The organism is Saccharothrix sp. NRRL B-16348 (assembly GCF_001280085.1).
GTDB lineage: Bacteria > Actinomycetota > Actinomycetes > Mycobacteriales > Pseudonocardiaceae > Actinosynnema.
Window position 1 is genome coordinate 57672 of sequence record NZ_LGED01000147.1, and the last position, 54424, is coordinate 112095.

Annotated in this window: 65 protein-coding genes and 1 tRNA gene (2 of these 66 only partly in view); 35 read left to right on the forward strand and 31 right to left on the reverse strand. The window is 71.4% G+C overall.

What is annotated here, in order from left to right:
* On the forward strand, positions 1-73 hold the 3' portion of the coding sequence (locus ADK67_RS15225; protein WP_082403499.1) for a phospholipase D-like domain-containing protein. The gene continues 1337 nt to the left of window position 1, outside the view; 73 of the gene's 1410 nt are visible here — the last part of the coding sequence; the start codon falls outside the window, past its left edge; it ends in the stop codon at positions 71-73.
* 136 nt (positions 74-209) lie between these two features.
* On the opposite strand, the gene ADK67_RS15230 is transcribed toward ADK67_RS15225, so the two are convergent.
* A complete protein-coding gene (locus ADK67_RS15230) occupies positions 210-2237 on the reverse strand; it encodes an ATP-dependent DNA helicase (protein ID WP_053717090.1) in 2028 nt (675 codons plus the stop codon).
* A gap of 52 nt (positions 2238-2289) precedes the next feature.
* Positions 2290-2865, reverse strand: coding sequence for a biotin transporter BioY (locus tag ADK67_RS15235; protein WP_053717091.1), 576 nt, complete (start codon positions 2863-2865; stop codon positions 2290-2292).
* A gap of 373 nt (positions 2866-3238) precedes the next feature.
* Between ADK67_RS15235 and ADK67_RS15240 the strand changes: the two genes are divergently transcribed.
* From ADK67_RS15240 to ADK67_RS15255, 4 genes are all read left to right on the forward strand, one after another.
* On the forward strand, positions 3239-4003 hold the full coding sequence (locus tag ADK67_RS15240) for a choice-of-anchor P family protein (protein ID WP_053717092.1): 765 nt from the start codon (positions 3239-3241) through the stop codon (positions 4001-4003).
* Positions 4004-4006: 3 nt separating this feature from the next.
* Positions 4007-4174, forward strand: a complete 168-nt coding sequence (locus tag ADK67_RS15245; RefSeq protein ID WP_053717093.1) for a hypothetical protein — start codon at positions 4007-4009, stop codon at positions 4172-4174.
* 207 nt (positions 4175-4381) lie between these two features.
* Complete coding sequence (gene wecB, locus ADK67_RS15250) at positions 4382-5545, forward strand: non-hydrolyzing UDP-N-acetylglucosamine 2-epimerase (protein WP_053717094.1); 1164 nt, start codon at positions 4382-4384, stop codon at positions 5543-5545.
* 134 nt (positions 5546-5679) lie between these two features.
* A complete protein-coding gene (locus ADK67_RS15255; protein ID WP_053717095.1) occupies positions 5680-6342 on the forward strand; it encodes a hypothetical protein in 663 nt (220 codons plus the stop codon).
* A gap of 218 nt (positions 6343-6560) precedes the next feature.
* Here the strand turns inward: ADK67_RS15255 and ADK67_RS15260 are convergent, their stop codons facing one another.
* Both ADK67_RS15260 and ADK67_RS15265 read right to left on the reverse strand, forming a co-directional pair.
* A complete protein-coding gene (locus ADK67_RS15260; RefSeq protein WP_053717096.1) occupies positions 6561-7130 on the reverse strand; it encodes an isochorismatase family protein in 570 nt (189 codons plus the stop codon).
* A 10-nt stretch (positions 7131-7140) separates the two neighbouring features.
* Positions 7141-8415, reverse strand: coding sequence for a nicotinate phosphoribosyltransferase (locus ADK67_RS15265; protein WP_053717097.1), 1275 nt, complete (start codon positions 8413-8415; stop codon positions 7141-7143).
* 76 nt (positions 8416-8491) lie between these two features.
* Between ADK67_RS15265 and clpS the strand changes: the two genes are divergently transcribed.
* The 7 genes from clpS (at position 8492) to ADK67_RS15300 (ending at position 12433) form a co-directional block, all read left to right on the forward strand.
* Positions 8492-8791 (forward strand): ATP-dependent Clp protease adapter ClpS, encoded by a 300-nt coding sequence (gene clpS / locus ADK67_RS15270; RefSeq protein WP_053717098.1) that lies wholly within the window; start codon positions 8492-8494, stop codon positions 8789-8791.
* Positions 8788-9345 carry a DUF2017 domain-containing protein gene (locus ADK67_RS15275; protein WP_053717099.1) on the forward strand — a complete coding sequence of 186 codons (558 nt, stop codon included), beginning with the start codon at positions 8788-8790 and terminating at the stop codon, positions 9343-9345. The genes clpS and ADK67_RS15275 overlap by 4 nt, the downstream gene beginning before the upstream one ends.
* Positions 9345-9935, forward strand: coding sequence for a P1 family peptidase (locus ADK67_RS15280; protein WP_053717100.1), 591 nt, complete (start codon positions 9345-9347; stop codon positions 9933-9935). The genes ADK67_RS15275 and ADK67_RS15280 overlap by 1 nt, the downstream gene beginning before the upstream one ends.
* A 133-nt stretch (positions 9936-10068) precedes the next feature.
* On the forward strand, positions 10069-10593 hold the full coding sequence (locus tag ADK67_RS15285) for a DUF2231 domain-containing protein (RefSeq protein ID WP_157620413.1): 525 nt from the start codon (positions 10069-10071) through the stop codon (positions 10591-10593).
* A 52-nt stretch (positions 10594-10645) separates the two neighbouring features.
* Positions 10646-11101 carry a Mov34/MPN/PAD-1 family protein gene (locus ADK67_RS15290; RefSeq protein WP_053717148.1) on the forward strand — a complete coding sequence of 152 codons (456 nt, stop codon included), beginning with the start codon at positions 10646-10648 and terminating at the stop codon, positions 11099-11101.
* Between the two features lie 73 nt (positions 11102-11174).
* Positions 11175-11447, forward strand: a complete 273-nt coding sequence (locus tag ADK67_RS15295; RefSeq protein ID WP_053717102.1) for a MoaD/ThiS family protein — start codon at positions 11175-11177, stop codon at positions 11445-11447.
* A gap of 35 nt (positions 11448-11482) precedes the next feature.
* On the forward strand, positions 11483-12433 hold the full coding sequence (locus tag ADK67_RS15300; protein WP_053717103.1) for a PLP-dependent cysteine synthase family protein: 951 nt from the start codon (positions 11483-11485) through the stop codon (positions 12431-12433).
* A gap of 54 nt (positions 12434-12487) precedes the next feature.
* Here the strand turns inward: ADK67_RS15300 and ADK67_RS15305 are convergent, their stop codons facing one another.
* On the reverse strand, positions 12488-13816 hold the full coding sequence (locus ADK67_RS15305; RefSeq protein ID WP_231648195.1) for an extracellular catalytic domain type 1 short-chain-length polyhydroxyalkanoate depolymerase: 1329 nt from the start codon (positions 13814-13816) through the stop codon (positions 12488-12490).
* The gene (locus ADK67_RS15310; protein WP_053717150.1) at positions 13813-14496 is read right to left on the reverse strand and encodes a polysaccharide deacetylase family protein; all 684 of its coding nucleotides are present in this window, start codon (positions 14494-14496) and stop codon (positions 13813-13815) included. The genes ADK67_RS15305 and ADK67_RS15310 overlap by 4 nt, the downstream gene beginning before the upstream one ends.
* 420 nt (positions 14497-14916) lie before the next feature.
* On the opposite strand from ADK67_RS15310, the gene ADK67_RS15315 reads away from it, so the two are divergent.
* Complete coding sequence (locus tag ADK67_RS15315; RefSeq protein ID WP_053717104.1) at positions 14917-15687, forward strand: MBL fold metallo-hydrolase; 771 nt, start codon at positions 14917-14919, stop codon at positions 15685-15687.
* Here ADK67_RS15315 and ADK67_RS15320 read toward each other — a convergent pair whose 3' ends face one another.
* Positions 15688-16533, reverse strand: a complete 846-nt coding sequence (locus ADK67_RS15320) for an SMP-30/gluconolactonase/LRE family protein (RefSeq protein ID WP_053717105.1) — start codon at positions 16531-16533, stop codon at positions 15688-15690. It abuts the gene before it with no gap.
* A 107-nt stretch (positions 16534-16640) separates the two neighbouring features.
* Between ADK67_RS15320 and ADK67_RS15325 the strand changes: the two genes are divergently transcribed.
* Genes ADK67_RS15325 through ADK67_RS15345 form a run of 5 tightly spaced genes read left to right on the forward strand, consistent with a single transcriptional unit; the run spans position 16641 to position 19832 of the window.
* A complete protein-coding gene (locus ADK67_RS15325) occupies positions 16641-17306 on the forward strand; it encodes a rhomboid family intramembrane serine protease (RefSeq protein WP_157620416.1) in 666 nt (221 codons plus the stop codon).
* The gene (gene murI, locus ADK67_RS15330) at positions 17303-18100 is read left to right on the forward strand and encodes a glutamate racemase (protein WP_053717106.1); all 798 of its coding nucleotides are present in this window, start codon (positions 17303-17305) and stop codon (positions 18098-18100) included. The genes ADK67_RS15325 and murI overlap by 4 nt, the downstream gene beginning before the upstream one ends.
* Before the next feature lie 17 nt (positions 18101-18117).
* Complete coding sequence (locus ADK67_RS15335; RefSeq protein ID WP_053717107.1) at positions 18118-18930, forward strand: MBL fold metallo-hydrolase; 813 nt, start codon at positions 18118-18120, stop codon at positions 18928-18930.
* Positions 18920-19423 (forward strand): hemerythrin domain-containing protein, encoded by a 504-nt coding sequence (locus ADK67_RS15340; protein WP_053717108.1) that lies wholly within the window; start codon positions 18920-18922, stop codon positions 19421-19423. The genes ADK67_RS15335 and ADK67_RS15340 overlap by 11 nt, the downstream gene beginning before the upstream one ends.
* A 10-nt stretch (positions 19424-19433) precedes the next feature.
* The gene (locus tag ADK67_RS15345) at positions 19434-19832 is read left to right on the forward strand and encodes an OsmC family protein (RefSeq protein WP_053717109.1); all 399 of its coding nucleotides are present in this window, start codon (positions 19434-19436) and stop codon (positions 19830-19832) included.
* A 190-nt stretch (positions 19833-20022) separates the two neighbouring features.
* Here the strand turns inward: ADK67_RS15345 and ADK67_RS15350 are convergent, their stop codons facing one another.
* Positions 20023-20541: a DUF2231 domain-containing protein gene (locus ADK67_RS15350; RefSeq protein WP_053717110.1), complete on the reverse strand. Its 519-nt coding sequence runs from the start codon at positions 20539-20541 to the stop codon at positions 20023-20025.
* A gap of 54 nt (positions 20542-20595) precedes the next feature.
* Between ADK67_RS15350 and rph the strand changes: the two genes are divergently transcribed.
* Both rph and rdgB read left to right on the forward strand, forming a co-directional pair.
* Complete coding sequence (rph, locus tag ADK67_RS15355) at positions 20596-21360, forward strand: ribonuclease PH (RefSeq protein ID WP_053717111.1); 765 nt, start codon at positions 20596-20598, stop codon at positions 21358-21360.
* Complete coding sequence (gene rdgB, locus ADK67_RS15360; RefSeq protein ID WP_053717112.1) at positions 21357-21962, forward strand: RdgB/HAM1 family non-canonical purine NTP pyrophosphatase; 606 nt, start codon at positions 21357-21359, stop codon at positions 21960-21962. Before rph ends, rdgB begins: the two co-directional genes overlap by 4 nt.
* A gap of 54 nt (positions 21963-22016) precedes the next feature.
* On the opposite strand, the gene bcp is transcribed toward rdgB, so the two are convergent.
* The 3 genes from bcp to ADK67_RS15375 form a co-directional block, all read right to left on the reverse strand.
* A complete protein-coding gene (gene bcp, locus ADK67_RS15365; RefSeq protein ID WP_053717113.1) occupies positions 22017-22490 on the reverse strand; it encodes a thioredoxin-dependent thiol peroxidase in 474 nt (157 codons plus the stop codon).
* A 19-nt stretch (positions 22491-22509) separates the two neighbouring features.
* Positions 22510-23040, reverse strand: coding sequence for a hypothetical protein (locus ADK67_RS15370; RefSeq protein ID WP_053717114.1), 531 nt, complete (start codon positions 23038-23040; stop codon positions 22510-22512).
* A gap of 294 nt (positions 23041-23334) precedes the next feature.
* On the reverse strand, positions 23335-24372 hold the full coding sequence (locus ADK67_RS15375) for an LLM class flavin-dependent oxidoreductase (RefSeq protein ID WP_053717115.1): 1038 nt from the start codon (positions 24370-24372) through the stop codon (positions 23335-23337).
* Between the two features lie 94 nt (positions 24373-24466).
* On the opposite strand from ADK67_RS15375, the gene ADK67_RS15380 reads away from it, so the two are divergent.
* The gene (locus ADK67_RS15380) at positions 24467-25507 is read left to right on the forward strand and encodes an FAD-dependent oxidoreductase (protein WP_053717116.1); all 1041 of its coding nucleotides are present in this window, start codon (positions 24467-24469) and stop codon (positions 25505-25507) included.
* On the opposite strand, the gene ADK67_RS15385 is transcribed toward ADK67_RS15380, so the two are convergent.
* A complete protein-coding gene (locus ADK67_RS15385) occupies positions 25473-26804 on the reverse strand; it encodes a styrene monooxygenase/indole monooxygenase family protein (protein WP_157620418.1) in 1332 nt (443 codons plus the stop codon). The genes ADK67_RS15380 and ADK67_RS15385 overlap by 35 nt on opposite strands.
* A gap of 68 nt (positions 26805-26872) precedes the next feature.
* On the opposite strand from ADK67_RS15385, the gene ADK67_RS15390 reads away from it, so the two are divergent.
* Together ADK67_RS15390 and ADK67_RS15395 are read left to right on the forward strand one after the other, a co-directional pair.
* Positions 26873-27946, forward strand: coding sequence for a sensor histidine kinase (locus ADK67_RS15390; RefSeq protein ID WP_053717118.1), 1074 nt, complete (start codon positions 26873-26875; stop codon positions 27944-27946).
* Complete coding sequence (locus tag ADK67_RS15395; RefSeq protein WP_053717119.1) at positions 27937-28575, forward strand: response regulator transcription factor; 639 nt, start codon at positions 27937-27939, stop codon at positions 28573-28575. Before ADK67_RS15390 ends, ADK67_RS15395 begins: the two co-directional genes overlap by 10 nt.
* Here ADK67_RS15395 and ADK67_RS15400 read toward each other — a convergent pair.
* The gene (locus tag ADK67_RS15400; protein WP_053717120.1) at positions 28560-29189 is read right to left on the reverse strand and encodes a DedA family protein; all 630 of its coding nucleotides are present in this window, start codon (positions 29187-29189) and stop codon (positions 28560-28562) included. The genes ADK67_RS15395 and ADK67_RS15400 overlap by 16 nt on opposite strands.
* Before the next feature lie 68 nt (positions 29190-29257).
* The gene (locus ADK67_RS15405) at positions 29258-29692 is read right to left on the reverse strand and encodes an SRPBCC family protein (RefSeq protein ID WP_053717152.1); all 435 of its coding nucleotides are present in this window, start codon (positions 29690-29692) and stop codon (positions 29258-29260) included.
* 23 nt (positions 29693-29715) lie between these two features.
* Between ADK67_RS15405 and ADK67_RS15410 the strand changes: the two genes are divergently transcribed.
* Positions 29716-30267: a TetR/AcrR family transcriptional regulator gene (locus ADK67_RS15410; RefSeq protein WP_053717121.1), complete on the forward strand. Its 552-nt coding sequence runs from the start codon at positions 29716-29718 to the stop codon at positions 30265-30267.
* A gap of 191 nt (positions 30268-30458) precedes the next feature.
* Positions 30459-31409 (forward strand): CobW family GTP-binding protein, encoded by a 951-nt coding sequence (locus ADK67_RS15415; protein ID WP_053717122.1) that lies wholly within the window; start codon positions 30459-30461, stop codon positions 31407-31409.
* A gap of 53 nt (positions 31410-31462) precedes the next feature.
* Here the strand turns inward: ADK67_RS15415 and ADK67_RS15420 are convergent.
* Both ADK67_RS15420 and ADK67_RS15425 read right to left on the reverse strand, forming a co-directional pair.
* Positions 31463-31536, reverse strand: a tRNA-Leu gene (locus tag ADK67_RS15420).
* Positions 31527-31970 carry a hypothetical protein gene (locus ADK67_RS15425; protein ID WP_053717153.1) on the reverse strand — a complete coding sequence of 148 codons (444 nt, stop codon included), beginning with the start codon at positions 31968-31970 and terminating at the stop codon, positions 31527-31529. Before ADK67_RS15425 ends, ADK67_RS15420 begins: the two co-directional genes overlap by 10 nt.
* A gap of 115 nt (positions 31971-32085) precedes the next feature.
* Here ADK67_RS15425 and ADK67_RS15430 point away from each other — a divergent pair, with 115 nt between their 5' ends.
* Positions 32086-32307 carry a DUF3618 domain-containing protein gene (locus ADK67_RS15430; RefSeq protein WP_053717123.1) on the forward strand — a complete coding sequence of 74 codons (222 nt, stop codon included), beginning with the start codon at positions 32086-32088 and terminating at the stop codon, positions 32305-32307.
* 7 nt (positions 32308-32314) lie between these two features.
* Here ADK67_RS15430 and ADK67_RS15435 read toward each other — a convergent pair whose 3' ends face one another.
* Together ADK67_RS15435 and ADK67_RS15440 are read right to left on the reverse strand one after the other, a co-directional pair.
* On the reverse strand, positions 32315-32929 hold the full coding sequence (locus ADK67_RS15435; RefSeq protein WP_053717124.1) for a TetR/AcrR family transcriptional regulator: 615 nt from the start codon (positions 32927-32929) through the stop codon (positions 32315-32317).
* Positions 32930-33023: 94 nt separating this feature from the next.
* Positions 33024-33284, reverse strand: coding sequence for a hypothetical protein (locus tag ADK67_RS15440; RefSeq protein WP_053717125.1), 261 nt, complete (start codon positions 33282-33284; stop codon positions 33024-33026).
* Positions 33285-33521: 237 nt separating this feature from the next.
* On the opposite strand from ADK67_RS15440, the gene ADK67_RS15445 reads away from it, so the two are divergent.
* Positions 33522-34049, forward strand: coding sequence for an LPXTG cell wall anchor domain-containing protein (locus ADK67_RS15445; RefSeq protein ID WP_053717126.1), 528 nt, complete (start codon positions 33522-33524; stop codon positions 34047-34049).
* Here ADK67_RS15445 and ADK67_RS15450 read toward each other — a convergent pair.
* On the reverse strand, positions 34027-34653 hold the full coding sequence (locus ADK67_RS15450; protein ID WP_231648196.1) for a TetR/AcrR family transcriptional regulator: 627 nt from the start codon (positions 34651-34653) through the stop codon (positions 34027-34029). The two genes, ADK67_RS15445 and ADK67_RS15450, sit on opposite strands and share 23 nt — an antisense overlap.
* Before the next feature lie 78 nt (positions 34654-34731).
* Here ADK67_RS15450 and ADK67_RS15455 point away from each other — a divergent pair, with 78 nt between their 5' ends.
* Positions 34732-36219, forward strand: coding sequence for a flavin-containing monooxygenase (locus ADK67_RS15455; protein ID WP_053717127.1), 1488 nt, complete (start codon positions 34732-34734; stop codon positions 36217-36219).
* A 165-nt stretch (positions 36220-36384) separates the two neighbouring features.
* Here ADK67_RS15455 and ADK67_RS15460 read toward each other — a convergent pair whose 3' ends face one another.
* The 5 genes from ADK67_RS15460 to ADK67_RS15480 form a co-directional block, all read right to left on the reverse strand.
* Positions 36385-37101, reverse strand: coding sequence for a type 1 glutamine amidotransferase (locus ADK67_RS15460; protein WP_053717128.1), 717 nt, complete (start codon positions 37099-37101; stop codon positions 36385-36387).
* Complete coding sequence (locus ADK67_RS15465) at positions 37098-38276, reverse strand: MurT ligase domain-containing protein (protein ID WP_053717129.1); 1179 nt, start codon at positions 38274-38276, stop codon at positions 37098-37100. Before ADK67_RS15465 ends, ADK67_RS15460 begins: the two co-directional genes overlap by 4 nt.
* A 114-nt stretch (positions 38277-38390) precedes the next feature.
* Positions 38391-38873 (reverse strand): helix-turn-helix domain-containing protein, encoded by a 483-nt coding sequence (locus tag ADK67_RS15470; protein ID WP_053717130.1) that lies wholly within the window; start codon positions 38871-38873, stop codon positions 38391-38393.
* Positions 38874-39004: 131 nt separating this feature from the next.
* The gene (locus ADK67_RS15475) at positions 39005-39670 is read right to left on the reverse strand and encodes a SanA/YdcF family protein (RefSeq protein WP_053717131.1); all 666 of its coding nucleotides are present in this window, start codon (positions 39668-39670) and stop codon (positions 39005-39007) included.
* A 21-nt stretch (positions 39671-39691) separates the two neighbouring features.
* Positions 39692-41554, reverse strand: a complete 1863-nt coding sequence (locus ADK67_RS15480) for an LCP family protein (RefSeq protein ID WP_231648197.1) — start codon at positions 41552-41554, stop codon at positions 39692-39694.
* A gap of 368 nt (positions 41555-41922) precedes the next feature.
* Between ADK67_RS15480 and ADK67_RS15485 the strand changes: the two genes are divergently transcribed.
* The gene (locus ADK67_RS15485; RefSeq protein WP_053717156.1) at positions 41923-44868 is read left to right on the forward strand and encodes a glycine--tRNA ligase; all 2946 of its coding nucleotides are present in this window, start codon (positions 41923-41925) and stop codon (positions 44866-44868) included.
* A gap of 68 nt (positions 44869-44936) precedes the next feature.
* Here the strand turns inward: ADK67_RS15485 and ADK67_RS50940 are convergent, their stop codons facing one another.
* On the reverse strand, positions 44937-45098 hold the full coding sequence (locus ADK67_RS50940; RefSeq protein WP_157620420.1) for a hypothetical protein: 162 nt from the start codon (positions 45096-45098) through the stop codon (positions 44937-44939).
* Positions 45099-45408: 310 nt separating this feature from the next.
* Between ADK67_RS50940 and ADK67_RS15490 the strand changes: the two genes are divergently transcribed.
* Positions 45409-46518: a sugar ABC transporter substrate-binding protein gene (locus ADK67_RS15490; protein ID WP_053717132.1), complete on the forward strand. Its 1110-nt coding sequence runs from the start codon at positions 45409-45411 to the stop codon at positions 46516-46518.
* Here ADK67_RS15490 and ADK67_RS15495 read toward each other — a convergent pair.
* A complete protein-coding gene (locus ADK67_RS15495; protein ID WP_053717133.1) occupies positions 46515-46970 on the reverse strand; it encodes a winged helix-turn-helix transcriptional regulator in 456 nt (151 codons plus the stop codon). The genes ADK67_RS15490 and ADK67_RS15495 overlap by 4 nt on opposite strands.
* 82 nt (positions 46971-47052) lie before the next feature.
* Between ADK67_RS15495 and ADK67_RS15500 the strand changes: the two genes are divergently transcribed.
* Together ADK67_RS15500 and ADK67_RS15505 are read left to right on the forward strand one after the other, a co-directional pair.
* On the forward strand, positions 47053-47709 hold the full coding sequence (locus tag ADK67_RS15500; RefSeq protein ID WP_053717134.1) for a DUF899 domain-containing protein: 657 nt from the start codon (positions 47053-47055) through the stop codon (positions 47707-47709).
* A gap of 5 nt (positions 47710-47714) precedes the next feature.
* Entirely contained in the window at positions 47715-48152 is a 438-nt protein-coding gene (locus tag ADK67_RS15505; RefSeq protein ID WP_053717135.1) for a pyridoxamine 5'-phosphate oxidase family protein, read from the forward strand.
* Here ADK67_RS15505 and ADK67_RS15510 read toward each other — a convergent pair.
* The gene (locus ADK67_RS15510; RefSeq protein WP_231648199.1) at positions 48149-48871 is read right to left on the reverse strand and encodes a hypothetical protein; all 723 of its coding nucleotides are present in this window, start codon (positions 48869-48871) and stop codon (positions 48149-48151) included. The genes ADK67_RS15505 and ADK67_RS15510 overlap by 4 nt on opposite strands.
* A gap of 23 nt (positions 48872-48894) precedes the next feature.
* Entirely contained in the window at positions 48895-49227 is a 333-nt protein-coding gene (locus tag ADK67_RS15515; protein ID WP_053717137.1) for a hypothetical protein, read from the reverse strand.
* A gap of 245 nt (positions 49228-49472) precedes the next feature.
* Between ADK67_RS15515 and cspE the strand changes: the two genes are divergently transcribed.
* On the forward strand, positions 49473-49679 hold the full coding sequence (cspE, locus tag ADK67_RS15520) for a transcription antiterminator/RNA stability regulator CspE (protein WP_053717138.1): 207 nt from the start codon (positions 49473-49475) through the stop codon (positions 49677-49679).
* An 84-nt stretch (positions 49680-49763) separates the two neighbouring features.
* Here cspE and ADK67_RS15525 read toward each other — a convergent pair whose 3' ends face one another.
* Entirely contained in the window at positions 49764-50183 is a 420-nt protein-coding gene (locus ADK67_RS15525; RefSeq protein ID WP_053717139.1) for an ester cyclase, read from the reverse strand.
* A 259-nt stretch (positions 50184-50442) separates the two neighbouring features.
* On the reverse strand, positions 50443-52149 hold the full coding sequence (locus ADK67_RS15530; protein ID WP_197289466.1) for an acyl-CoA dehydrogenase: 1707 nt from the start codon (positions 52147-52149) through the stop codon (positions 50443-50445).
* A gap of 129 nt (positions 52150-52278) precedes the next feature.
* On the opposite strand from ADK67_RS15530, the gene ADK67_RS15535 reads away from it, so the two are divergent.
* The gene (locus tag ADK67_RS15535) at positions 52279-53343 is read left to right on the forward strand and encodes a WD40/YVTN/BNR-like repeat-containing protein (RefSeq protein WP_053717141.1); all 1065 of its coding nucleotides are present in this window, start codon (positions 52279-52281) and stop codon (positions 53341-53343) included.
* A gap of 1 nt (position 53344) precedes the next feature.
* Positions 53345-53629: a MoaD/ThiS family protein gene (locus tag ADK67_RS15540; RefSeq protein WP_053717142.1), complete on the forward strand. Its 285-nt coding sequence runs from the start codon at positions 53345-53347 to the stop codon at positions 53627-53629.
* Here the strand turns inward: ADK67_RS15540 and ADK67_RS15545 are convergent.
* Positions 53626-54424, reverse strand: the 3' portion of a protein-coding gene (locus ADK67_RS15545; RefSeq protein WP_053717143.1) for an SWIM zinc finger family protein. The gene runs 14 nt beyond the window's last position; 799 of the gene's 813 nt are visible here — the last part of the coding sequence; its start codon lies beyond the right edge, outside the window; its stop codon occupies positions 53626-53628. The two genes, ADK67_RS15540 and ADK67_RS15545, sit on opposite strands and share 4 nt — an antisense overlap.

Consider the following 54424-nt stretch of genomic DNA (forward strand, 5'->3'; position numbering starts at 1 on the left):
CGCCCTCCCGGGCGTCTCCCGCCGCGCCGGCCGCCTCCAAGGCCCCCTCCGCGGCCTCCTCGTCGACGGCTGACCCCCGCGCGTGTCGTCCCTTCAGACCGCGCGTGTCCTACGTTCACGTCACGCGTGTCCTACGTTCAGAACGCGCGTGTCCTACGTTCAGAACGTGTGAATTCAACACTCAGAACACGCGACGTGCGGAAACGCGGTCAGTTGTTCGCCGCGTCGAGGCGCTTGAGCGCCGCACGCACGACCTCCGGGTCGTACGTCGTCCAGAACGGCGGCAGCGAGGCACGAAGGAACCCGCCGTAACGGGCCGTCGCCAACCGCGGGTCGAGCACGGCGACCACGCCCTTGTCGTTCATCGAACGCAGCAGCCGCCCCGCACCCTGCGCCAGCAACAGCGCCGCGTGCGTCGCCGCCACGGTGAGGAAACCGTTGCCGCCACGCGATTCCACCGCCTTCTGCCGCGCCGACGCCAACGGGTCGTCCGGCCGCGGGAACGGGATGCGGTCCATCACGACCAGCGACAGCGCCGGCCCCGGCACGTCCACGCCCTGCCACAACGACAAAGTGCCGAACAGGCACGTCTGCGCGTCCTCGGCGAACCGCTTCACCAACTGCCCCGTGGCGTCGTCGCCCTGGCACAGCACGGGGTAGTCCACCTTGCCCCGCAACGCCTCCGCCGCCGCCTTCGCCGCGCGCATCGACGAGAACAGCCCCAACGTGCGCCCGCCCGCCGCGTTCACGAGGCTCTCGATCTCGTCCACATAGGACGGTGGCAGCCCGTCGCGTCCCGGCGGCGGCAGGTGCCGCGCCACGTACAGGATGCCGGCGCTGCCGTGCGAGAACGGCGAGCCGACGTCCAGCCCGCTCCACCGCGGCCCGCTCGTGTCCGACGGCGGCTCCTTGTCCGTCGCCGTGCCCTCCGCCTTCTTCGCGCCGGACGCCGCAGGCAGCCCCCACTGCCGCGCCAACGTGTCGAACGTGCCGCCCAACGTCAACGTCGCCGACGTCAGCACCGTGGTCCGCTTCCCGAACAGCCGCTCCCGCAGCAACCCGCCGACACCCAACGGCGCGACCCGCAACGACGGCGCCTTGTTGCGGTCCGCGAAGTCACCGGACACCCAGACCACGTCGTGGTCCTCGTCGAACGCCTCCAGGATCCGCGTGGCGCAGTCGTGCACGTCGTCCAGCAGCGAGAGCGCCAGCTTGCGGGACGTCGCGCCGTCCACGTCCTCCTTGCGCTCGGGCCCCAACGACGTGATGCACGCGTGCGCCGCGTCCTTGGTCGCCCGCAACGCGCCGGCCAACGCCTGCGGCAGGCTGTCCAGCCGACCGACCGGCAGCTCCTCCAGGATCATCGCCAGCCCGTCGCTCGCCTCGGCCATCCGGTCGGCCACGTTCTGGTCGATCAGCCGCCCGCAGCGCCGCGCGGCCGTGGCGACCAGGGACGCGCTCAGCTCCTCCGTCGCCACCGACGTGACGCGGTCGACCAGGTCGTGCGCCTCGTCGATCACCACCACGTCGTGGTCCGGCAGGACCTGGTAGCCCTCCAGGGCGTCCACGGCGAGCATCGCGTGGTTGGTCACCACGACGTCCGCCTTGCCCGCCTCGGCCCGTGCCTTCTCGGCGAAGCAGTCGACGCCGATCGGGCACTTGTTCACGCCGAGGCACTCGCGCGCCGTCACGGAGACCTGGCGCCACGCCTGGTCCGTGACGCCGGGCACGAGCTCGTCCCGGTCACCGGTCTCGGTGTCGGACGACCACTCGTGCAGGCGTTTGATCTCGCGACCCATCTTGGACACCGCGAACGGGTCGAACAGGCCCGCGTCCTCCGGCTCGTCCGGCGCACCGGTGTGCAGCCGGTGCATGCACAGGTAGTTGCGCCGGCCCTTGAGGATCGCGAACCGCGGCTCGCGCCCCAGCTCCTTGCGCAACGCCTTGGCCAGCCGGGGCAGGTCGCGGTCGACGAGCTGGCGCTGCAGCGCGATGGTGGCGGTGGAGATGACGACCGTCGTCTCCTCGGCCACGGCGTGCCGCAGCGCGGGCACCAGGTAGGCCAGGGACTTGCCGGTGCCGGTGCCCGCCTGCACGGCCAGGTGCTCGCCGGTCCGGATCGACCGCTCGACGGCCTCGGCCATGTCGACCTGGCCCTGGCGTTCGGCTCCGCCCACCGCTTCCACGGCGACGGCGAGCAACGTCCTGGTGTCGGGGATCGCGGTGGTGGCGGGCACGGCGAAGACCGTACCCGCCCACCCCGTCAACGCGGGCCGGGACTCTCTCCGGTCACTTGCGGTCGACCAGGGCCCAGGCCGCGGGCAGGAGACCGGCGGCCAGGGCGATCTTCAGCGCGTCACCGAGCAGGAACGGCGTCACGCCCAGCTGCAGCGCCTTGCCGAACCCCACCCCCGCCGCGGCCATCAGCCACGGCACGCCGCACGCGTAGATCGCCAGGTTGCCGACCGCCATCGTGCCGACGGTCCGCAACGGCGTCCGGTCACCACCCCGGGCGGCCAGGTGGCCGACCAGCGCGCCGGCGAACACGAACCCGACCACGTAGCCGAGCGACGCGGGCGTGCCCGACGAGCCGCCCTGGAACCACGGCACACCGGCCACGCCGGCGATCAGGTAGAGCACCATCGACGCGCCACCGCGCTGCCACCCGAGGGCCGCGCCCACCAGCAGGGCGGCGAACGTCTGGCCGGTGAGCGGCACGGGGCTGCCCGGCACCGGCAACGCGACCTGGGCGGCCAGGCCGGTCAGCCCGGCGCCCGCGACGACCAGGGCGATGTCACGCGCGAGAGCGCCCGGGACCAGGTCGGCGAGCACCGCGCGACGGCCGGGAACGGCGAGGACGGACACGTGGGACCTCCCAGAGGATCGACTTCACCGCGAGGTTAACCGGCGATCACTCGTTCGGTCTTTGTCGAAGCTCTACAAAGTTGGCCATCTCACGCGCGACGCGTCACCGGTCCGACACCTCCGAACGAGCCGCTTCCTCGATCGGGGATCGCCCGATAGGGCTGCTTGGTGGACATCGGATCGGCGTACCGCGAACCACATCCCCGGATCGAGTGACAACGAGACGTGAATTCGGACGGTAGACCCACGGTCAGTGGGCGTGATTGGGCGGTTCGAGTGGCCGTCGTCCCTCTTTACGGTCAGTAACCCTTAATCCCACGGAGGGAACGCCGATAGGGGCAATCGACCGGACGTTTCGAGAGAAAGGAGCTTCATGCGTGTGCGAATGACGCGCCGCGCCGCGGTGGCCGCACTGGTCGCCGTCGCGGCGCTGGTCGTCGGTGCCGCACCGGCCTCGGCGGCGCCGGGCGACGCCTCGGCCGACGGCGCACGGCTCGACCTGTCGCTGCCGGGCCGTGCCGCGGTGTCGGCCGGCCCGTTCGCCGCCGCCGACGCGAACGGCGTCACGGCCGCCACGTTCGCGGGCGTGGACGTGCCGGACGTGCTGCGGACCGGCGTGCTCGACGCGTCCGCGTCGCGCGACGACAAGACCGGCGGCGTCGGCTCCCGGGCGAGCACCGCCGACGTCCGGCTCGACCTGCTCTCGACGGTGACCGGCGGCGTGTCCGCGGACCTGGTCGAAGCCCGGTGCGCCGCCACGCAGAAAGGCGTGACGGGCAAGGCCGAGCTCGTCGGGCTGGACCTCGGCAGGCTCGGCGACCTCGGTGCCGAACCCGCGCCCAACACCACGATCGAGGTCGACCGCCTCGGCGTGGACATCGCGGAGGTCGTGTTCAACGAGCAGCTCCGCAACGCCGACGGCAGCCTCACCGTGAACGCCGTCCACGTGACCCTGATCGGCGGCTCGGCCGGCGCCGGTGACCTGGTGCTGTCGTCCGCCACCTGCGGTCCGGCCGGGCTGCCCATCCCGACGGCGTCCGGCGAGGGGCTGTGGATCGGGCTCGGCCTGCTCACCCTGTTCGGCGTGCCCGTCGGCGCCTCGGCGCTGCGCCGCCGGCACGAACTCGCGGCGGTCTGAGCCGTGCACGACGTTCCCGGCAGCGGTGACGCGGTCGGCACGGGACTCGGCTCGTCGGCGGCGACCGGCGCCGGAGCCGCGTGGTGGGTGGTGGCCGGTGCGGTGCCCCTGGTGGCCGGCCTCGCCCTGACCCGCGCGGCTCGCAGGCGACGAGCGGCGGCCGACGAGTAGCGCGCGTGCGCCCCGGCCACGCGCTCACCCCCAGTCGCGCGGCCGGGGCGCCGCACCCACGCGGAGCCTCGCACCGACCCCAGCCCAACTCTCGGACCCCCAGCCGAACCTTCGGACCCCGGCCGAACCCGGGACCCGAACCCAGGACCCCGATCCCCGAACCCCGAACCCAGGACCTCCGACCGACATCGCAGTGAAGGGCGCAAGGTGAAGGAAGTCGTGCTGCTCGCGGGCACCAGACCCGAAGCGGTGAAGATCGCGCCGGTGGCGCTGGCGCTCGGCGACCACCCGGTGCTCCGGCCCGTGATCGTCCACAGTGGACAGCGCAACGGCATGGTCGAGCAGGCGTTGAGCGCGTTCGGCCTGCGCGTGGACGTCGAGCTGGACGTGCCGCGGGCCATCGGCGACCAGGCCGAGCTGCCGGCCCGCCTGGTCGCGGAGTTCGACCGGCTGCTGCGCCGGCGTGACCCGGCCGTCGTCCTCGTGCAGGGCGACACGACCACCGCGCTGGCCGGCGCGCTCGCCGCGTTCTGGCGCGGCATCCCGGTGGCGCACCTCGAAGCCGGCCTGCGCACCGGCGACCTCGCCGGGCCGTTCCCCCAGGCGGGCACTCGGCAGATGATCGCCCGGATCGCCACCCTGCACCTCGCGCCGACCGACGACGACGCCGCCGCGCTCGTCCGTGAGGGCATGGCCGACCGCCGGATCGTGGTCACCGGCAACACCGTGGTCGACGCCGTGCAGCGCGTCGCCGCCGCCGACCTGCCCGCGCGCGACCCCGACCTCGCGCTGCTGGAACGCGTGCTCGACGAGCGCTCACAACGACTGGTGCTGGTCACCGTGCACCGGCGCGAGTCGTGGGGCAGACCGCTGGCACGCGTGCTGCACGCCGTGCGGACCATCGCCGACCGGCACGCCGACGTGCGCGTGCTGCTGCCCGTGCACCCGAACCCGCGGGTGCGCGCGGCGGCACGTGCGCTGCTCGGCGGGCACGAGCGGATCGTGGTGACGGAGCCGTTGGACTACTCCGACCTCGTGCGCGCGCTGCGCCGGTCCGCGCTGGTGCTCACCGACTCCGGCGGCATCCAGGAGGAGGCGCCCACGTTCGGCGTGCCCGTGCTGGTGCTGCGCGACACGACCGAGCGGGTGTCGGCGGTGGAGGCGGGTGGCGCGTGGCTGGTCGGCACCGACCCGATCCGGATCGTCGCCGAGGCGGGCTGGGTGCTCGGCGCGCGGCTGCGGCTGCCGCTGGGGCGCAACCCGTTCGGCGACGGCCGTGCGGCGGCCCGGGTGCGTGCCGCGTTGGAGCGACTCGTCGGTCTGCCGAGTGATTTCTCCAGCGCGCCGCTGCCGGTGCGCATCCCGTGCTGACGAAACCCCCGGTTTTCATCACTCGACCAGGTACGGATTTTTCCTCTTGCGGGTGATGTGCGCGCGAGATCGTCGGGTCGCGTCCGCCGGAGTTCGATAGTCCTCTCGTCCGTGAACAGCAGAAGGGCGACACGATGAAGCAGATCGGAGCGCGCCGGGTCGGCGCCGTGACCGCGGCGCTCGTACTCGGCCTGGTCACCGCCGCGCCACCGGCCTCGGCGGCCAACCCGGCGGGGGTGGCGTCCGTCGGCTCCGCCGAGTTCACCAAGGCGGGCACGCGGGTCACCGTCGCGCCGCTGGCGCCGTGCGCGGTGGACGGCACGACGTCGAACTCGTCCGAGGCGGTGAGCCGCACGGGCGTCCGGTTCGGCGCGGGCACGTCGTCGTGCACCACCGCGGTGGTGGACCCGGACAACGGCACGACCACGTCCACGTCCGAGGCGGTCGGCACGGAGTTCGAGCTGTCGGCGCTGATGTCGGCGGGCGGGCCGCGGCTGCGGGTGGCGAGGTGGAAGGTCACCTGCGCGGGCACCGTGTCCGGCACCAACGCGGGCTGGGCGGCGGACGGCCTCCAGGGCTTCACGGGCCTGCCCGCGCAGATCCCGACGAACTACGTGCACGAGGTGAAGGCGAGCGACGGCACCGTGCTGGCGACCGCGACGTTCGGCGAGACGACCGTCCCGAACCCGAACGACGGCAGCATCGCGATGACCATGCTGCACCTGCGCTTCACCGAGGCGTCCACCCTGACCGGCGATGTCGTCCTCGGCGCGACCGCCTGCTCCCCAACCCCCTGACCCTCGCGCGTGTCGAACGCTCAGGCCCCGCGTGTCGAACGCTCAGGACCCCCGAGTTCAACGCTCAGGACCGCGACCGGCGGACGCGAACGCAGAACTCGCCCGACCCGAACGTTCGACACGCGCGCCTTGAGCGTTCGACACGCCCTACCTGAGGGTTCGACACGCCCTACCTGAGGGTTCGACACGCCCTGCTTGAGGGTTCGACACGCGGGGGGTCAGGCGACGCGAGCGGTGCCGGACAGCGTCACGCCCGCGTCGCCGAGCCGGGTCAACGCGCTGTCCACCGTCGCCTGCGACACGCCCGCCGTCAGGTCCAGCAGCACGGCGGTCGTGAACCCGGCGTTCGCCGCGTCCACCGCCGTCGCACGCACGCAGTGGTCGGTCGCGATCCCCACCACGTCCACCTGCTCGACGCCACGCGCCCGCAGCCAGTCCACCAGCTGCTCACCGGCCCGGGACGAGCCCTCGAAGCCCGAGTACGCCGCCGCGTACGCGCCCTTCGAGAACACCTCCTCCACCGCCGTCACGTCCAACTCCGGGTGGAACGCCGCACCGGCCGTCCCCGCCACGCAGTGCACCGGCCACGAGTCGACGAAGTCCGGCGTCTCGCTGAAGTGCGCCCCGGGATCGATGTGGTAGTCACGCGTCGCCACCACGTGGTCGTACGACGACGAAGCGACGTGCGCGGACACCGCCGCCGCCACGGCCGCCCCACCGGCCACCGCCAGGGAACCGCCCTCGCAGAAGTCGACCTGCACGTCCACCACGATCAGCGCCTTGCTCATCTTGCGCCCCCTACAGGAACGTCGTCGGGATCGCGGGCTCGCCGCGGGACAGCTTCAGACCTTCCCACGGCACGGTCACGAGGGCAGCACGCAGCCGTTCCCGGCTCTCCGCCAGCGTGTCCAGGCCGTCCACCCGTCGGCCGGCGCGGATCAGCGGCACGGCGAGCAGCCGGTCGTGCGCGCCCATCGGCGGCTCGGCGTCGTGCGGGAACACGACCTCCTCCAACGCCGTTCCCGTCTCCTTGTGCCGCCGCAGCGCGCTCTTGCGCCCACCGCGCGACTCCTTGTGCGAGCTGCGCTTGGCCACCGGCCGCCCGTCCACCTCGACGAGCTTGTAGACCATGCCCGCGGTCGGCGCGCCGGACCCCGTGACCAGGGACGTGCCCACGCCGTACGCGTCCACCGGCTCGGCGCGCAGCATCGCGATCGAGTACTCGTCCAGGTCGCCCGATACCACGATCCGGGTGTTCCGCGCGCCCAACGAGTCGAGCTGGTCCCGCGCCTGCCGCGCCAGCACGCCCAGGTCACCGGAGTCGATCCGCACCGCGCCCAACTCGGGCCCCGCGACCTCCACGGCGGTCTTGATGCCGTTGGTGATGTCGTAGGTGTCCACCAGGAGCGTCGTGTCCACGCCCAACGCCTCGATCTGGGACCGGAACGCCGACTCCTCGCTGTCGTGCAGCAGGGTGAACGCGTGCGCGCACGTGCCGGCGGTCGGGATGCCGTGCCGCCGTGCCGCCTCCAGGTTCGACGTCGCGGTGAACCCGGCCAGGTACGCGGCCCGGGCCGCCGCCACCGCCGCGTCCTCGTGCGTGCGGCGCGACCCCATCTCGATCATCCGCCGACCGTTGGCCGCGCCCACCATCCGGGCCGCGGCCGAGGCGATGGCGCTGTCGTGGTTGAGGATCGACAGGGCCAGCGTCTCCAGCACCACGCCCACGCCGAACGGTGCCCGCACGGACAGGATCGGCGAGCCCGGGAAGTACAGCTCGCCCTCCGGGTAGCCGTCCGCGTCACCGGTGAAGCGGTAGTCCGCCAGCCACGAGAGCGTGGCCTGGTCGACCACGTTCGTGCGTTCCAGCAGCTCAAGGTCACCCTCGGTGAACGTGAAGTCGGTGATCGCGTCCAGCAGCCTCCCGGTGCCCGCGACCACCCCGTACCGCCTGCCCTCCGGCAACCGCCGGGCGAAGACCTCGAAGACGCACGGCCGATCGGCGGTGCCGTCGCGCAGCGCCGCGGCGAGCATCGTCAACTCGTAGTGGTCGGTGAACAGCGACGTCGACATGCGGGGAAGCCTAAGCGGTCGGCCAGGGTGCCCCTGCGGGCTCCACCGCGGACGGGAACATGACACCATTGGCGGTATGACCACGCCCGTCGAGCATGAGCGGACGCAGGTTGACCCGGCCGGCGAGGAGGTCCGCACGGAGGACCGCCCGTGGCAGACCTTGGTCTGGAACGACCCGGTGAACCTGATGTCCTACGTGACGTACGTGTTCCAGAAGCTGTTCGGCTACAGCCGCGACCACGCGACGAAGTTGATGCTGGACGTGCACCACAAGGGCAGGGCGATCGTGTCGTCGGGGACCAAGGACAAGGTGGAGGCCGACGTGGCCAAGCTGCACGCGGCCGGGCTCTGGGCGACCATGCAGCGTTCGTCGTGAAGAAGTGGACACGCACCGGCGACCAGGTGCTCGGCCGGTTCGACCGGCAGGAAGCAGCCGTGGTGCGCGGCCTGGTGAGCCAGATCCAGGACATGCTGCTGGCACGCGCCGAGGAGGCGCCGCAGGACGAGCTGGCGGAGCTGACCGGCATCCGCACCGGCCCGTCCACGCCGCCGGACGACCCGATCCTGGGTCGGCTGCTGCCCGACTTCCACCGGCTCGACCCCGACGCGCCCGACCCGGCCGAGGTCGACTCGGCCAACGCGCTGCGGTCGCTGCACGAGCCGGAGCTGCTGGACCTGAAGACCGGGGTCGCGGCGGTGGTGCTGGACACGTGCCCGCCCGACGGCGGTGAGGTGCGGCTGGCGCTGGACCAGGCCGAGGCGTGGCTGTCGGCGTTGAACGACGTGCGGCTGGCGCTGGGGACGGCGCTGGACGTGCAGGAGGACATGCCGGACGAGCTGCCGCCGGACGACCCGCGGTCGCCGCACCTCGGTGTGTACCACTGGTTGACGTGGGTGCAGGAGACGCTGGTCGAAGCGGTCATGAGCTGATGCTGGTCGGGCGTGCGGCGGGGGTGGCGGTGCTGCTGGCGCCCGCCGGCGCGGTGGCCGGGGTGGACGTGCGGGGCGCGCCGGTCGGCACGCGCGAGCTGGACCTGCTCGACCCGTCGACGTTGGTGCGGCGGGTGCACGCCGTGGTGCTGGGCGGCCCTGCCACGGTGGACGGCGTCGTGCGCTGGCTGGCCGAACGCGGCCACGGCTTCCCCGTCGGCCCTCAGCCGCACGAAGTGGTCCCCATCGTGCCCGCCGCCGCACCTCTGGGCCTGCCTTCAGCCGATGGCTACGCCGCGTGCACGTCCGCCGTCCCGCTCGACACCTCTGCTTTCGCTCTCGTCGGCGAGACCGCGGTGGGCTTGGTCGTGGTGGACGCCGACCTGGACCCGGCGGAATGCCGACGGGTCGCGATGTCCGCCCACGACGCCTTCGCCCGCGCCGGCGTGACCGTGCCCGCGACCGTCTTCGCGGTGGCCACCGGCACCCCGACCGACACCCCGCTGAACGACCTCTGCACCACCGCCACCACCGCCCTGGAACAGGCCACCACCCGTTCCGAACGTTCAACTCACCCGTCCCGAACGTAGGACACGCGCGTTCCGAACGTAGGACACGCGCGAGAGTCCTACGTTCACGCCGCGCGAGTCCTACGTTCGGAACGACCGTGTCCTACGTTCAGAACACCCGAGTTCAACGCTCAGGATCGGGTACCCGAGGGACATGGCGGGTGTGCAGAGGGCGTTCAGGTGGGTGCGGACCAGTCCTGCGGTGGACAAGGCGGCCGGTGCGTTGGCCGAGGCGGTGCCGGCGGCGCTGCGCAGGCGTGAGGTGACCGGCCTGCTGCGGGCACGGGCGCTCGGCCGGCCCGTGCACCCGGCGGTCGTGGCGCTGCCCATCGGGCTGTACGCGGCGTCGGCGGCGCTGGACCTCATGCCGGGCAGCGGCAAGGCGGCGCGCACGATGATCGGCGCCGGGCTGGCGGTCGCGCCCGCCGCGCTGGCGACCGAACTGGCCGAGTACGGCACGTTGGACGAGAAGCAGCGGCGCACGGCGTTCGTGCAGCTGACGGCCAACGCGGCCGCGACCGTGTGCTACCTCACGTCCTTCCGGCTCCGCGGCCACGGCTTCGGCGTGGTGGCCAGGGTCGTCTCGGCACTGGGGCTCGCGGCGCTCGGCGCGGGCGGTCTGCTCGGCGTCCGCACGGCCGATCCCGAAGCCCCGGGGGACGTCCGCGAACCGGTGTAGTGCGAGTTCTCACACGGCGGGACACCTTCCCCCACCACGTAGGATGGTGGGCGTGCTGGTGATTCGCCGTGACCTCGTGGACGCGATGGTGGAGCATGCCCGTCGCGACCACCCGGACGAGGCGTGCGGCGTCATCGCGGGCCCGGAGGGGTCCGACCGCCCGGAGCGGTTCATCGCCATGGACAACGCCGAGCGCTCGCCGACGTTCTACCGCTTCGACTCGATGGAGCAGCTGCGCGTCCACCGCGAGATGACCGCGAACGACGAGGAAACGATCGTCGTCTACCACTCGCACACGGCGACGGAGGCGTACCCCTCCCGCACGGACGTCTCGTACGCGAGCGAGCCGCAGGCGCACTACGTGCTCATCTCCACCCGTGACCCGGAGCAGCACGAGCTGCGCTCCTACCGGATCGTGGACGGCGTGGTGACCGAAGAGCCGGTCGAGGTCGTGGAGTCGTACATGTTCGCCCACACCGGCGCCGACGACACGCCCGACTGTCCCTGAGCCCCTCCAGGTGCGCCCGCGCACCCGCTCGTGGCACCACCTTCACCAAACCCGGCTCCTCGGAGGTACCAGCATGGCCGTCATCGTCTCCATCCCCACGATCCTGCGCACCCACACCGGTGGGCAGAAGTCCGTCGAGGCCGCGGGCGCGACGCTCGCGGAGGTCATCGACGACCTGGAGACCAACCACGGTGGCCTGAAGCAGCGCCTGGTCAAGGAAGGCGCGCTCCACCGGTTCGTCAACGTCTACGTCAACGACGAGGACGTGCGGTTCGCGGGCGGCCTCGGCGCGGCCGTCAAGGACGGCGACACCGTGACGATCCTCCCGGCCGTCGCGGGCGGCTGACCCACTCCAGAAGGATCCACCCCGGAGGATTCATCGTGGCCCGGTACGAGTCACTGCTCGACGCGGTCGGCGGCACGCCCCTCGTGGGGCTGCCCCGGCTGTCGCCGTCGAAGGACGTGCGGCTGTGGGCGAAGCTGGAGGACCGCAACCCGACCGGCTCGATCAAGGACCGCCCGGTCCTGATGATGATCGAGGAGGCCGAGCGGTCCGGGGTGCTCACGCCGGGCTGCACGATCCTCGAGCCGACGTCGGGCAACACGGGCATCGCCCTCGCCATGGCCGCCAAGCTCAAGGGCTACGGCCTGGTGTGCGTGATGCCGGAGAACACGTCCACCGAACGCAGGCAGCTGCTCCAGGCCTACGGCGCGCGGATCGTGTTCTCGCCGGCGGCGGGCGGCTCGAACCAGGCCGTGGCGCTGGCGAAGGAGCTCTCCGCGCAGAACCCCGAGTGGGTGATGCTCTACCAGTACGGCAACCCGGCGAACGCCGGCGCGCACTACCACGGCACCGGGCCGGAGATCCTCAAGGACCTGCCGACGATCACGCACTTCGTCGCGGGCCTGGGCACCACCGGCACGCTGGTCGGCGTCGGCCGGTACCTGCGCGAGCAGAAGCCGGACGTGCAGATCATCGCGGCCGAGCCGCGGTACGGCGAGCTGGTGTACGGCCTGCGCAACCTGGACGAGGGCTTCGTGCCCGAGCTGTACGACGCCGAGGTGCTCACCGGTCGCTACTCGGTCGGCTCCTACGACGCGCTGCGGCGCACCCGGCAGCTGCTGGAGGTGGAGGGCATCTTCGCGGGCATCTCCACCGGCGCGATCCTGCACGCGGCGCTGGCCGCGGCGGAGAAGTCGGCGGCGCGCGGCGAGTCTGCGGACGTGGCGTTCGTGGTCGCGGACGCGGGGTGGAAGTATCTGTCCACCGGCGCGTACGCGGGCACGTTGGACGAGGCCGCGGAACGGCTGGACGGTCACCTCTGGGCCTGAGGCCAGAGAGCCGGAGGAGGGCCCCGCGTGATCACGCGGGGCCCTTCTCTCATGTCAGGCGATGGTGCAGGGCACTCCGTTGAGCCGGAACGAGGTGGGCTTCTCGGTGTTGCCGCCGTGCGTGGCCTGGAAGCCGAAGCCGACCGACGCGGACGGGCTGATCGTGCCGTTGTAGTTGACGTTGGTCGCGTTGACCATGCCGCTGGTCGGCGAGTAGGTCGCGCTCCAGCCGTTGGTGATGGTCTGCCCGTTGGGCAGGGTGAACGCGAAGGTCCACCCGCTCACGGCCGTCGTGCCGGTGTTGACGACCGTGATGCTCGCGGTCAGGCCGGTGTTCCAGGCGTTGACGGCGTAGGTCACGCGGCAGTTCGGCACCGGTGACGTGGTGATGCTGCTGGTCGTGGACGTCCCGGTCGTCGTCGTGGTGGTCGTGGTGGTCGTCGTCGTGCCCGTAGTGGTGGTCGTGGTGGTGTCCACGGGCCGGTCCAAGCCGAAGAACTGGATGGCGCGCAACGCCATCCCCGCGCCCATCAGGTTGTGGCCGGTGCCCTGCATGGAGATGGCCTCGACCTTGTCGCCGTAACGGGTGCGCGTCCACCCGGACTGCGGGCTGTCGCTGGACGTCGGCGTGGTGGACAGGCCGTGCACGTTGGTCCACTGGTCGATCGTCTCGCCGAAGTTCGGGTACCGCAGCGTGTCGTCCGCGGTGCCGTGCCAGATCTGCACGCGCGGCCGCGTGCCGCTGTAGCCGGGGTACATGCCGCGGGCGAGGTTGCCCCACTCCTGCGGCGTCCGGAGCACCTGGCCGTTGGCGCACGCGCTGTTCCAGCCCGAGCCGTCCGTGGTGGCGAAGCAGCTCGCGGGCACGCCGGCGAACGCGGCGCCCGCGGCGAACACGTCCGGGTAGTTGGCCAGCATGACGTTCGTGGTCATCGCACCGGACGAGACGCCGGTGACGAACACGCGGCCCGTGTCGCCGTTGTAGCGCTGGAGCACGTACCGGACCATCGACATCAGCCCGACCGGGTCGCTGCCGCCGTCACGGCGCAGCGCCTGCTGGCTCGACACGTCGAAGCACTGGCCGCTGCGGGTCGCCGACGGGTAGATCACGATGAAGCCGTACTGGTCGGCCAGCCGGGCGAAGTCCGTGCCCGAGTGGAACGCCGGGCCGGTGCCCGTGCAGTAGTGCACGGCCAGCAGCACGCCGGGCCTGGCCTGGACGCGGTCCGGCACGTACAGGTGCATGCGCAGGTTGCTGGGGTTGGTGCCGAAGCCGGTGACCTCGGTCAGCGTGGCGGCCGACGCCTGCGGTGCGGCGACGAAGGCCAGCACGAAGGCCGCCGCGGCGACCAGGGAGGTCAGGATCGCGCCGAGGACCTTCACGGAGCCACCACCCGTCCGGTGTTGTCGATGCGGCCGGGGCAGAGGTTCTTGGCCGCCAGGCCTTGGACGATGCGCGACACGGCGTTGACCGTGTTCTGGTAGCTCGCGTGCATGAGCACGATGCCCCCGGCGTTCGCGCTGGTCGCCGAGCGCACGATGGCGTCGGTCGACGCGCCGTTCCAGTCCTGCGTGTCGACCGACCAGATGACCTGGGTCAGGCCGAGCTTGCGCGCCTCGGTCTGCACGGTGCCGTTCGTCGCGCCGTAGGGCGGGCGGAACAGCGTCGGCGTCTGGCCGGTGGCGTTGCGGATCGCGTTCTGGGTGTCGCCGAGCTCCTTGGCCACGGCGGCGGCGCCCAGGTTCGTCAGGTACGGGTGCGACCACGAGTGGTTGCCGATCCACATGCCCGCCTGCGCGGCCTCACGGGTCAGCTGCGGCTGCTGCTGCACGCGTGAGCCGAGGTCGAAGAACGTGGCCCGCGCGCCCGCCGAGCGCAACGCGCTCAGCAGCGGACGGGTGAACTGCGCGTTCGGGCCGTCGTCGTAGGTCAGCGCGACGTACCCGTTGCAGGCGAGCGCGACCGGGCCGGCTTTCGGCGCGGGAGCGGCGCCCGCGGCGTTCGCGGACAGCAGTGGCGCGACCAACAGCAGCACCACGGCCAGAAGGGTTCTCAAGACCATTCCCTCCTCCTTGAGGATCACGGCGTGAGTTGCCGTCACTATGTGTCGCCGGACGGTCGCGGACAATGAGTTTCGGGAAAGTTGCGAGTCTCAAATGGCGTGTTGAGCTGCGACAACGTGCGGTGCACCCGTTTGGGCGCGTCGGCTGCGCCCGAAACGTTTCGGTCGACCGCGCCACGGGCGCCCTAATCCGCCCCGCAGCCGTCCGCCGTAATTGCAAAACGAGGGTCGGCGGTCACTTCCCGGTCATCGGTGCGAATTGCCGCGTTACCGAATCCGCTTCGGAAACCCGCAGGCTTCGACAAGCTCCCGACCTCGGTTGATGCATTCGAGTGAACCTGTGCGACGGTCGAATTGAAAGGTCGGCACACGCTGGGTCACCGCATTTTTGCCGTCGGTCGTGCTGCTATCGTTTCGCCCATGCAATTGACGGTGCTCGGGTGTTCCGGCAGCGCGCCGGGGCCCGATCTGCCCACCTCCGGGTACCTGGTGGAGGCGGGCGGCGTGCGGATCGCGATGGAGCTGGGCAGCGGGGTGTTCGGCCCGCTCACGCGGCTCTGCGACCCGTTCGCCCTCGACGCCGTGCTGCTGTCGCACCTGCACCTCGACCACTGCGCCGACTTCGGCTCGCTCACCGTCTACCGGCGCGAGCACCCGGAGCCGCCCTACGACGTCACCGAACGCCGGCTGCCGGTGTTCGCGCCGGCGCACGCGCCGACCCGCCTGGCCAACGCGCACGCCGCCGACCGCGCCGGGCTGGCGACGACGGACCTGACCGAGACGTTCGACTTCGTCCCGCTCGCGCCCGGCCGGTACGCCGTGGGCCCGGTGGACGTCGAAGTGGCCGCCATGCGGCACATCTGCGAGGCCTACGGGTTCCGCATCTCGTACGGGGGAGTGTCGCTGGTGTTCTCCGGCGACACGGTGCCGTGCCCGGAGCTGGTGCGGCTGGCGGAGGGCGCCGACCTGCTGCTGGCCGACTCGGCGTGGCGCGCGCAGGCGGGCCGCGCCAACTACCTGCACATGAGCGGGCAGGAGGCGGGCGAGGTGGCCAAGGCCGCCGGCGTCGGCCGCCTGGTGCTGACCCACGTCCTGCCGTGGTCGGACCGCGACGGCGTGCTGAGCGACGCCGCCGAGGCGTTCCCGGGCCCGGTCACGCTGGCCGCACCCGGCGCCACCTACACGCTCTGATCAGCCCGCGAACGCGGTCGACGGCAGGCCCTCGCCCACGCCCGGCAGCACCAGGACCGAACCGGCCAACTCGCTCGACGCGTCACCGCTCAACCCGACGCGCGCGGTCGTCACGTACAGGTCGGTGAAGTCCACACCGCCGAAGCAGCACGCCGTGGGCTGGCCGACCGGCAGCTCGATCTCCCGGTCCAGCACACCGTCCGGCGTGTACCGGTGCAGCGCCGCGCCACCCCACAGCGCGACCCAGATCGCGCCGGACGCGTCCACGGTGAGCCCGTCGGGCAGCCCGCGCGACACCTCGGCCAGCGGGCGCCGGTTCGTCGCCTCACCGGTCTCGCGGTCGTAGTCGAGGACGTCGATCCGCCGTTCCGCGGAGTCGATGTAGTACATGAGCCTGGTGTCGGGGCTCCAGCCGATGCCGTTGCTGACGCTCACCTTGTCCAGCACGACCTTCGCGTCACCGCTGGGCTCCACGCGGGCCAGCCAGCCGCCGGGGTCCTCGTCGTACCGCATGGTGCCCGCCCACAGCCGACCCGCCGGGTCGACCGCGGCGTCGTTGCCGCGCACGCCGTCGCGCGCCCAGTAGACCAGCCACGTCTTGACGCCGTCCCGGTCGATCAGCGCCACGCCGTCGCGGAGGTTGAGCACCAGGCCGCCGCGGGTCCGCGGCTTGGCCGCGCCCACGTGCTGCGGCACTTCGAGGACGGCGTCGTCGTCGCGCGACGGGTTGTACCGGTGCACCTCGTTGCCGAGGACGTCCACCCAGAGCAGTGTTCCGCTGGCGTGGTCCCACGTGGGGGCCTCGCCCAGTTCCGCTTCGGCCCGCACCGCCACTTCGATCGACACCGGGACAGCCTACGGTCACGCCCCCGTCGCACACCGGCGAAGAGACGAGATCCCACCGCCGGACCGAAGTCGCCGCTGAACGGCGGTTCCGCGCGTAGCCTGGTGACGTGGATCCCACCGGCCCCTTCACGCCGCCGACGCCCGAGCCGGTGGTCGCCGCGCCCAAGCCCGCCAAGCCGTTGGCCAAGCGCGTCGTGCCGCCCAGGCCCGTGCTGTCGGCCGTGGTCGTGCTCGGCTTCGTCGGCCTGCTCTACGTCGTCGAGGCGATCGACACCGTGCTCGGCGGCAGGCTCGACGACGACGGCGTGATCCCGCGCGATTTCAGCCAGTGGGACAACATCCTCTGGTTCCCGCTGCTGCACGGCGACTGGACCCACCTGACCGGCAACGCGGTTCCGCTGCTCGTGCTGTCGTACCTGGCCACCTCCGCGGGCATCAAGCAGTTCCTCCAGGTCACCGCGGTCATCTGGTTGACCAGCGGCCTCGGCGTGTGGATCTTCGGCTCGTACGGCAGCCACATCGGCGCGTCGGGCCTCGTCTTCGGCTTCCTGGTGATCCTGCTGGTGCGCGGCATCTTCGCGCGCAGCCCGCTGCAGATCGCGCTGGCCGTGGTGGTCTTCGCGATCTACGGCGCGGCGCTGTGGGGCGTGCTGCCGGGCCAGCCGGGCATCTCCTGGGAAGGCCACCTGTTCGGCGCGCTCGGCGGCGTCCTCGCGGCGTGGGGCGTCGCCCGGGATGCCAGGAAGAGCGCCGGGACTACGCTCGACGCGTGACCGTCACCGCCGATTCGCCCATCGCGATCTTCGACTCCGGCGTCGGCGGGCTGACCGTGGCACGGGCGATCATGGACCAGTTGCCGGACGAGCGGATCCGCTACGTGGGTGACACGGTCAACTGCCCGTACGGCCCGCTGCCGATCGCCGAAGCGCGCAAGTACGCCCTCGAAGTGATGGACCGGCAGGTCGCCGACGGCGCCAAGCTGCTGGTCATCGCCTGCAACACGGCGTCCGCGGCCTGCCTGCGCGACGCGCGGGAGCGTTACGACATCCCGGTGATCGAGGTCGTGCTGCCCGCCGTGCGCCGGGCGGTCGCCACCACCCGCACCGGCCGGGTCGGCGTCATCGGCACGGTCGGCACGGTCGGGTCCGGCGCGTACCAGGACGCGTTCGCCGCCGCACGGGACGTCCAGGTCACGGCGGTCGCGTGCCCCAGGTTCGTGGACTTCGTGGAACGCGGCACCACGTCCGGCCGCCAGGTGCTGGGCCTGGCGCAGGCCTACCTGGAACCGTTGCAGCGGGCCGAAGTCGACACGCTCGTCCTCGGCTGCACGCACTACCCGCTGCTGACCGGCGTGCTGCAGATCGTGATGGGCGACGGCGTGACGCTCGTCTCCAGCGCCGAGGAGACCGTTAAGGACGTCGTCAGGGTGCTCACGGAGCGCGACTTGTTCCGCTCCGGCGAGCCCGACCAGCGGTTCAGCTGCACCGGCCCGGTCGAGCCGTTCGCCCGGTTGGCGCGCCGATTCCTGCCCGGGTTGGAAAAAGCGTCCTTCCAAGCCCACGGCTGACCTGGCACGCTCCACGGGTGCTGTTGACCATCCTCGGCTGCTCGGGCAGCCTGCCGGGACCGCACGGGCCCGCATCCGGCTACCTCGTCGAGGCGGATGGCTGCCGACTCGCGATCGAACTGGGCAGCGGAGTCCTGGCGGCGCTGCAGGCGCGTCACGACGCGTTCTCGTTGGACGCCCTGCTGTTCTCGCACCTGCACCCGGACCACTGCGCCGACTTCACCACCCTCGCCGTCATCCGCCGCTACCACACCCACCCGCCGCACGACACGCGGAAACACCGGCTGCCCGTGCACGGGCCGTCCGAGACCGCCGACCGGTTCGCCCGCGCGTACGCGGAGACCGCCGACGAACTGCTCACCACGGACCTGAGCGACGTGTTCGAGTTCCACACCTTCGCCGACGGCGGGGTGACCCGCATCGGGCCGTTCGAGATCACGTCGGTCCGCGTCGACCACCCGACCGAGACGTACGGGTTCCGCATCGCCACCAAGTCCGGGACGTTGGCCTACACGGGTGACACCGGGCCGTGCGACGCGTTACGCGGCTTGGCGCGTGACGTGGACGTGCTGCTGTCCGAGGCGACGTGGACGCACTCCGACGACCGGCCGCCCGGCACGCACCTGTCGGGCGTGCAGGCGGGGCAGGTGGCGGCGGAGGCCGGTGTCGGTCGGCTGCTGCTCACGCACATCGCGCCGTGGACCGACCGCGACGCCGTGCTCGCCGAGGCCCGCGGCCGGTTCCCCGGTCGGGTCGACGTGGTCAACCAGGGCGACACCTACGCGGTTGACCGGTCGGAGGTGCGGGTAATCGGCGGCCATGGCAACTGATGTCGTCGAGCTGATCCTGGCCGACCACCGCAGGTTCGAGGAGCTGTTCCGCGCCCTGCGGGACCGGAACACCGACCGTTCGAAGGTGTTGGGCGAGCTGGCCGCGCTGCTCGTGGCGCACGCCGAGGCCGAGGAGTCCAAGGTGTACCCGGCGCTCAAGCGGTACAAGGAGGTCGACAACGCCGAGGTCGACCACGGTGCGGAGGAGCACGCCGAGGGCCACCAGGCGTTGCTGGCGTTGATGGAGGTCGAGGACACGGGCTCCGAGGAGTGGGAGAGCAAGCTGGAGGAGCTGGTCCAGGCGCTCAACCACCACGTGGACGAGGAGGAGCGGACGATCCTCAACGACGCGCGGCAGGAGGTGTCCGACGAGCGGCGTGACGAGCTGGGCCGGTTGTTCGCGGAGGTCCGGCGGAGCCGGTTGGACGACGACTGCGGTGACATCGGCTACGTGCGCAAGATCGCGGCAGCCACGGAGGATCGGATCGACTAACGTCGATGGCGTGTCGAACGTCGAGGTGCGTCGGGTCGGTCAGCACGATTTCGTGGCCACGAACGACCGGGGCGTGTCCGTGCGCGTCGGTCGCAAGGGGGCCGAGGGCGCGTTCACGCCGGTGGAGCTGCTGCTCGCGGCGGCGGCGGGCTGTGCGGCGGTGACGGCGGAGACGCTGGTCACGCGGCGGGTGGACGGTGACTTGGTGGCGCGTGCGGACGACGTGCGTTCGGCGGACGGGCACTCGTTGACCAGCGTGCCGGTGGCGCTGGACTACGACATCTCCCAGCTGGACGCCGAGCAGCGTGCCGCCCTGGAGACCGCCGTCCTCCGCGCGATCGACCAGCTCTGCACCGTCACCCGCACACTGAAGGCCACCCCACCAACCCCCCTGACCCTCCCCACCTGACCCCGCGCGTGTCGAACCTTCAGGTCGCGCGTGTCCTACGTTCGCGTCGCGCGTGTCCTACGTTCAGAACACGCGAGTTGAACGCTCAGAACAAGATCGACTGTTCTGAGCGTTGAACTCGGGGTACGCGAACGTAGGACACGCGCGACCGGAACGTAGGACACGCGCGACCGGGGGGTTCGACACGCGGTCAGATGGTGCGGACGAAGTCGTAGACGGCGGTGGAGCCGCTGTGGCCGATGCGGACGGTCTGGATCGTGGCGGCGGCGCCGGCGGCGACCACCAGGACGGCGACCACGACGGCGATCCGGCGCCACGTCTTCGGCACGGCCGGGTCGTCCGCGGCGGCGGCGCGTTCGCGGTCGGCCAGCCTGCCCGACACGAGCAGCGCCACGACCACCACGCCGAAGCCCAGCGCGAACGGCAGCAGGTCGTTGCCCAGGTCGGCGTGCCGCTGGATCAACGGGTTGCCCAGCGCCGCCATCTTCGCGTACAGCTGCTCACCCGCCCACTGCGCCAACGGCACCGAGCCGACGGCCACCAGCGTCACGCCCAGCAGGAGCCACGCGTACCGCTGCCGCCACCTCGGCACCACGGCCAGCGCGGCGGCGCTCGCCGCGGCCAGCGGGAGCAGCACCACCACCGCGTGGACCAGCAGCGGGTGCGCGGGGAGACCGAAGATCGTCACCAGGTCGTCTGCGAGTGCCATGTCTCTCCCTACGCCGGTGGGTTGCTCCCCGGTTCAGCGACATAGGGTAGTGCCGTGCTGAGGACCGATGGCAGGAACGACGACGTACTGCGCGACATCCGGATCACCCGCGGCTTCCAGCAGTGGCCCGCCGGGTCGGTGCTGATCGAGTTCGGCAACACGCGGGTGTTGTGCGCGGCCAGCGTGACCGAGGGCGTGCCGCGGTGGCGGTCCGGCTCGGGCCTCGGCTGGGTGACCGCCGAATACGCGATGCTGCCCTCCGCCACGCATACCCGCAGTGACCGCGAGTCGGTGAAAGGCCGGATCGGGGGACGCACGCACGAGATCAGCCGCCTGATCGGTCGATCACTGCGGGCGTGCATCGACCTGGCCGCGCTCGGCGAGAACACCATCGTGATCGACTGCGACGTGATCCAGGCCGACGGCGGCACCCGGACCGCCGCCATCACCGGCGCCTACGTGGCCCTGGCCGACGCCATCACCTGGTTGGGTGCCGCCGGTCGCCTGGCCGACCCCCAGCCGCTCTCGTGCGCCGTGTCGGCGGTGTCGGTCGGTGTCGTGGACGGCCGCGTGCGCCTCGACCTGCCGTACGAGGAGGACTCGCGCGCCGAGGTCGACATGAACGTCGTCGCCACGGACGCCGGCACGTTGATCGAGGTGCAGGGCACCGGCGAGGGCGCCACGTTCGCCCGGTCGACGTTGGACAAGATGCTCGACCTTGCCCTGGCCGGCTGCGCCGAGCTCAACCGCGTCCAGGCGGAGGCGCTGGCCCTGCCGTACCCCGGTGTCCTGCCCGAGCCGAAGGCGAAGAAGAAGTGAAGCTGCTGCTGGCCTCGCGGAACAAGAAGAAGCTCGGCGAACTGCGCCGCATCCTGCTGGCCGAGGGGCTGGCGGGGATCGAGGTGCTCGGCCTGGACGACGTGCCGCCGTTCCCGGAGGCCCCGGAGACCGATCCGACCTTCGAGGGCAACGCCCTGGCCAAGGCCCGTGACGCGTTCGCCGCCACCGGCCTCCCGTCGGTCGCGGACGACTCGGGCATCGCCATCGACGCGCTGAACGGCATGCCGGGCGTCCTGTCGGCCCGCTGGTCCGGCCGGCACGGTGACGACCAGGCCAACCTGGACCTGGTGCTGGGCCAACTGCGCGACGTCCCGGACGAGCGCAGGGGAGCGGCCTTCGTGTGCACGGCGGCGTTCGTGGCGGGCCCCGACGCGGAAACCGTCGTGCGCGGCGAGTGGCGCGGCACGATCACGCGTGAGCCGGCCGGCGAGAACGGCTTCGGCTACGACCCGATCTTCCGCCCTGAAGGCCACGCCGTCACCTCCGCCGAGCTGACCCCGGACCAGAAGGACGAGATCTCCCACCGCGGCCGCGCCCTGCGCCTCCTGCTCCCGCACCTGCGCGGGCTGGCTCAGCCGTAGCCGCCGGGCCCGCCGCCCCGGAAGGGAGGGGTGGCGACGCCCGGCGTTCGGTGATCAGGCGGGCAGTTCGCGCAGCAGCTTGGCCACGTGGCCGGTAGCGCGGACGTTGTACATCGCCTTCTTGATCTTCCCCTCGGGGTCGACCAGGAACGTCGACCGGATCACGCCCATGACGGTCTTGCCGTAGTTCAGCTTCTCGCCGAACGCGCCCCACTCGGCCAGCACCTTGCGGTCGACGTCGGACAGCAGCGGGAAGTTCAGGCCCTCCGCGGCGGCGAACTTGGCCAGCTTCTCCGGCTTGTCCGGCGAGATCCCGACGACCTCGTAGCCCGACGACCCGAGGTCGCCGATGCTGTCGCGGAAGTCGCACGCCTGCTTCGTGCAGCCCGGCGTGCCCGCGGCCGGGTAGAAGTAGACGACCACGGAGCGGCCGAGGTAGTCGGAAAGCGAGACGGGCTTGCCCTCGCTGTCGGGCAGCGTGAACGCCGGGGCCTGGTCGCCCGGTGACAGGCGCTTCTGCTCGGTCATGGCCCCAGACGCTACAAGGTCAGGCGACGCCCTCGAACGTCGCGCTCGGGTCCTGGTCGGCGCCGTTCGGCTCGACCACGAGCTGCAACCGCACCGGGTCGGCGGGCACCGCGAACGCGACCGTCAGCACGGTCTCCGCACCGGGGGCCACCTCGTGGACCGCGGCGCCGACGCCGTTGAGCCCCTGCACGGAGTCGCGCACCTCGGCCACCGGCTGCCCGTCGACCAACGCGCGCACGGACAGCTGGTTGGTGCGGTAGCCGGTCTTGGTGCCGTTGACCACGGTCAGCGTGAACACGGCGGTGCGCGGCGACTGCGGGAACGACGTGTCGCTCGGTCTCAGCGACTTCGGCGCGGACACGGTGACCGCCATGCCGTTGCCCCACACCCGCTGGGCGCCGAACGCCGTGAACGAGGCCGACGACGGCTCGTCGCCGCGCTGCTCGGCCACCGCGGACGGACCGGGGGGCGTGGAAATGTCGGAGGGGTCCGCACATCCCGCCATTGCCAGGCCTAGGCACACGCCGACGGCCAGTCTGGCGAACTTCACGAACCTCCCCTTCCCGCCCCGGCGGTGGGCTTGACTGCGACTGCCACCACCATGACGGTGTCGGGGGGTGCTCGGTGACCGAACAGGGGCCTTGATTCGCACCTGGTGCCTGCCTGTGGCCAAGCCGTGATGACGCACGGCTGCCCGCGTGGGCCGCGCCACACCTGGCGGCGGCGGCCACGCGGGTCGGCGGCCGAGCGATCGGGCGTGCGGAGCGCCCGGAAGTTGGGGAGCGCGTCGGGGGGCGTGCGCGCTCCACTACGATCATCGCGCCCCGTGGCCGTACCGCTACACCTATACTTCGGTCTTCACCCGTTCGGACGAACCCTGAACGGTCGAACGTCCCGTCAGCTCCGCCAGTAGTTCGTAAGACCTCAGCCGGTCCGACTGCTCGGCGACCATCGTCGTCACCATCAGCTCATCCGCCCGGGTGTCCTCCAGCAGTCGCTCCAGCTCCGCCTCGACGGTCTTCGGCGAGCCGATGACCTGCGACGCGATCCGGTCCTCGAAGATCAGCCGCTCGACGTCGGTGAACGGGTAGTCGGCGGCCTCCTGGTCGGTGGCCAGCGGACCGGGCCGCCCGCTGCGCAGCTTGACCCACGCGAGCGCGCCGGGACCGGCGATCCGGCGCGCGTGCTCGTCGGTGTCGGCCAGGATCACCGAGACGCAGACCAGCGCGTACGGCTTCGCCAGCCGTTCGGAGGGCCGGAACCGCTCGCGGTACAGGGCCAGCGCGGGCAGCGTGTTCTCGGCGCTGAAGTGGTGCGCGAACGCGAACGGCAGCCCGAGCAGGCCCGCGACCTGGGCGCTGTACCCGCTCGACCCGAGCAGGAACACGTCGGGCTTGTTGCCCTCGGCGGGCATCGCGTTGAGCTCTTCGGTGCCGTTGAAGTAGCCGGTCAGCTCGCTGAGCTGCTGCGGGAAGTCGTCCACCGAGAGCGGGCCGGTCGTGCGGCGCAACGCCTGCGCGGTGCGCTGGTCGGTGCCGGGCGCGCGGCCGATGCCGAGGTCGATGCGGCCGGGGTGCAGGGCGGACAGCGTGCCGAACTGCTCGGCCACGACCAGCGGCGGGTGGTTGGGCAGCATCACGCCGCCGGAGCCGACCCGCAGCGTGGTGGTGGCGTCGGCGACGTGGCCGATGAGGATCGCGGGCGAGGAGCTGGCGACGCCGGGCATGTTGTGGTGCTCGGCCAGCCAGAACCGGGTGAAGCCGAGCCGTTCGACGTACTGGGCCAGCTCGCGCGTGTGCTTGAGCGCCGTTCGCGCGTCCGTCGCGGTCGTGACCGTGGCGAGGTCTAGCGCGGACAGCGGCACATCGCGAAGTCGACTCATGCCTTCGACCAACGCCGAAGACCCCCGATGCCTTCCTGATGTGACGGTCACGACACCGGGAAGTGCCCGCCCCGGCGCCGGCGTTGCTCATGACATGGACGTCGTGGTCATCGGTGCAGGTCAGGCGGGGCTGTCCGCGGCCTACTTCCTCAAGCGCGCGAACCTCGACCACGTCGTGCTGGACGCCGACGCCGGTCCGGGCGGCGCGTGGCGGCACCGCTGGCCGACGTTGCGGATGGCGACCGTGCACGGCATCCACGACCTGCCGGGCATGCCGTTCGCCGAACCGGACCCGACCGCGCCCGCCAACGAGGTGCTGCCCGCCTACTTCGCCGACTTCGAACGCCGCAACGGCATCGAGGTGCGGCGGCCGGTGCGCGTGCACGCCGTCCGCGACCACGACGGCCTGCTGCGCGTGGAGACCGACAGCGGCGTCTGGGAGGCCGAGGCGCTCGTCAACGCCACCGGCACGTGGACGCGCCCGTTCTGGCCCCGTTATCCCGGCCAGGAGCTCTTCAGGGGCCGTCAGCTGCACTCCTCGCAGTACCGGGCGCCGGAGGAGTTCGCCGGGCAGCGCGTGGTCGTGGTCGGCGGCGGCACGTCGGCCGTCCAGCAGCTGCTGGAGATCGACCGGCACGCCGCGGGCACGACCTGGGTGACGCGCCGTGAGCCGGAGTTCTTCGACGAGCCGTTCACTCCGGAACTGGGTCGGGCGGTGGTCGCCAAGGTGGAGGACCGCGTCCGCCGGGGCCTGCCGCCGCGCAGCGTGGTCAGCGTGACCGGCCTGAACCTCACCCCGGCCGTCCGCGAAGCCCTCGGCACGGGCGTGCTGGCCCGCAGGCCGATGTTCGACCGGATCACCGAGGACGGCGTCGTCTGGTCCGACGGCACGCACGAGGAGGTCGACGTGATCGTGTGGGCCACGGGGTTCCGCGCCGCCCTCGACCACCTCGCCCCGCTGCACCTGCGCGGACCGGGCGGCGGCATCCGGCTGGACGGCACGAGGGTCGTCGCTGACCCGCGCGTGCACCTCGTCGGCTACGGACCGTCGGCCAGCACGGTCGGCGCCACCAGGGCGGGCCGTGCGGCGGCGCGGGAGATCAAGACGTCGCTGTCCCGCCGACAGGCCGCCTGAACAGCCGCGACGCCTTCTGCGCCAGCAGGTTCGCGCCGACGCCCAGCTTGTACCGGAGCACGTCCAGCTGGCCCACGTTGCGCCTGGCCAGGAACTCCCGGGTGGCCGCGCCGTCGAAGAACCACGGGAACAGCGACGACGGGTCGTTGAACCCCTCCCACAGCTGCTCGCCGATGTCCTCCCGGCGTGACGCGGCGAGCATCACGGTCTTCTGCTCGTCGGACAGGGGCGCGAGCAGCCCGTTGGAGAAGTCGCTGGTGTAGCAGCCGCGCTCCCACCACTCGTCGAACCTCTCGGTCAGCCACGACGCGGTGAACGGCCCGCCGTGCGCGGTCAGCTCCTCGGCGAAGAACCGGGCCATCCGGGTGGCGTTGTTCGCGCCCTGGCCGGCCAGCGGGTCGTTGAGCACGACGGCGTCGCCGAGGCCGAGCACGTGCCGCCCGGACGGCAGCACGGCGACCGGCTTGCGCACCACCGGCACGATCTGGCCCTTGATCCAGGTCACCGGGCTGGTCGGGCGCGCGGGCCGCAGGAACGCCGACTCGTGCGGGAACACGTCGTCCACCACGGTCTTGAGCACGGCCAGGCCCTCGTCGGCCGAGGTCACGTGCCCGAACAGGTCCGCGCGGCCGCCCGGCTTCGCCTCGACCACGACGCTGCGCGACTCGCCGACGTCCTTGTCGTGGAACGGGATCCAGAACACCTCCAGCGTGCCCGGCAGGAACGAGAACACGCCTTCCCGGTGCTCGGGCCGTGCCGCCAGGTCGTACTCGTGGATGTTGATCATGAACAGGCTGCGCTGCGGCTCCGAGTGCACCGACCGCGCCGGATCGCGCTCGAACAGGCCGGTCAGCGACTGGTGCCCGGCCGTGACGACCACCAGGTCGTGCGAGGCGGCCAGCCGGTCCAGCTCGTCCACGTCGACCGTGCCGATCACCACCGACACGCCTCGTGACTTCAGCTCCTCCAGCCCGGCGGAGAACTTCAACCGCTGGTCGACGGCCAGCGCGGGCTTGCGCAGCGGCGCGTCGACCGAGAACGCCAGCGAGCGGTCGTCCGTGAACAGGTCGAGGTGGATGCGCCGCATCCGGGACGCCTCGGGCCAGAAGTCCAGGCCCAGCTCAGCCTCGTACTCGACCTGGTCGCCGAACAGGCAGGCGGTCGGCCGGCCGCGGTCGCAGAGGTGGTCTTCCGCCGTCCGATCGGAGTAGAGCGTGACCCCCCATCCGGCGCGTAAGAGCGCCGCCGACAACACCAGACCCGCTTGACCTGCACCGATGACCGCTATTGTGCCCACGCCCCAAATCCTCGGTAGAGGCATGTGCGATCGCCAATAGCACAATCGGGTCGACTAGCCTCGATCTGGTGCACAGGGGGTTGCGCGCTGTGGCCGGACTGGTGCTCGGCTTCGGTTCGGCGCTGGTGGATCTGTTCGTGGTCGCGTTCGTCCGGAAGGCGGCCGTCGCGGTCGCCGGGCTGGAACGGCGGCGGCTGCGGTCGTTCCTCGGCGTCGACAGCGCCGAGCCGACGCGGGAGCAGGCGGTGCGCTACCTGGCCGTGCGCGCGCCGGTGGGCCTGTTCGGCGGGTTCGTGCTGGCCTGGCTGTTCTACGGGCTCGCGATGGGCGTCATCGTCGTCTACCGGCTGTTCGCCGGCGGCCCGCGCAGCGGCCTCGACCCGTCCGACGACTGGACCGCGTTCCTGTGGACGGGGCTGATCGGCGTCGTCCTGCTCTACATCGAGGTGCAGGGCATCATCGGCGTGGTCGCGCTGGAGGGGAAAGTCGCCCGGCGCTGGCTCGGCCCGAGCGAGGCCGAGCTGCTGCGCCTGCGCATCGACGAGCTGGCCGAGAGCCGGGCGGGCATCGTGGCCGCCGTCGACGCCGAGCGCAGGCGCATCGAACGCGACCTGCACGACGGCGTGCAGCAGCGGCTGGTCGCGCTGGGCATGCTGCTCGGCCGCGCCCGCCGCAACCCCGACCACGCCGACGACCTGCTGGCGCAGGCGCACGAGGAGTCCCGGCACGTGCTGGAGGACCTGCGGGAGGTGGCCTGGCGGGTCTACCCGGCGGCGCTGGACTCGTTGGGCCTGGTCGAGGCGTTGGAGGCGGTGGCGGACCGGTCCGCGATCCCGGTGCGGATCCGGTGCGCGCCCCTGACCGCGGCGTCGCAGGTGGAGACCGCGGTGTACTTCGTGGTCTGCGAGGCGGTGACGAACGCGGCCAAGCACTCGGGTGCGACCATGATCGGCGTGGACATCACCGAGGAGGCGGGCGCGGTGCGGGTGCGGGTCGTGGACGACGGCGTCGGGGGAGCGGACCCGGCGGGCGGCGGGCTGGCCGGCCTGTCCCGGCGGGTGCTCGCGCTGGACGGCACGTTCGACGTGACGAGCCCGGTCGGCGGTCCCACGGTGATCACCGCGGACGTGCCGTGCGGGTGATCCTGGCCGAGGACTCGACGTTGCTGCGCGAAGGGCTGGTGCGGCTGCTGGTCGAGGAGGGCCACGACGTGCTCGCCGCCGTCGGTGACGCGGAAGCCCTGATCAGCGCCGTGGCGGCGCACCGGCCGGACGTCGTGGTGACCGACGTGCGGATGCCGCCGACGAACTCCGACGAGGGGCTGAAGGCCGCGCTGGAGATCCGCAGGCGGTTCCCCGGCGTCGGCGTGCTGGTGCTGTCGCAGTACGTCGAGCAGCGCTACGCCGTCGACCTGCTCACCGAGCACGCCGACGGCGTGGGCTACCTGCTCAAGGACCGGGTGGTCCAGGTGGAGGAGTTCCTGGACGCGCTGCGCCGGGTCGGCGCGGGCGACGTGGCGTTCGACCCGGAGGTGGTGCGGCGGCTGCTCGCCCGCACGACCCACCCGCTCGACGTGCTGACCGAACGGGAGCGCCAGGTGTTGGCGCACATGGCCGAGGGCCACACGAACAACGCGATCGCGTCCCGCCTGCACGTGTCGCGCAGCGCGGTGGAGAAGCACATCAACTCGATCTTCGACAAGCTCGGCTTGTCCGATGTGGACGGTTACAGCAGGCGGGTGCTGGCGATCCTGCGCTACCTGCGGGCCTGAGCCTCCTCGTCCCGCTTCTTCTTCTGCGTCACGCGCGACACCACGAACCAGCCGACGGCCAGCACGACCAGTCCGATCACGACCTTCGACACGATGCCCATGTACTGCTCGACGAGGTGGTAGTTCGCGCCGAGCACGTACCCGGCGAGGATGAGCGCGGTGTTCCAGATCAGGCTGCCCGCGGCGGTCAGCAGCACGAAACCGGGCAACGGCATCCGCTCCACGCCCGCCGGGATCGAGATGAGGCTGCGGAAGATCGGCACCATCCGGCCGAAGAACACCGTCGCCTTGCCGTGCCGGGCGAACCACTCCTCCGTCCGGTCCACATCGGACACCTTGACCAGCGGCAGCCGTTGTGCGACGGCCCTGATCCGGTCACGGCCGAGCAGCGCGCCCAGGTAGTACAGCGCGAGCGCGCCGGCGACCGACCCGGTGGTGGTCCACACGATCGCGCCGAGCAGGCTCATCCCGCCCTGGCTCGCGGTGAAGCCGGCCAGCGGCAGGAACAGCTCGCTCGGCAGTGGTGGGAAGAGGTTCTCCAGCGCGATCGCGATCCCGGCGCCGGGCGCGCCGAGCGCTTCCATCAGGTCGGTGACCCACGAGACGACATCCATGATCCCAAGTTACGAACGCGCCGACACCGCCACCATGAAGCCGACCGCACACCGGGGTGTGGAAAACCTCAGTTCCCGGCCGCGGCGTGCGCGGCGAGACCCTTGGCGTACCGCGTGATCACGGCTTGGAGCACCACGCGGTAGAACCACCCCGTCCCGGGCGTCTTCGGCTCGAACGACGAGTGCCAGCGGATCGCCGTGCCGCCGCCGTCCGGCGCGAGGTCGATGAACGCCTGGTAGTCGCGAATGGCGAGACCCGACAGCAGGACGTAACCCACCCGCCGGTTCGGCGTCAGTTCGACGACCTCCTCCCTCGTGAGCGCCTTGCGGCCTTTGTTGTGGAATACCCGGACCTCGCCGACGCCATTCGCGTCACCCGCGCGTTCCCGCTCGTACCGCACCACCGGCGACCACTCGGGCCACGTCGAACTGTCCGCGGCCAGGCGGTAAACCTCTGCCGGCGGCGCCTCGCTGCGCACGTGGACGTCCACTCTCTGTACCATGCGGTACATGTACCATCTGGTACATGCCGGAACAAGGGGCTTCCCGGGAACGCCTGCTCGCCGCCGTGGTCGACCACCTGGCCGAGCACGGCCTGGCCGGCGTGAGCCTGCGCCGCCTCGCCGAGGCCGCGGGCACGAGCCACCGCATGCTCATCTACCACTTCGGCTCCATGGAGGGCCTGCTGGTCGAGGTCGTGCGGCTGGTCGAGGAGCGGCAACGCGCCGTGCTGGCCTCCCTGCCGACCGACGACCCGGCGGAGGCCGCGCGCGCGTTCTGGCGCACGCTCACCGACCCGTCCCTGCGCGCCCACGAACGCCTGTTCTTCGAGCTCTACGCCCAAGCCGCCCAGGGCCGCCCCGGCACCACACCGCTGCTGGACGGCATCGTCACCGACTGGCTCGAACCGGTCGCCGCCATCCAGCGCACCCTGGGCCACCCGCCCGACGTCGCCGACGCCCGCGCCCGCCTGGGCCTGGCCGTCGCCCGCGGCCTCCTCCTGGACCTGATCGCCACCGACGACCTCCCCGCCGTCAACGCCGCCATGGACCACTTCATCACCCTGATGACCTCTTAACCCTCGAGAGTCCTACGTTCAGAACGCGCGTGTCCTACGTTCGCGTCGCGCGTGTCCTACGTTCAGAACACCTGAATTCAACGCTCAGGCGCGCCGGCGGAGGTTCGCGAGCGTTGAACTCAGGTGCCGTGAACGTAGGACTCTCGAGGCGTGGACGTAGGACTCTCGCGGGGGACGTAGGATCGGTCGGCGTGAAGCGGATCCCGGTGGTCGTGGTGGCGGGGTTCCTCGGCTCCGGCAAGACGACGTTGCTCAACCACCTGCTCGGCGGCAGCCGGGGCACGCGGGTCGGGGTGGTGGTCAACGACTTCGGCGCCATCGGCATCGACGCGATGAGCGTGGCCGGGCAGGTCGACTCCACCGTGTCGCTGAGCAACGGGTGCCTGTGCTGCGCCGTGGACGTGAGCGAACTCGACGAGATGCTGGCCAAGCTCGACTCGCTGGTGGACGTCATCGTCATCGAGGCGAGCGGCCTGGCCGAACCGCAGGCCATGGCACGGATGGTGCTCGCGAGCGAGAACCCGCGCCTGACGTACGGCGGCCTGGTGCTGCTGGTCGACGCGGCGGAGTTCCCCGACGACCTGGCCAGGCACGTGCGCGTGGCGGACCTGGTGGTGCTGAACAAGGTCGACCGCGTCACGGACCCGGCGGCGCTCGCGGCCGAGATCGACCGGCTCAAGCCGGGCGTGCCCGTGGTCCGGTCGTCGTTCGGCCGCGTCGACCCGGCCCTGCTGTTCGACCCACGCCCGCGCGAGCGGTTCGGCCAGCTGTCGTTCGAGGACCTGCTCGACGAAGAGCACGACCACGTGCGCTACGACAGCGTGGAGTTCACCGGCGGCGCGATGAACCCGTTGCGGCTCATGGCGTTCCTCGACGCGCGACCCAAGGGCCTGTACCGGATCAAGGGCTTCGTGCGGTTCGACGTGCCCGGCCACCGGCAGCGGTTCAGCCTGCACACCGTGGGCGCGTTCCTGCGGTTCGAACGCTCGGCGTGGCCGGGACCGCGGCGCACCGAACTCGTCCTGATCGGCACGGGCCTCGACGTCGCCGCGATCCGCGCCGACCTGGCCGCCTGCGAGGAGCCGGACCCGGCCGCCGTCGACCCGCAGTCGATGCTGGAAGTCCTGCGCTACACGGCGTGAGCGACCCGCGGGCCCTCGGCGCCGGGAACGCCGAGGGCCGTCGGTGGATGACGTGGGCTCGGAGAGACTCGAACTCTCACTGGCACGGACCTAAACCGTGTGCCTCTGCCAATTGGGCTACGAGCCCGTCGGCGCAAGCTTATCGGCAGGCTTCAGCAGCCCGATGCCGAGGGACACCACGCCCGCCGCCAGGCTCAGGCCGCCGAGGTAGAGCAGCACGATCAGGCCGTTCGCCCGCGTCACGCCCTCGCCCATGGCGGAGAAGAAGAACCCGGCGGGCATGAGGATCGCGGCGACCGGCACGCCGAGCCGGGTCACCCAGCCCCACGGCCCGCGTACGTCCGCCGCGTCGGCGTACAGCAGGCACACCAGCCCGAGGATCAGCAGCACGCCGGCGTGCGCGTGACCGGCGCGGAAGAACGACTGCTGGAACTCGGTCAGCTCCACCTCGCCCTGCGCCACGGTGGTCAGGAACCGACCGCCGAACTCGACGCCGACGACGCTCGGCAACAGCACGCCCGCCAGTCGACGGGACGCGGGTGACAACCGGATGGCGGCCATGACGCTCCTCCACTTGAATGGAAACAGCGTTATAGAAGCACCCGTCGGCCGGTCAGGTCAACGTGGTTCCCGCGTCTCAACTACGGTTGTGACCAAGGAGCAGGTAGGAGGAGATGTGGCCCGCGATCCCGACACCATCCAGCGCGAGATCGAGCAGGCTCGTGACGCGCTGGCCGTGACCCTCGACGAGCTGGGGACGAGGGCGAATCCCCAGCGCTTCGTCGAGTCCGGCAAGGAGAGCGTGCGCGCGAAGCTCGACGAACCCAAGGTCCGGTACTCGCTGATCGCGGTGGCCGTGCTCATCGGGTTCGCCTTGCTGCGCAAGCTGTTCCGCTGAAGGTGCGCTACTGCCCCTTGGCGACGAGGGGCATCAGCACCTGTTCCACCACGCGGTCGACGAACGGCAGGTCCAGCGGGTCTCCGGTGAGCATCAACCGGTAGATCAGGGCCGCGCCCGCGATCTCGACCGCCATGCCGCGCGGCGCGTCCTGGCGGAGTTCACCGCGCTCTTCCGCGCGGTCCAGGATGCGCCGCAGCACGTCCCGCTGCGCGGTCAGGAACGTGCCGCGGAACGCCGAGGCGAGTTCCGGCTCGTGCGGCAGCTCGCCGACGAGCGCCTGCGCCGCCTTGCCGACCGGTCCGGACAGGAACGCGGCGAACGCGCTCAGGAACTCGCGCAGGTCGCCGGCGAGCGAACCGGTGTCCGGCTCGGCCAGGTTCTGCTGCGCCAGCTGCGTGCAGGTGTCGATCACCAGGTCGAGCTTGGACTCCCACCGCCGGTAGATGGTCGCCTTGCCCGCACGGGCGCGCGCCGCGACGGCGTCCATCGTCAGCGCGCGGTACCCGACTTCGGCCATCACCTCCAGCGCGGCCTGACGCAACGCGTCGTCCCGGCTGGCGTCCCTCGGTCTGCCTCGCTGCGGGGTCCGAGTCGCCCCGCTGTACACCGGTGTGGCCATTTCGCGCTCCTGTCGCCTTTGGCCGGACATCCTAGGCCGGATGCGCCCCGAATCAGGCTCAGATCATCTTCTCGGCCGCCGCGCCGCTTCGGGTTCACCCCGTCGGTGGTGGCACGAGACCCGCCCGGGTGTGGAGGTACGCGACCGAGAACGCGAGCGCGTCGCCCTCCAGCAGGTGCACGACGGCCCGCGGCGAGCGCCCGATCGCGATCTCCTCGACCAGTTGGTCGGCGGCCAGTCTGGCGGCGATCAGCCCTGGTGCGGTGGCGTCGAGTTCCTTGCCGGCGGCGCGCACGGTGACCGCCCAGTCGTCGCCGTCGCGTCGGTAGTTCGCGGTGATGGGGAGTGTGGTCATGCCAGGCCTTCCGTCGGTCGTTGCGCCTATCTGACCGGCGTTTGGCTTTCGGTGCGGGCTCATTCCTTCGATCGTGTGAGCACCCGGCGGGCGGCGGCGCAACCCCAGTGTCGTCACCCGATCGGGGATTCGAATACGGTGCACCCACCGTGCATGAGCCGTAACACGCGGCTACCGGCCGCCGATAGGCCATTTGGAGCAATGTCCCGGGTTTGAGAGGTCCTGATGAGCCGTCGAGTGGTCGTTCTGGTGTGCCTTGCGCTGGGGTTGGCGGTCGCGCCGGGTGTGGCGTCGGCCGACCCGCCGTGGCACGTGCCGGACGGGTGGGCCGACCAGGTCCGGGGTGACGTCTGCAAGCACCGCGGCGACCCTCCGTGCCACACGCCGACCACGACCACCACGTGCACGACGACCACGGCGCCGTCGACCGGCGGGACGTCGACCGGCACCTCCACGGGCGTGACCACCACGACGACCGCCGTGTCCGGCACGTCCGCGACGTCCGTGACCAGCACGGACGTCGGCGGGACCACGACCGCGACGACCACCTCGACGTCGAACGCGGGAGCCACCACCGGGGCGACCGGAGCGTTCGTCGCCACCGTGCCCGCCGGTGCGCCACCGGCTCCCCGGGTCGCGGTGGCGTCCGCGAACCAGGCGTTGGCGGACACGGGCGCCGCGCCACTGTGGACCGGCGTCGGCGGCCTGGCCGTGCTGCTCGCCGGCGCGGTGCTGCTGCTGCTCAGCCGCCGTCGTCGAGCCTGACCGTGAGCCGGCTCGCCACACCCCGCCACACGACGTCCATGACGTAGGCGGTCGCGAGCGCGGGCCCCACCTCGGGCCTGCGCTCGCACCACAGCGCCAGCCGTTCGGTCGAACCGACCACGATCTCGGCGAACGCCTCGGCCTCCACGGCGTCCACATCGGAGTCGAAGCTGCCGATCACGGCCGCGATCAGGTCGGTCTGCTGCCGCCGGATGCCCTCGACCTCCTCGACGGCCGACGGCACGGTGATCGCCGCCTCCTGCCGCAGCAACGCCCACGACTGCTTGTGCTCGGCGATGAACTCGAAGAACGCCATCAGGCCGCGCCGCAGGATCTCCTCGGGGCCGTCCGCGCCGGTGATCGCCTGCTGGGTGCGGTCGAGCAGTTCCGTGCGCGCCCGGTGGATGCAGCCGATGAGCAGGCCCTCCTTGGAGCCGAAGTACTCGTAGAGCATCGGCTTCGACACTCCGACCCGTTCGGCGATCTCGTCCATCGACGCCGCCAGGTACCCGCGTTCGGCGAAGACGCCCTCGGCGATGTCGAGCATCTGCGCCTTGCGCTCGGCCTTGGGCATCCGCCGGCGGCGCGGCTCGGTCGTGGTCACGAAGTCCAGACTACCGGAGGTAACTTACTTCGAGTAACCTACTGGAGAGTATGTAGGGCGAATCTGGAGGAGACGGGCATGCACCGAGAGGTCGAAGTCCTGATCGTCGGCACGGGCTTCTCCGGCCTGGGCATGGCGATCGAGCTGAAGCGCACCGGGAAGCGCGACTTCGTCGTGCTGGAGAAGGCGAGCGACCTCGGCGGCACCTGGCGGGACAACTCCTACCCCGGCTGCGCGTGCGACGTCCCGTCCCACATGTACTCGTTCTCGTTCGAGCTGAACCCGCGCTGGTCGCGCATGTTCGCCCGGCAGCCGGAGATCTGGGACTACCTCAAGCGGGTGGCCGAGAAGTACCGCCTGCGCGAGCACATCCGGTTCGACAGCAAGGTGAGTGGCGCGCGGTGGGACGCCGACGACAAGGTCTGGCACGTCACCACCGAGAACGGCGACACGTACACGGCGAAGTCCGTGGTGGCCGGTGTCGGCGCGCTGCACATCCCGAACATCCCGACCCTGCCGGGCATCGAGGCGTTCCAGGGCAAGACTTTTCACTCGGCCGAGTGGGACCACGACTACGACCTGCGGGGCAAGAAGGTCGCCGTCGTCGGCACGGGCGCGAGCGCGATCCAGTTCGTGCCGCGGATCGCCGACGAGGTCGACCGGCTGACGTTGTTCCAGCGCACGCCGCCGTGGATCATGCCCAAGGTCGACCGGGCCATCAACACGTGGGAGCAGAAGCTGTTCCGCGCGGTGCCGTTCACCCAGCGCCTGTACCGCAACTTCGTGTACTGGACGCGGGAGTCGAGCGCGCTCGGCTTCGCCGTGAACCCGAAGATCATGGAGTTCGCGCAGAACATCGCCAAGCGGCACATGCGCAACCAGGTGCCCGACGAGGCGTTGCGGGCGAAGTTGACGCCCGACTACACCATGGGCTGCAAGCGGGTGCTGATCAGCAACGACTACTACCCGGCGCTCGGCAAGCCCAACGTCGACCTCGTGACCGACGGCATCGCCGAGGTGCGGGCGAACAGCGTGGTGGACCGCGCGGGCGTCGAGCACGAGGTCGACGTGATCATCTACGGCACGGGGTTCCACGTGGTCGACTCGTTCGACTACCTGGACGTGACCGGCAAGGGCGGCGTCGACCTGGCCAAGCAGTGGCGCGAGAAGGGCATCGAGACCTACTACGGCATCACGGTCTCGGGCTTCCCGAACTTCTTCTTCCTGCTCGGCCCGAACACCGGCCTCGGCCACAACTCCGTGGTGTTCATGATCGAGTCGCAGATCCGGTACGTGCGGCAGTGCCTCGAACTGCTGGACCGCCACCAGGCCGACGAGCTGGACGTGCGGCCGGAGGTCCAGGCGCGGTTCAACCGGCAGTTGCAGCGGAAGCTGTCCAAGGGCGTGTGGACCGAGGGCGGCTGCAAGAGCTGGTACCTCGACGCGCAGGGCATCAACCGCACGGTCTGGCCGGGCTTCACCTGGCGCTACTGGATGCGCACCAAGACCGTCCGCGCCGAGGACTACACCCTGACCCGCGCCCGCCGCGCCCGCGTCCCGGCCTGACCCGAGCGTTCAACTCACGTGTTCTGAACGTAGGACACGCCTGTTCCGAACGTAGGACACGCGCGACGTGAAGGTAGGACTCTCGCGTTCCGAACGTAGGACTCTCGCGCGTGTCCTACGTTCGGAACGCGCGTGTCCTGCGTTCGGAACGGGTGAGGTGAACGGTCAGGCGGTGACGCCGGCGGCCTTGGCGCGTTCGGCGCGCAGGCGGGTCACGTCGGGCAGGTCGAGGGGACGGAGCTTGGCGCCCGTGGCCCACTCGATCAGCAGGTCGGCGATCTGCGGGTTGCGCGGCAGCACGGGACCGTGCAGGTACGTGCACAGGATCCGGCCCTGCACCGCGCCCTCCACCCGGCCGTCGTTGCCCGTGCCCACCTTGACGTGCGCCAGCGGACGGGCGGACGGACCCAGCACGGTGCGGCCCTGGTGGTTCTCGAACCCGGTCAGCAGGCCCTCGAACAGGCCGTCGGCCGGGGTGGCGATCACCTCGCCGATGGCACGGCTGCCGCCCGCGTGCGACGTCGAGTCGATCAACCCGAGGCCGGCGTGCGTCACCTGGTCGGCCCGGGTGAACGACTCGCCGAAGATCTGGATCCCCGCGCACACGCCGAGGATCACCGCGCCACGGGCCGCCGCGCGCTGCATGCCGGGGTGCTCGCGCAGGTGCCGCACGGCCAACGTCTGCGCCGTGTCCTCACCGCCGCCGACCACGTAGATGTCGCACGACTCCGGCACGGGCTCGCCGAACCGGATGTTCACGATCTCGGCGGAGATGCCCCGCCACGTCATCCGCTTCTCCAGCACGACGGCGTTGCCGAAGTCCCCGTACGTGCCGAGCAGGTCGGGCAGCACGAGTGCGATCTGGACCTTGCTGGTGCTCACTGGGCGGCCCTCGCGTTCAGGTCGCGGAATGCGGTGTAGTTCGCGATCACCTCGACCGGCCCCGGCGGCATGGCGTCGATCGCCAGCAACGGGTCCGGCACGATCGTGTGCTCGACCTCGGCGTAGGTCAGCCGGACGCCCAGGTCTGTCGCCCGCTCGCCGGACGCGATCACCTGACGTCCCCGCAGTCGCTCGAACGGCACGTCCCACAGCCACGACAGGTCGCGCCCGTCGGCCTCGTGCGCGTTGATCACGAGCACGGCGGGGTGGTCGGCCTCCCGCACCACGGTCAGCGTCTCGCTCCACCCGGCCGGGTTCTTCGACAGCAGCAGCCGGGCCCGGTGCCCGGACCGCTGGATCGTCCGGTACCGGCCGGCCACGTTGGACACCGCGCGCAACCGCTGCACGGCCTCCTCCACGGGCACGCCCAGCGCGGCGGCGGCGGCCGTGGCCATCACCGCGTTCGCCTGGTTGAACTTGCCGGGCAGCCGCAGCGACAGCTCCACCTTCACGCCGTTCGGCGCGACCAGGTACCCGTCGCCGGTCACCCACTGGGGCCGCGGCCGGGCCAGGTCGCACCCGGTGCAGTGCCAGTGCTCGCCCTCCCAGCGGATCGGGTCGCCGCAGCGCGGGCACGAGGCGGCGTCGTTGTGCCAGCCCGTGCCGGTGGCGACCCACACCACGTTCGCCGAGTCACGGGCCGCGGACGTCACCATGATGTCGTCGCAGTTGGCCACCACGACCCCGGTCACCGAGGCCAGCGCCGTGCGCAGCGACTTCTCGATGGTGCGCACCTCGCCCACCCGGTCGAGCTGGTCGCGGCTGAGGTTCAGCAGCACGGCCACCGCGGGCGACGCGGCCCGCACGACCTCGGGGAAGTAGCCCTCGTCGACCTCCAGCACCGCGTACGGCGCGTCGGGCTGCTTGGACAGCGCGGTCACGTGCCCGTCGGGCATGTTCGCGCCGCCGTGGTTGGTGGCGACCTCGCCCAGGAACGACACGGCCCGGCTGAGCATCATCGTGCTGGTGGTCTTGCCGTTGGTGCCGGTCACCAGCGCGACCTGGCGACCGGACGTCAAGTGCGCCAGCGCCTGCGGGTCGAGCTTCAGCGCGACCCGGCCGCCGATCATGCCGCCCGCGCCCAGGCCCATCTTCTGCGACAGCTTGGAACTCATGTTGCCCAGTCGCACGGCCGCCGCGGTGCGCAGCGGCAGGCGGGCTGGGTCTGCACCTGGAGTGTTCGGCAAACCGACTTCCCGGATCTGTCAGGGGAGGGAGATCCCCCGATGCTACCGGGGCCGCTGGTGGTCCAGTTCCCGCAGGGTCCGGATCAGGTCCACCGTGCTGAGCTGGCACAACTGGGCCATGTACTCCAACGCGGGCAGGTCGAGGTGCACCTCGGGCGGCTGGCCGGGCACCAGGTGGGCGAGCCTGCCCTGCGCCCAGCGCCGCAGGGGCATCAGCTGCGGTCGCGGGTCGGCGACGACCGTGGCCAGGTCGACCGAGAGGTGTCCGGCGGGCGCGTCACCGAACACGCGTTCGTGCACCCGGGCGAGCACCTCGTGCGCGGGCACGCCCAGCGCGACGCAGATCTCCACCAATCGGACCACCGAGCACTGGCGGGTGCCCAGTTCGTACGTGGCCAGCGTTTGCAGCGAGATGTCGCTCTGCAGCCGCCGGTTGAGCTCCTTGCGAGTCCATCCGCGCTGCTTGCGAAGGCTGCGGAGCTCATCGCCGAGCACGCGCTGGTACGCCGCTGTGTCGATCTGCACCGTCGATCCTCCAGTCCGCCGGGGCCCCGACAGACCCCACGCAGATGGAAAGCGCGACAGGACGATCGCTTACGCGGGTTGTCCGATTTATCGCCCGATTGGGCTAACGAAGTGGTACTGAAAGTAGCGTTTCAACGCTCCAACGCGCTGGTTACGCCCGTCTCCCGTGGCCCGAGGAACCGGGGGTCGGGCTTCGTCACGACGCCGTCCCACATGGCCTTGCCCGCCGCGAACACCTCCCGGAAGTGCCCGTAGGCCGTGGTCGAGACCCGGTCGGACGTGTCGTGCCCCACGCCGAACGCCTCGATGCCCGCCGAACGGCACAGCGCCACCGCGCGGGGCAGGTGGAACTCCTGGGTCACCACGGTCAGCCGCTCGACGCCGAAGATCCGCTTCGCCCGCGTGCACGAGTCCCACGTGTCCAGGCCGGCGTAGTCGGCCACCACGTCGTCCGCGGGCACGCCCCGGCCGATCAGGTACGTGCGCATGGCGGTCGGCTCGTCGTACTCGGTGCGGCTGTTGTCGCCGCTGACCAGCAGCACCTCGACCTTGCCCCGCCGGTACAGGTCGGCGGCCACGTCCAGCCTGCCCGCCAGGAACGGCGTCGGCGTGCCCGCCCTGGTCAGGCCCGCGCCGAGGACCAGCGCCACGGGCGCGTCCGGCACGTCCGCCGCGTCGTGCCGGTAGGCGGCGCTGCTGGTCTGCACCCACACCCACGGCGTGGCCGCGAGCACGGCCAGCAGGCCGACCGCGACCAGCACCCGCTTCCAGCGGATCCGTCTGATGAAGCTCCTCACGGCTGCCCCCCGAGTAGACGATCAGTTCACGCAGCGCACCCCGTCCGCCGTGATGGGCGGCTCGGTGGTGGTGCTCGTGTCCGGCTGCTGCTGCCGCGCGCCGTCCAGGCCGACGAGCCGGTCACCGGCGAGCGTCTGCGTGCCCGGCCCGGAGTAGTCCGAGCCGACGAACACGCGGACGTGACCGGCCGGGATGTCGTCGTCCTGCTCGATGTCGAGCCCGCCGAGGGAATCGGCGACGGCCGCCGCGCCCGCCTCACCGCCCGCGCCGTAGCGGACCACGGAGGTGGCCATGGGCGACGCGTTGTCGGCGCCGCCGTCGGTGAACCGCTCGGCCACGAGCGCCTGGAGCACCCGGCCGGCCAGCCCCGGCGAACCGGAGGCGTTGCGGACCTCGACGGTCACCGACGCGTTGTCGACGGCGGGCGCGGTGGTGCCGGTCGCGTTCGGGTCGGCGTTGAGGTTCTTGAAGAACTTCTTCACCTCGCGCTCGTTGATCTCGACCGCCATGCCGTCCTCGGGCGTCTGCAGCTCCGGGTTGCCGGTCGGGATCGTCTCGAACTTGAGGTTGCCGCCGGTCAGGTCCTTCATCTGGGTGGCGAAGCTCAGCACGTTCCAGTCCTTGTCGAGCACGATGGACTTGGTCAGCGCGTCGATCAGGGACCGGAGCTTGCCCGGGTCCGACAGCGTGCCGGCGGACAGGATCTGCTTGGCCAGGCCCGCCATGAACACCTGCTGGCGCACGATCCGGTCGAGGTCGCCGCGCAGCAGCCCGTACCGCTGCCGGACGAACGCCAGCGCCTCGCGGCCCTGGATCTTCTGCGGACCGGCGGCGAAGTTCGCGCCGGACATGTCGTCCCGGGTGGCCTGGTTGAGGCACACGTCGACGCCGCCGACGGCCTTGGTGATCTCGTAGAACCCGACGAGGTTGATCTCGGCGTAGCGGTCGATGGTCACGCCGGTGAGGTTCTCGATGGTCCCGATGAGGTTCTTCGCGCCCGCCTGCCGCGACTGGACCTCCAGCTGCGCCGGGTCGCTGACGCCCTCGCCCTCCAGCTTGGCGATGGCGTCGTTCTTGCCGTAGCCGTACGCGGAGTTGATCTTGTGCCGGCCGTAGCCGCCCGCGATCTGCACGTAGGAGTCGCGCGGGAACGACACCGCGACGGCCTTGCCGCCGTCGTTCGGCACGTGCATGAGGATCAGCGTGTCGGTGTTCAGGCCGCCGTCGTTCTCGTCGCCCGCGTGCAGCTCGTTCAGGATCTCCTGGGGCAGCGGGTTGCCCTTGGCGTCGGTGCGGCTGTCCATGCCGACCATCAGGATGTCGACCGAGCCGTCGGCGGGCTTCTCGCCACCGCCTTCGTCGCTGATGACGTCGGTGGTGGAGATGTCGCTGAGCAGCGTGTTGAGGTTCGCCCACGCGTAGCCGGTGCCCAGCAGCACGGCGACCGAGAACAGCGCGAGCAGCGAGCGGCCGAAGATGGCGCCACCGGACGTGCGGCGCGCGGGCGGGCGGCGGCGCGGCGGGCCCGTGCGGCCTGCCGGTGGGCGCGGGCGTTGACCGGCTCGTGGCGCGGGTGCGATCCGCTGGGGCTCGGCCGGGCGCCTGCCGTCGGCGTCACGCTCGGCGGGACGACGGCCGGCCGGCGGACGGGGCCGTTCGGCGCCGGACCTGGGTCGGCCGGGCTCGCTGCCCGCACGGGCGCGCTCGTCCCGCGGCGCGTTCGGCCGGGGCCGTTCGCCTGAAGCCGGGTCGGTCACGGGGCGTTTCGGCCGCTCACCGGGCACGCGGCGGTCGCCGTCAGGCCTGCCGGGCACGCGGCGGTCGCCTTCGGGGCGCTCGGGACGGCCGGGGACGCGCCGGTCGCCCTCGGACGGGCCGGGCACGCGTCGTTCGCCGGTCGGCCGCTCGGGTCCGCGCCGCGGCGGCGGGTCGAGGCGTCCACCCGGCTCGGAGCGCCGTGGCGGCTCCTGGCCGCGCGGCGGTTGACCTGCGGAGGGACTCCGAGGGGGAACAGGTCGCCTGCGGAACCCATCGGGTTCGCCTGGCCTCGGCGGCCGGTTGTCCACTCCCACTCCTCCCATGTACCCGAGTTCGTCCCAATGGACGCATGGCGGGCCTCCCGGGTTGCCACCAGCGTCGCACAGCCGGTCCGCCGGACGTGGTGATACCGGGCCGCGGCCCGGCTGACCAGGTCGGTTACCCGATTGTGAGGTCGGCGGCAGTGCGTTCGTAGACTGCTGCCGTGCTGACCATGCAGGATGCGCTGCTCGCGCTGACCAGGTACTGGACCGAACGGGGCTGCGTCGTCGTGCAGCCGTACAACACCGAAGTCGGCGCCGGTACGTTGAACCCCGCCACCGTGCTGAGGGTGCTGGGTCCGGAGCCCTGGCGCGTGTCCTACGTCGAACCGAGCGTTCGGCCCGACGACGCGCGGTACGGCGAGAACCCGAACCGGCTGCAGACCCACACCCAGTTCCAGGTCATCCTCAAGCCCGACCCGGGTAACCCCCAGGAGCTGTACCTGGGCAGCCTCGAAGCGCTGGGCATCGACGTCCGGGCGCACGACGTGCGGTTCGTCGAGGACAACTGGGCCTCGCCCGCGCTCGGCGCGTGGGGCCTGGGCTGGGAGGTGTGGCTGGACGGGTTGGAGATCACCCAGTTCACCTACTTCCAGCAGGCCGGCGGCATGTCGCTCGACCCCGTCTCGGTCGAGATCACGTACGGCATCGAGCGCATCATGATGGCTCTGCAGGGTGTCGACCACTTCAAGGACATCGCGTACGCGCCCGGCATCTCCTACGGCGAGGCGTTCGGCCAGGCCGAGTACGAGATGAGCCGCTACTACCTCGACGACGCCGACGTGGAGGCGAACAAGCGGCTGTTCGAGGAGTACGCCTCCGAGGCGCGCCGGATGCTCGACGCGCGGCTGCCCGTGCCGGCGCACAACTACGTGCTCAAGTGCTCGCACGCGTTCAACGTGCTCGACGCCCGGGGCGCGATCAGCACCACCGAGCGGGCCCGCGCGTTCGGCCGGATGCGCGGCCTGGCCCGCGAGGTCGCCGGGCTGTGGGCGGCTCGCCGCGAGGAGCTGGGCCACCCGCTCGGCCTGGCCGAAGTGCCCGCCGCGGCCACGCTGCCCGACACGTTCGCCGAGGTCACGGCACCGAGCACGCTGCTGTTCGAGATCGGCGCCGAGGAGCTGCCGCCCGCCGAGGTGACCCGGACCGTCGAGGCGGTCGGCAAGGCCGTGGCGGACAAGCTGGGCGCGACCAGGCTCGCGCACGGAACCGTCGAGGTGCACGGCACACCGCGCCGGATCGTGGTGCTGGTGCCCGACGTCGCGCCGCGCGAGCCGGACGCGGAGAAGACCGTGCGCGGTCCCCGCGTGTCGGCCGCGTTCGACGCCGACGGCAACCCGACCAAGGCCGTGCAGGGCTTCGCGCGCGGCCAGGGCGTGGCCGTCGACGCGCTCGGCCGCGTCACGGAGAACGGCGTCGAGCACGTCGCCCTCGTGCGCACGGACCCCGGTCGCGGCGCGGTCGAGGTGCTCAGCGGGCTGCTCGGCGAGGTGGTGGCCGAGCTGCGCGCCGAGAAGAACATGAAGTGGAACGACCCGAAGCTGTCGTTCACCCGCCCGATCCGCTGGCTGCTGGCCCTGCTGGGCACGACGCCGGTGCCGGTCGCGGTGTCGACGCTGGCCGCCGAGCCGAAGACGCGCGTGCACCGCACCGCCGCCACGCCCGAGGTCGACGTGCCGACGGCGGACGGCTACCTGGAGTTCCTGGCCGGGCACGGCATCGACGCGTCGGCGAGCCGGCGACGTGACGCCATCGTGGCCCGCGCCGAGGAGCTGGCCGCGTCGGTGGGCGGGGTCGTGGACTTCGAGGGCGTGCTGGACGAGGTCACGAACCTGGTCGAGCGGCCGACGCCGCTCCTCGGCTCGTTCGAGGAGCGCTACCTGGAGCTGCCCGCGCAGATCCTCACCACGGTGATGCGCAAGCACCAGCGGTACCTGCCCGTGCGGGCGCAGGACGGCACGCTGCTGCCGCACTTCGTGGCCGTGGCGAACGGCGAGGTGGACGTCGACCTGGTGCGCGCGGGCAACGAGGCCGTGCTGCGCGCCCGGTACGAGGACGCGGCGTTCTTCTGGCGGGCCGACCTGCGCACGCCGTTGGCGGACATGAAGGCCGGGCTGGAGAAGCTGACGTTCGCCGACAAGCTCGGCTCGATGGCCGACCGGGCCGGGCGGATCGCGGCGCTCGCGCGGCGGCTCGCCGAGGAAGTCGGCGCGGCCGACGAGACCCTGGCGCGGGCGGGCGAGCTGGCCAAGTTCGACCTGGGCTCGCAGATGGTGATCGAGCTGTCGAGCCTCGCCGGCGTGATGGCCCGCGAGTACGCCGAGCGGGCGGGGGAGACCCCGGAGGTCGCCCGCGCGCTGTACGAGATGGAGCTGCCGCGCTCGGCGGGCGACGCGCTGCCGTCGTCGACGCCCGGCGCGCTGCTGTCCCTGGCCGACCGGTTCGACCTGCTGGCCGGGCTGTTCGGCATCGGGGCCAACCCGACCGGCAGCTCCGACCCGTTCGGGTTGCGGCGGGCGGCGCTGGGCGCGGTGAGCGTGCTGCGGGCGTTCCCGGACCTGAAGGCCATCACGCTGACGAAGGCGTTGGCGCTGGCCGCCCGAGAGTTGGAGGTGTCGGCGGAGGCGCTGGAGACGGCCCGCGAGTTCGCCGTGCGGCGGTACGAGCAGCAGCTGCTGGACGCCGGGCACGACCACCGGTTCGTCAACGCCGTGCTGCCGCTGGCCGACGCGCCCGCGGTGGCCGACACGACGTTGGCCGAGCTGACCGGGCTGGCGGGCGACCCGGACTTCGCCGCGCTGGTCGCCGCGTTGCAGCGGGTGCGGCGGATCGTGCCCGCGGACACCGTGAGCGAGTACGACCCGCAGGCGCTCGTGGAGCCCGCCGAGGTGGCGTTGCACAAGGCCCTGGCCGACGTGCCCGCCGGCGTCACGGGGCTGGCCGCGTTCACCGCCGCCGCGACCGGGCTCACCGGGCCGGTGAACACGTTCTTCGACGAGGTGCTGGTGATGGCGGAGGACGCCGACGTGCGGCGGGCCAGGCTGGGGCTGCTGGCCGCGATCCGCGACCTGGCCGCGCCGGTGCTGGACTGGCAGGCCCTGGGCACCGCGCTGGGCTGACCTGCCCCGCGAACGGCGAAGGTCCCCGTCCTCCGGCGAACCGGAGGGCGGGGGACCTTCGTCTGTCGCTACATGTCGCGGTTGTCCTCGGCAGACTGAGCCGAGATCTGCGAACTGTCGACGGCGACGGTGTGGTCCGGCGTGGCCTGTACGGCGGCGGCCGGCCCGGCGCCCAAGGCGAGCAGTGCCGCGGCGGTCGCGGCCACCAGCGCTGCGGGGACGATTCTCACGCTGCTTCTCCTCACACACCCGGCCAGGGTTCGGCAGGCGACACCATCGCACAGAAATCGTCCGAACGGGAGTCCCCTTTCGCACCTGCCGGATGCGTGACCAATCGGGTGCGGAGCGTGATAAGTGCGGACTGTAACGGTCTGACCTGCGGATACGATGTTCCGGGAAGGTCAACTGACCGAATGGGGCGGACCATTCGGAGCTGCGGGGTTGCTACGTCTTGACGAACCCGCACCCGGAGGGATGGAATTCCGCGACATTCCGTATTTCCGGGGTCAACGACGATGTGCCCGCGCAAGGGGTTGGCGAATGCGAAGGCTAGTCAGAGCCGTGTCCTTCGGCCTCCTCGTGCTGCTCGCCGCAGGCTGCGGCACGACGGTCGACCCGCTCGCGCCGCCCACGGGCAGCCGGGCGCCGAGGCCCGTCGTCGGCGTGATCCTGCCGGACCGCTCGTCGTCGGACCGGTGGGAGGACCAGGACCGGCCGCTGCTGCGGCAGGCGCTGAGCTTCGCGGGCATCGAGGGTCTGATCGAGAACGCGGACGGTGACGAGGCGAAGTTCGCCAGCATCGCCGACGAGATGATCGGGCGCGGCGTGAAGGTGCTGATGACGACCCCGCTGAGCCCCGAGGGCGGCGCGGCGGTCGAGCGCAAGGCGCGGGAGGCGGGCATCCCGGTCATCAACTACGACCGGATCAGCCTGGGCGGCCAGGCCGACTACTACGTGTCGTTCGACAACCTCAACGTGGGCGAGTTGCAGGCCGAGGGCCTGCTCAAGTGCCTCGGCGAGCGGCAGGGCGCGCGGATCATCGAGCTGCAGGGCGCGCCGACGGACAACAACGCCACGCTGTTCTTCGACGGTCAGCGCCGCAAGCTCGGCCCCAAGTACGACACCGGCGCGTTGAAGCTGGTCGAGAGCAAGGCCATCGACAAGTGGGACCCGGTGCTCGGCAAGGCCGCGTTCGAGCAGATGCTGTCGGCCAACGGCGGCGCGGTGGACGGCGTGGTCGCGGCCAACGACGGGCTGGCCGGCGCGGCGATCGAGGTGCTCAAGGCCAAGGGCCTCGCGGGCCAGGTGCCCGTGACGGGTCAGGACGCCACGCTGGAGGGCCTGCGCGCGATCCTGCGCGGCGAGCAGTGCATGACGGTCTACAAGCCGATCCGCGACGAGGCCGAGGCGGCGGCGCGGCTGGCCATCGCGGTGGCCCGCGGCGACCTCAGCGGCGCGGACGACCTGGCCACCGGCAACACCCGCGACCTGGTGGCGAAGCGGGACGTGAAGTCGGTGCTGCTCGGCGCGGACCTGATCACCCGGGAGAACGTGCGCACGCTGGTGGCCGAGGGCGTGGTGAAGCACGCGGACCTGTGCGCGGGCGACACCGCGGACGACTGCCTGCAGCTGGACATCCTGACCGGCTAGGCGGCGGCTCCGGGGCCGGGCAGCACGTCGATGTCGGTCGGCCCCATCGGCTCGCCGCACTCCGAGCAGTGCAGCTCCACGCGCGCGGTCCGCCCGCACGCGTGGTGGCGGTAGAGCACGGGCGGGCCGGCTTCGCCCGCCGTCCAGCGGTCGCCCCAGCGCACCATCACCATCAGCAGCTCGACCAGCTCGACGCCCTTCGGCGTGAGCGCGTACTCGTGGCGCGGCGGCTTGGCCGAGTACTCGCGCCGTTCCAGCACGTCCTGCTCCAGGAGCCACTTCAGCCGCTCGGCGAGCACCTTGCGCGAGATGCCCAGGTCTTCCTGGAGCTGGTCGAAGCGGGCGATGCCCACGTAGACGTCCCGCAGGATCAGCGGGGACCACGGCTCGCCGATGACGTCCATGGTGCGCGCGATCGAACAGGCCATGTCGCCGAACCGGGTCCGCTGCACGGAACGAGTCTAGCCGACAGGGTTCCCTGAAGGAACTTACTCCGTTAGTGTGAGTTCCCTCAGGGAACTTTGGAGGTGCGTGATGGCTCGACCGACCGTTGTCCCGCCGCAGGAGTGGCAGGCCGCCCGCGACGACCTGCTGGTCAAGGAGAAGGAGCTGACCCGCGCGCTCGACGCGCTGGCCGCCGAACGCCGCCGGCTGCCCATGGTGCGGCTGGCCACCGACCACGAGTTCACCGCGCCCGACGGCGCCGTGGTCGGCCTCGCGGACCTGTTCGCGGGCCGCCGGCAGCTCGTCGCCTACCACCACATGCTCGCGCCGGGCCAGGACTGGCTGTGCTCGGGCTGCTGCTCGTTCACCGACAACCTCGCCGACCAGGTCCACCTCAACGCCCGCGACACCACGTTGATCCTCATGTCCCGCGCGCCGCAGGACGAGATCGCGGCCGTGCGCGAGCGGATGGGCTGGACCGTGCCGTGGTACTCGTCCGGCCAGGCGTTCTACGACGAACTGGGCCTGGGCGGCGGCTTCGGGCTGAGCGTGTTCCTGCGCGACGGCGACGAGGTGTTCCGCACGTACTTCACCACCGCGCGCGGCGTCGACCGGCTGCGGATGGACTTCAACCTGCTCGACCTGACCCCGTACGGCCGCCAGGAGGAGTGGGAGGACTCGCCCGAGGGCCGGCCGCAGACACCGACCATGGCGTGGCTGCGCCTCCGCGACGAGTACGAGGTCTGACCGCCGTGCCCAAGATGACCGAAGCCGAGCGCGACGAGTTCTTCGGCCAGCCGCACGTCGCCGTGCTCGGCGTCGCCGCCGCCGACCGCCCGCCGCTGACCGTGCCGGTGTTCTACGCCTACCGGGACGGCCTGGTCACGTTCTTCACCGGCACGCAGGGCCGCACGGCACGCAAGACCCGGCTGCTGGAACGCGCGGGCGCGTTCAGCCTGAACGTGCAGCAGGCGACCTACCCGTACAAGTACGTGACCGCCGAGTGCGTCCTGGAACGGGTCGACCGCCCGCCGTCGGTGGACGACGTGTGCGCCGTGGCGAGCCGGTACATGCCGGAAGACGCCGCCCGCGCGTTCGCGGAGGCGGAGATCGCCCACCCGGCGGGCACGTTCGTCCTGTTCGCCGGTCGTCCGGTGCGGTGGCTGTGCAGCAACTCCGACGACGACTAAGCCTCCTCGTCGTGCCGCCCGGAGATGAACTCCTGCACCCGGATCTTCACCTGGATCAGCGGCTGCCGGATGCGGGCCTCCCGGCGGTACGCGCGGCGGAGCTTGCGCGAGCCCTCGGCGTACCGCCAGCGGGCCCACGGTGAGCCGGGCCGGGCCAGCCGCACCGCGCCGATCTCCGGCAGCACGGGCACCAGCAGCCCGATCAGCCCGGTCCACACCTTGCCCTTGAGCAGCGCCACGATGGCGAACCCGAGGTTGACCAGGATGATCAGCACGCGCACGGCCACGCCCTCGCCGTAGAACTCCTCGTAGCCCAGCGGGCGGGCGCCGAGCAGCAGCAGGCCGGTCATCCCGATGGCCAGGAACACCGCGTCCACCGACAGCCGGCCGTCCTTCGTCCAGTACACGTCGCGCAGGTGCAGGAGGAGCGCGAACTCGTCCAGCACGAGGGCCGCGCCGACGCCGAGCAGCGCCGCTGCGGCAACCCGCACCCCGTGCTGGTCGTCCGGCACGGCCAACCCGATCACGCCGCCGAGCAGCATGAAGACGGTGCCGAACACCACGTGGTGGATGTGCGTGCCGCCGGGCGTGAAGTTGCCCGGCCACCAGCGCACCTTCGCCCGGATCAGGCGGACGCTGATCCGGATGAAGACGAAGGTGACCACCAGGCCGAGGAAGAAGAACAGCAGCCGGGACTGGGGCAGGTGGAGCGCGTACACCACCCCATCTTCACCCGGCGGGGTTACTTGAACCTGATGCCGCCCTGGATGTCCCCCGCCTGCACGACGTTGCCGTGCACCGTGCCGGAGATCTGGTTGGTCACCCGGCCGGTCTGCGTGACGGCGTGGTGGGCCCGAAGTTCGGCGCCGAAGCCCGGATCGGCCTCGACGGTCCGCTCCAGCGTCTCGCTCAACGCCTTGACCTGGGGCGAGTCCTCGGACGCGCCCTCGGCGGCGGTGAGCGCCGCGGTGGCGACGGGATCGTCCGCGAACTTGGCGCGGACCAGCTCGTACAGGCCGGCGACGGCCCGTGAGGCGAGCGACGCGGCGATGGAGACCAGCATCGGTTCAGGCATCGGAGACCCCCTGTGATCGCGGCCTGGCCCACGGTAGCAGTGCGACTCGCCGCATTCTTCTGCTCGACTGGCGGCGGGATCTCATGGTTGACTGTCTTCGGTCGTACCTTTCTGTGTTCGTGTTCCACCACGCTCGCGGAACGGAGTTGCGGGCGCCGAACTTTCCTCGCCAGGAGGGGCCGGGGCCCTAGCTGACCCGGTGGTCGCAAGCGCGATCCGGCACCTGTTAGAGGAGAAGTAGCAAGATGGCAGTTCAGGGCACCGTCAAGTGGTTCAACGCGGAGAAGGGCTTCGGCTTCATCTCCCCGGACAACGGTGGCGCCGACGTGTTCGTGCACTACTCGGAGATCCAGAGCAACGGCTACCGCACCCTGGAAGAGAACCAGCGGGTGGAGTTCGAGATCGGCCAGGGCCAGAAGGGCCCGCAGGCGCAGACGGTTCGACCGCTCTGACCTAATCGGGGTCACCACCAGGACCTCGATCTTTTCGGGCCGCCACCCCTCGCAGCAGCGGGGGGTGGCGGCCCGAATCGTCGCTCAGGTGGTCAGCGCGGGAGCCTGGCCGACCTGCCCGCCGTAGATCCGCTTGCCGACCAGCCGTGCGTCGTCGAACACGAAGAACGCCGTCGTGCGCACCCGGAAGGCGCGTCCCGTGGGCTCCTCGCCGCGGAGACTGCCCAGGTGGGTGCCCCGCAGCTCCAGTTCCACGATCACCGCGTCGTCGGCGTGGTGCAGCTCGACGAGCGTGCTGCGCTGGTCCGGGAACGCGTCGCGGACGCGCGCGTAGTAGCCGGTGACCTCGGCCCGGCCGTCGAACACCTGGCCGGTCGCCACGATCTCGCACCGCGGGTGGTCGAAGGCGCCGACGGCGGTGTCGAACTCGTGTTCGTTCTCCGACTCCAGGTGCTCCAGCACGATCGCCTCCCGCAGGGCCCGCAGTGCCTTGGACGCGGTCATGCGCGCGATTCCCTCCGGTTCGTCGGTAGCTGACGACGAAACACGGGCGGGCACCCACCAGTCAAGACGGCATCCGCACCGAGGGGTCCGCGATCGGCCGCGCGTTCACCCGTCCAGCAGTGCGCGCGACGTCCGGTCGGAGTGGTCGTGATTGGTGCGATTGCCGGTGCGCGAGCCGGCTACCGGGCGCGCTTAATCGTTTACCTGGGGCTTCGCCGGTAAGGCGGCGGCGTGTTCACCACCGCCTTACCGTGATCGCTCAGGGACGCATTTCGTATGCGCCGGACAGCGCCGCCACCTTGCTCCAGACGCGTTCGAAGCGGGCCTGGTCGACAACGGGCTTGCGGACCTGCTCGACCGCCCACCGCTGCTGCGCCTCGGTGGACGACGCCTTGCCGTGCAGCGCGACCGCGTAGGCCGAGAAGTCGCGCACCAGGACGTCGAACACCTGGTCCAGCACGTCGGCGTCCAGGTCGGTGATCCGGGCCTGCTCCAGCGCCAGCTGGCCGTAGACGACCAGCGTGAACAGGTGGCCGAGGTTGAGCAGGAAGTCCAGGTCCTGCTGCTGCTCGTCGTCCGGCGCGGCGGTGGTCAGCAGGGTGCGCAGCGCACGGGCCTGCTCGTGGAAGCGGGCCACGTTGGGCACGTGCGCGTGCTCGCGGTAGGCGGTCTCCCAGTCGTGGAACCTGATCTTCCCGAGGCCGCGGGCCGGGCCCTGGCGCCAGAAGAACTCGTCGTCGGCCGGGTCGTGCCTGGTCGGGACGTCGGCGTAGTCGGCGGGCTGGAACAGGTAGTTCGGCATGAACTTGAGCACGAGGGCGAGGTTGACGTGGACCGTGCCCTCCAGCTTCGGCAGCGCGCGGATGTCGCGGGCCGCCATCGAGAAGTAGGTGTCCTTCTCGAAGCCCTTGGCCGCGATCACGTCCCACAGCAGATCGATGACCCGTTCGCCCTCGCTGGTGACCTTCATCTTCGTGATCGGGTTGAACAGCAGGTAGCGGCGGTCCTCGGGGGAGGCGCTGCGGAAGTAGTCCACCGAGCGGTCGGCGAACAGCTTCATGGCGGTGAGCCGGGCGTAGGCGTCCACGAAGTTCTGCCGCACGTGCGGGAAGTCGGTGACCCGCTTGCCGTACAGGATCCGGTTGTGGGCGTGCGTGATGGCCTCGTAGAACGCGTGCTCGTCGATGCCGATGGAGGCCGTGCACAGGTTGAACTTGCCCACGTTGACCGTGTTGAGGGCGGCGCTGAACGCCTCGGGGCCGGTGTGCAGGACGTCGTCCGCGGTGACCGGGTAGTCGTCCAGGTGGAACTCGCTGACGAACATCTGCGAGTCGACCACGTTCTTGACCAGCGTGAACTTCTCGTGCTGCGAGTCGACGGCGAAGAACACGTACCCCTCGGGGCCCTCGACGTCCGCGCGCCGGCCGAAGACCGACACCATCCCGGCCACGTTGCCGTTGCCGATGTAGTACTTCCCGCCGGTCGCGGTGAAGCCGGTGGCGGTGGGCGTGAGGACCATGTCGGTGGAGTAGACGTCCGCCCCGTGCTCCTTCTCGGACAGCCCGAACGCGAACACCGAACCCCGGTCGAGGAGTTCGGCGGCCTTCTTGCGGGCCACCGCGTTGTCGCTCATCCAGATGGGGCCCAGGCCCAGCACGCTGACCTGCCAGGCGTACCAGTACTGGAGGCCGTAGAAGCCGAGGACCTCGCTCAGCGCGGCGTTGCGGGCGGCGTCCCAGCGCTTGTCGGGGTTGCCGTCGGCCTCGGACGCGGGCGTGCAGAAGGTCGCGAACAGCTTCTCGCGCGCGACGAAGTCCAGGAACTCGGCGTACCAGACCTTGGCCTGGTCGTCGGCGATCAGGCGCCGCTTGCCGCGCTCCTCGAACCAGTCGACGGTCGCGCGGAGCAGGCGGCGGCTCTCGGCGTCCAGGTGTCCGAAGTCGTGGGTGTTCGGGTCGAACAGCACGGGGTTCTCCCTTCGTCGCCGCCGCACGCTACCAGTCGGTAACTTATCCGGCTCCTCCGCTCGTCGCCGCCGTCTGCGGAGCAGCGACCATAGGGCTAGTGTGCTGCGCGTCACAATCGAGGAGTCGTCATGCACCTGCTTGCCATCGGCACCCGCAAGGGCCTGTGGCTCGCGACCGGTGAAGACCGCACGTCGTGGAGCCTCAGCGGACCGCACCACCCGATGACCGAGGTCTACGCGATCGCGATCGACCCCCGCCGCGACCGGCCGCGGCTGCTGGTCGGCACGAGCAGCTCCCACTTCGGGCCGACCGTCGTGACCAGCGACGACCTCGGCGCGACCTGGGAGGAACCGGACCACGCGCCGATCGCGTTCCCGGCGGACGCCTCGCTGGAACGGGTGTGGCAGCTGGCGCTCACGCCCGACCCGGAGGTCGTGTACGCGGGCACGCAGCCGTCGGCGTTGTTCCGCTCCGAGGACGGCGGCCGGACGTACTCGCTGGTGGAAGGCCTGTGGAAGCACCCGCACCGCGAGCAGTGGGGCGAGGGGTTCGGCGGGCAGGCCATCCACACCGTGCTGCCCGACCCGGCCGACCCGCTGCGGCTGACCGTGGCCATGTCCACCGGCGGCGTGTACCGGACGTTCGACGGCGGGTCGTCGTGGGAGCCGAGCAACACCGGCATCAAGGCCTACTTCCTGCCCGACCCGTACCCCGAGTTCGGTCAGTGCGTGCACAAGGTGAGCAGGCACCCGTCCCGGCCGGAGCGGCTGTTCCTGCAGAACCACCACGGCGTGTACCGGTCCGACGACGCCGGGGCGACGTGGACGTCCATCGCGGACGGCCTGCCCGCCGACTTCGGCTTCGCCATGGTCAACCACCCGCACGACCCCGACGTGGTCTACAACTTCCCGCTGACCGCGGACGGCGACCGGTTCCCGCCCGGCGGCGAGTGCGCGGTGTACCGGTCGGCGGCCGCCGGGTCGTCGTGGGAGGCGTTGCGCGACGGGCTGCCGGACGGCTTCTGGACGGCCGTGATGCGTGACGCGATGTGCACCGACGCGGCGAGCCCGGCGGGCGTCTACTTCGGGTCGCGGTCGGGCGAGGTGTACGCGAGCGCCGACGAGGGCGACAGCTGGCGGCGGATCGCCGAGCACCTGCCCGACGTGGTGTGCGTGCGGGCGGCGGAGGTCTGACGTGCGGGTGCTCGTGCTGATCCCCGGCCCGCTCCGGCAGACGGCGGGCAACCAGGCCAGGCTGGAGGTCGACCTGCCCGAGCCCGCCACGCTCGGCGCGCTGCTCGACCACCTGGCCGCGCGGTACCCGTTGCTGGACCGCAGGTTGCGCGACGAACGGGCCGGGCTGCGCCGCTACGTGAACTTCTACGTGGACGGGGAGGAGTGCCGCCGGCTGTCCGGCGCGGACACCTCGCTGGGCCCGGACGCGGAGGTGCGGATCCTGCCGTCGGTCGCGGGCGGCTAGGGCTTCGCGATCCGCCGGTAGAGCGGGCGCAGCGCGTCGGTCACCGAACGGCCGTCCACGACGAGCGGTTCGAGCTGGTCCAGCAGCGCGTCCGGGCGCCTGGTCGTCGACTCGGCGACGTCCGGCACGACCTCGGCGACCTTCGGGCGTGCCCAGAAGTCCGCGAACGAGTCCTCAGGGTCGGGCGTCGGTTCGGCCGGCTCGGCCGGGATGGGCGCGCGCAGGTCCCGCAGCCGGTCCAGCAGGTCCTCGCGGGACCGTCCGCGCCACGCCAGGATCTCGAACGGGTCGGTGTCGAACGACTCGGCGAGCAGGTAGCAGGTGGCGGCGAGGTGCTTGCACGGCACCTCCCAGTCCGGGCACGTGCAGTCCATGTGCAGTTCGCGCATCGTGCTCGGGAACAGGGTGAGGCCGAGGTCGGCGAACACGTCCTCGATCTCCGGCGGCATCTCGCCCGCCAGCAGCTTCGCCGCGAAGATCGCCCGGTCGGCCAGCGCGTGCTCGATGCGCCGCCAGTCCTCGTCGCTGAACTTCCGCACCCCGATCCGCGCCCGGTACGGCTCGGGGCGCGTCCCGGTCACCAGCGCCACCACCAGGCTGGTCGACAGGGACAGGCTCATCACCTGACCGGTGCGCGCGTACGAGCGGCCGCGGGCGAGGCGTCCGGCCATGCCGAACGACTCCAGCACCTCCAGGAACCGGCGCGACCACCACGTCTGCGCGATGTCGCCGCGCTTGCTGCGCAACGTGAGGCCGCCCTCGACCCGGATCGGCCGCGACGGCGGGTGGTACCCG

Excerpts from the sequence above, each read along its gene's own strand:
- ADK67_RS15500 (WP_053717134.1), top strand. The coding sequence starts at position 47,053 with ATGGCTCGACCGACCGTTGTCCCGCCGCAGGAGTGGCAGGCCGCCCGC.
- ADK67_RS15340 (WP_053717108.1), top strand. The coding sequence starts at position 18,920 with ATGGCAACTGATGTCGTCGAGCTGATCCTGGCCGACCACCGCAGGTTC.
- ADK67_RS15485 (WP_053717156.1), top strand. The coding sequence starts at position 41,923 with ATGCAGGATGCGCTGCTCGCGCTGACCAGGTACTGGACCGAACGGGGC.
- cspE (WP_053717138.1), top strand. The coding sequence starts at position 49,473 with ATGGCAGTTCAGGGCACCGTCAAGTGGTTCAACGCGGAGAAGGGCTTC.
- ADK67_RS15455 (WP_053717127.1), top strand. The coding sequence starts at position 34,732 with ATGCACCGAGAGGTCGAAGTCCTGATCGTCGGCACGGGCTTCTCCGGC.
- ADK67_RS15465 (WP_053717129.1), bottom strand. The coding sequence starts at position 38,276 with ATGAGTTCCAAGCTGTCGCAGAAGATGGGCCTGGGCGCGGGCGGCATG.
- ADK67_RS15525 (WP_053717139.1), bottom strand. The coding sequence starts at position 50,183 with ATGACCGCGTCCAAGGCACTGCGGGCCCTGCGGGAGGCGATCGTGCTG.
- ADK67_RS15240 (WP_053717092.1), top strand. The coding sequence starts at position 3,239 with ATGCGTGTGCGAATGACGCGCCGCGCCGCGGTGGCCGCACTGGTCGCC.
- ADK67_RS15490 (WP_053717132.1), top strand. The coding sequence starts at position 45,409 with ATGCGAAGGCTAGTCAGAGCCGTGTCCTTCGGCCTCCTCGTGCTGCTC.
- clpS (WP_053717098.1), top strand. The coding sequence starts at position 8,492 with ATGACCACGCCCGTCGAGCATGAGCGGACGCAGGTTGACCCGGCCGGC.
- ADK67_RS15285 (WP_157620413.1), top strand. The coding sequence starts at position 10,069 with ATGGCGGGTGTGCAGAGGGCGTTCAGGTGGGTGCGGACCAGTCCTGCG.
- ADK67_RS15260 (WP_053717096.1), bottom strand. The coding sequence starts at position 7,130 with ATGAGCAAGGCGCTGATCGTGGTGGACGTGCAGGTCGACTTCTGCGAG.
- ADK67_RS15535 (WP_053717141.1), top strand. The coding sequence starts at position 52,279 with ATGCACCTGCTTGCCATCGGCACCCGCAAGGGCCTGTGGCTCGCGACC.
- ADK67_RS15255 (WP_053717095.1), top strand. The coding sequence starts at position 5,680 with ATGAAGCAGATCGGAGCGCGCCGGGTCGGCGCCGTGACCGCGGCGCTC.
- ADK67_RS15515 (WP_053717137.1), bottom strand. The coding sequence starts at position 49,227 with ATGCCTGAACCGATGCTGGTCTCCATCGCCGCGTCGCTCGCCTCACGG.
- ADK67_RS15310 (WP_053717150.1), bottom strand. The coding sequence starts at position 14,496 with ATGGTCTTGAGAACCCTTCTGGCCGTGGTGCTGCTGTTGGTCGCGCCA.
- ADK67_RS15280 (WP_053717100.1), top strand. The coding sequence starts at position 9,345 with ATGCTGGTCGGGCGTGCGGCGGGGGTGGCGGTGCTGCTGGCGCCCGCC.
- ADK67_RS15435 (WP_053717124.1), bottom strand. The coding sequence starts at position 32,929 with ATGGCCACACCGGTGTACAGCGGGGCGACTCGGACCCCGCAGCGAGGC.
- ADK67_RS15440 (WP_053717125.1), bottom strand. The coding sequence starts at position 33,284 with ATGACCACACTCCCCATCACCGCGAACTACCGACGCGACGGCGACGAC.
- ADK67_RS15425 (WP_053717153.1), bottom strand. The coding sequence starts at position 31,970 with ATGGCCGCCATCCGGTTGTCACCCGCGTCCCGTCGACTGGCGGGCGTG.
- ADK67_RS15405 (WP_053717152.1), bottom strand. The coding sequence starts at position 29,692 with ATGGTACAGAGAGTGGACGTCCACGTGCGCAGCGAGGCGCCGCCGGCA.
- ADK67_RS15295 (WP_053717102.1), top strand. The coding sequence starts at position 11,175 with ATGGCCGTCATCGTCTCCATCCCCACGATCCTGCGCACCCACACCGGT.
- ADK67_RS15315 (WP_053717104.1), top strand. The coding sequence starts at position 14,917 with ATGCAATTGACGGTGCTCGGGTGTTCCGGCAGCGCGCCGGGGCCCGAT.
- ADK67_RS15375 (WP_053717115.1), bottom strand. The coding sequence starts at position 24,372 with ATGAGTCGACTTCGCGATGTGCCGCTGTCCGCGCTAGACCTCGCCACG.
- ADK67_RS15410 (WP_053717121.1), top strand. The coding sequence starts at position 29,716 with ATGCCGGAACAAGGGGCTTCCCGGGAACGCCTGCTCGCCGCCGTGGTC.
- bcp (WP_053717113.1), bottom strand. The coding sequence starts at position 22,490 with ATGACCGAGCAGAAGCGCCTGTCACCGGGCGACCAGGCCCCGGCGTTC.
- ADK67_RS15400 (WP_053717120.1), bottom strand. The coding sequence starts at position 29,189 with ATGGATGTCGTCTCGTGGGTCACCGACCTGATGGAAGCGCTCGGCGCG.
- ADK67_RS15350 (WP_053717110.1), bottom strand. The coding sequence starts at position 20,541 with ATGGCACTCGCAGACGACCTGGTGACGATCTTCGGTCTCCCCGCGCAC.
- ADK67_RS15265 (WP_053717097.1), bottom strand. The coding sequence starts at position 8,415 with ATGTCGACGTCGCTGTTCACCGACCACTACGAGTTGACGATGCTCGCC.
- ADK67_RS15380 (WP_053717116.1), top strand. The coding sequence starts at position 24,467 with ATGGACGTCGTGGTCATCGGTGCAGGTCAGGCGGGGCTGTCCGCGGCC.